Annotated in this window: 35 protein-coding genes; 14 read left to right on the forward strand and 21 right to left on the reverse strand. The window is 73.4% G+C overall.

Going from position 1 to position 41,227, the window contains the following annotated elements; all coding sequences use genetic code 11:
* Positions 1-35 precede the first annotated feature (35 nt).
* Entirely contained in the window at positions 36-389 is a 354-nt protein-coding gene (locus tag SCA03_RS29570; protein WP_141275753.1) for a hypothetical protein, read from the reverse strand.
* 465 nt (positions 390-854) lie between these two features.
* Here SCA03_RS29570 and SCA03_RS29575 point away from each other — a divergent pair, with 465 nt between their 5' ends.
* Positions 855-2,081, forward strand: a complete 1,227-nt coding sequence (locus tag SCA03_RS29575; RefSeq protein WP_030892151.1) for a L,D-transpeptidase — start codon at positions 855-857, stop codon at positions 2,079-2,081.
* A gap of 130 nt (positions 2,082-2,211) precedes the next feature.
* Here the strand turns inward: SCA03_RS29575 and SCA03_RS29580 are convergent, their stop codons facing one another.
* Positions 2,212-2,622 carry an acyl-CoA thioesterase gene (locus SCA03_RS29580; RefSeq protein ID WP_030895506.1) on the reverse strand — a complete coding sequence of 137 codons (411 nt, stop codon included), beginning with the start codon at positions 2,620-2,622 and terminating at the stop codon, positions 2,212-2,214.
* Positions 2,623-3,213: 591 nt separating this feature from the next.
* Between SCA03_RS29580 and SCA03_RS29585 the strand changes: the two genes are divergently transcribed.
* The gene (locus SCA03_RS29585; RefSeq protein WP_230988998.1) at positions 3,214-4,953 is read left to right on the forward strand and encodes a hypothetical protein; all 1,740 of its coding nucleotides are present in this window, start codon (positions 3,214-3,216) and stop codon (positions 4,951-4,953) included.
* A gap of 241 nt (positions 4,954-5,194) precedes the next feature.
* On the opposite strand, the gene SCA03_RS29590 is transcribed toward SCA03_RS29585, so the two are convergent.
* From SCA03_RS29590 to mca, 5 genes are all read right to left on the reverse strand, one after another.
* Complete coding sequence (locus SCA03_RS29590) at positions 5,195-6,664, reverse strand: amidohydrolase family protein (RefSeq protein ID WP_086818487.1); 1,470 nt, start codon at positions 6,662-6,664, stop codon at positions 5,195-5,197.
* 339 nt (positions 6,665-7,003) lie between these two features.
* Positions 7,004-8,239, reverse strand: a complete 1,236-nt coding sequence (locus SCA03_RS29595) for a helix-turn-helix domain-containing protein (RefSeq protein WP_086817167.1) — start codon at positions 8,237-8,239, stop codon at positions 7,004-7,006.
* Positions 8,240-8,422: 183 nt separating this feature from the next.
* The gene (msrA, locus tag SCA03_RS29600) at positions 8,423-9,088 is read right to left on the reverse strand and encodes a peptide-methionine (S)-S-oxide reductase MsrA (RefSeq protein ID WP_030888434.1); all 666 of its coding nucleotides are present in this window, start codon (positions 9,086-9,088) and stop codon (positions 8,423-8,425) included.
* A 32-nt stretch (positions 9,089-9,120) separates the two neighbouring features.
* Positions 9,121-9,477: a hypothetical protein gene (locus tag SCA03_RS35605; protein WP_086817169.1), complete on the reverse strand. Its 357-nt coding sequence runs from the start codon at positions 9,475-9,477 to the stop codon at positions 9,121-9,123.
* 3 nt (positions 9,478-9,480) lie between these two features.
* On the reverse strand, positions 9,481-10,359 hold the full coding sequence (gene mca / locus SCA03_RS29610) for a mycothiol conjugate amidase Mca (RefSeq protein ID WP_030888441.1): 879 nt from the start codon (positions 10,357-10,359) through the stop codon (positions 9,481-9,483).
* 157 nt (positions 10,360-10,516) lie between these two features.
* Between mca and SCA03_RS29615 the strand changes: the two genes are divergently transcribed.
* From SCA03_RS29615 to greA, 3 genes are all read left to right on the forward strand, one after another.
* Entirely contained in the window at positions 10,517-10,945 is a 429-nt protein-coding gene (locus SCA03_RS29615; RefSeq protein WP_030888444.1) for a DUF4307 domain-containing protein, read from the forward strand.
* A gap of 217 nt (positions 10,946-11,162) precedes the next feature.
* Entirely contained in the window at positions 11,163-11,783 is a 621-nt protein-coding gene (locus SCA03_RS29620) for a bifunctional 4-hydroxy-2-oxoglutarate aldolase/2-dehydro-3-deoxy-phosphogluconate aldolase (protein WP_030888447.1), read from the forward strand.
* A gap of 503 nt (positions 11,784-12,286) precedes the next feature.
* Positions 12,287-12,784 (forward strand): transcription elongation factor GreA, encoded by a 498-nt coding sequence (gene greA / locus SCA03_RS29625; protein WP_030888450.1) that lies wholly within the window; start codon positions 12,287-12,289, stop codon positions 12,782-12,784.
* A gap of 96 nt (positions 12,785-12,880) precedes the next feature.
* On the opposite strand, the gene SCA03_RS29630 is transcribed toward greA, so the two are convergent.
* The 3 genes from SCA03_RS29630 to ilvA all read right to left on the reverse strand — a co-directional run bounded on the left by SCA03_RS29630 (position 12,881) and on the right by ilvA (position 16,320).
* The gene (locus SCA03_RS29630) at positions 12,881-13,744 is read right to left on the reverse strand and encodes an ABC transporter permease (protein ID WP_030895520.1); all 864 of its coding nucleotides are present in this window, start codon (positions 13,742-13,744) and stop codon (positions 12,881-12,883) included.
* A complete protein-coding gene (locus SCA03_RS29635; protein WP_086817171.1) occupies positions 13,741-14,787 on the reverse strand; it encodes an ATP-binding cassette domain-containing protein in 1,047 nt (348 codons plus the stop codon). Before SCA03_RS29635 ends, SCA03_RS29630 begins: the two co-directional genes overlap by 4 nt.
* Before the next feature lie 249 nt (positions 14,788-15,036).
* Positions 15,037-16,320 carry a threonine ammonia-lyase gene (ilvA, locus tag SCA03_RS29640; RefSeq protein WP_030888458.1) on the reverse strand — a complete coding sequence of 428 codons (1,284 nt, stop codon included), beginning with the start codon at positions 16,318-16,320 and terminating at the stop codon, positions 15,037-15,039.
* Positions 16,321-16,575: 255 nt separating this feature from the next.
* Between ilvA and SCA03_RS29645 the strand changes: the two genes are divergently transcribed.
* From SCA03_RS29645 to SCA03_RS35340, 3 genes are all read left to right on the forward strand, one after another.
* On the forward strand, positions 16,576-17,151 hold the full coding sequence (locus SCA03_RS29645) for a MarR family winged helix-turn-helix transcriptional regulator (RefSeq protein ID WP_230988999.1): 576 nt from the start codon (positions 16,576-16,578) through the stop codon (positions 17,149-17,151).
* A gap of 64 nt (positions 17,152-17,215) precedes the next feature.
* Positions 17,216-17,749, forward strand: a complete 534-nt coding sequence (locus SCA03_RS29650) for a sigma factor-like helix-turn-helix DNA-binding protein (RefSeq protein ID WP_051856995.1) — start codon at positions 17,216-17,218, stop codon at positions 17,747-17,749.
* Positions 17,746-17,997, forward strand: coding sequence for a hypothetical protein (locus SCA03_RS35340; protein WP_030888469.1), 252 nt, complete (start codon positions 17,746-17,748; stop codon positions 17,995-17,997). Before SCA03_RS29650 ends, SCA03_RS35340 begins: the two co-directional genes overlap by 4 nt.
* A 41-nt stretch (positions 17,998-18,038) precedes the next feature.
* Here SCA03_RS35340 and SCA03_RS29655 read toward each other — a convergent pair whose 3' ends face one another.
* Positions 18,039-19,265 carry a cystathionine gamma-synthase gene (locus tag SCA03_RS29655; protein ID WP_030895532.1) on the reverse strand — a complete coding sequence of 409 codons (1,227 nt, stop codon included), beginning with the start codon at positions 19,263-19,265 and terminating at the stop codon, positions 18,039-18,041.
* A gap of 274 nt (positions 19,266-19,539) precedes the next feature.
* Here SCA03_RS29655 and SCA03_RS29660 point away from each other — a divergent pair, with 274 nt between their 5' ends.
* Complete coding sequence (locus tag SCA03_RS29660) at positions 19,540-20,697, forward strand: hypothetical protein (RefSeq protein ID WP_030888475.1); 1,158 nt, start codon at positions 19,540-19,542, stop codon at positions 20,695-20,697.
* Between the two features lie 216 nt (positions 20,698-20,913).
* Positions 20,914-23,136 carry an alpha-N-acetylglucosaminidase gene (locus SCA03_RS29665; RefSeq protein ID WP_086817407.1) on the forward strand — a complete coding sequence of 741 codons (2,223 nt, stop codon included), beginning with the start codon at positions 20,914-20,916 and terminating at the stop codon, positions 23,134-23,136.
* Between the two features lie 85 nt (positions 23,137-23,221).
* Here SCA03_RS29665 and SCA03_RS29670 read toward each other — a convergent pair whose 3' ends face one another.
* The 10 genes from SCA03_RS29670 to SCA03_RS35350 all read right to left on the reverse strand — a co-directional run bounded on the left by SCA03_RS29670 (position 23,222) and on the right by SCA03_RS35350 (position 35,250).
* Positions 23,222-24,544, reverse strand: a complete 1,323-nt coding sequence (locus tag SCA03_RS29670; protein ID WP_086817409.1) for an aminotransferase-like domain-containing protein — start codon at positions 24,542-24,544, stop codon at positions 23,222-23,224.
* Positions 24,541-25,731 carry an alpha-hydroxy acid oxidase gene (locus SCA03_RS29675; protein WP_086817411.1) on the reverse strand — a complete coding sequence of 397 codons (1,191 nt, stop codon included), beginning with the start codon at positions 25,729-25,731 and terminating at the stop codon, positions 24,541-24,543. The genes SCA03_RS29670 and SCA03_RS29675 overlap by 4 nt, the downstream gene beginning before the upstream one ends.
* Positions 25,728-26,846, reverse strand: coding sequence for a 4-hydroxyphenylpyruvate dioxygenase (gene hppD, locus SCA03_RS29680; RefSeq protein WP_086817412.1), 1,119 nt, complete (start codon positions 26,844-26,846; stop codon positions 25,728-25,730). Before hppD ends, SCA03_RS29675 begins: the two co-directional genes overlap by 4 nt.
* 293 nt (positions 26,847-27,139) lie before the next feature.
* Positions 27,140-27,787, reverse strand: coding sequence for a methyltransferase (locus SCA03_RS29685; protein WP_030888489.1), 648 nt, complete (start codon positions 27,785-27,787; stop codon positions 27,140-27,142).
* Positions 27,788-27,882: 95 nt separating this feature from the next.
* Positions 27,883-29,121 carry a GNAT family N-acetyltransferase gene (locus SCA03_RS29690; protein ID WP_141275754.1) on the reverse strand — a complete coding sequence of 413 codons (1,239 nt, stop codon included), beginning with the start codon at positions 29,119-29,121 and terminating at the stop codon, positions 27,883-27,885.
* Positions 29,114-29,266 carry a hypothetical protein gene (locus SCA03_RS35345; RefSeq protein ID WP_158102338.1) on the reverse strand — a complete coding sequence of 51 codons (153 nt, stop codon included), beginning with the start codon at positions 29,264-29,266 and terminating at the stop codon, positions 29,114-29,116. Before SCA03_RS35345 ends, SCA03_RS29690 begins: the two co-directional genes overlap by 8 nt.
* 2 nt (positions 29,267-29,268) lie before the next feature.
* A complete protein-coding gene (locus SCA03_RS29695) occupies positions 29,269-30,888 on the reverse strand; it encodes an MFS transporter (RefSeq protein ID WP_230989000.1) in 1,620 nt (539 codons plus the stop codon).
* Positions 30,889-31,000: 112 nt separating this feature from the next.
* A complete protein-coding gene (locus SCA03_RS29700; RefSeq protein ID WP_086817416.1) occupies positions 31,001-32,026 on the reverse strand; it encodes a TauD/TfdA family dioxygenase in 1,026 nt (341 codons plus the stop codon).
* A 21-nt stretch (positions 32,027-32,047) separates the two neighbouring features.
* Complete coding sequence (locus SCA03_RS29705) at positions 32,048-33,901, reverse strand: non-ribosomal peptide synthetase (RefSeq protein WP_158102339.1); 1,854 nt, start codon at positions 33,899-33,901, stop codon at positions 32,048-32,050.
* Positions 33,898-35,250 (reverse strand): DUF6002 family protein, encoded by a 1,353-nt coding sequence (locus SCA03_RS35350; RefSeq protein WP_158102340.1) that lies wholly within the window; start codon positions 35,248-35,250, stop codon positions 33,898-33,900. The genes SCA03_RS29705 and SCA03_RS35350 overlap by 4 nt, the downstream gene beginning before the upstream one ends.
* Positions 35,251-35,619: 369 nt before the next feature.
* Between SCA03_RS35350 and SCA03_RS29710 the strand changes: the two genes are divergently transcribed.
* From SCA03_RS29710 to SCA03_RS29725, 4 genes are all read left to right on the forward strand, one after another.
* Positions 35,620-36,618, forward strand: a complete 999-nt coding sequence (locus SCA03_RS29710; RefSeq protein ID WP_086817420.1) for an ATP-grasp domain-containing protein — start codon at positions 35,620-35,622, stop codon at positions 36,616-36,618.
* Between the two features lie 9 nt (positions 36,619-36,627).
* Positions 36,628-37,965, forward strand: a complete 1,338-nt coding sequence (locus SCA03_RS29715; protein WP_030895561.1) for a hypothetical protein — start codon at positions 36,628-36,630, stop codon at positions 37,963-37,965.
* Positions 37,966-38,072: 107 nt separating this feature from the next.
* Positions 38,073-38,882 carry a thioesterase II family protein gene (locus SCA03_RS29720; RefSeq protein WP_141275756.1) on the forward strand — a complete coding sequence of 270 codons (810 nt, stop codon included), beginning with the start codon at positions 38,073-38,075 and terminating at the stop codon, positions 38,880-38,882.
* A gap of 101 nt (positions 38,883-38,983) precedes the next feature.
* Positions 38,984-41,011 carry a thioredoxin domain-containing protein gene (locus SCA03_RS29725; RefSeq protein WP_086815035.1) on the forward strand — a complete coding sequence of 676 codons (2,028 nt, stop codon included), beginning with the start codon at positions 38,984-38,986 and terminating at the stop codon, positions 41,009-41,011.
* Positions 41,012-41,227 lie beyond the last annotated feature (216 nt).

A 41,227-nucleotide genomic window follows, 5' to 3' on the forward strand; every position in this document is an offset into this window, starting at 1 on the left:
GGAGCGGACACCCGGGCCGGACGCCGGTGTTCCGGTCAGCGGGCGTCGGACGCCGCCGTGCCCCGGTGCAGGGCGGCGTCCCGGTCCCGGCCGTCGTCCTCGGCGGCGGTGGCGCCGTGCGGCCCGTCGGGGGCGTCGTGGTGGACCCGGCTGTGCGGCGCGCCGGGCGCCGGATCGTCCGGGCCGTCGGGGGCGGCGTTGGCCGACGGGACGAACCAGAGGGCCAGCAGCAGGCCGCCGGCGGCCGCGGCGGTGGCGAGGGGGCGGCGGTGTGCGGCGAGCGAGGAGCGGGACGAGAGCGAAGACGGGGATGCGGCGGGGCCCGAGGGGGACGCGTGGCCCATGGCGGAGGAGGCAGAGGAGAGGGGGGAGAGTCCGGGACCGGACACGTGCGGAGTCCTTCTGGGTACGGGGGGACAACAACGGGGGTGGGAGCCGTGCGTGGGGTACACGGGTACGCGGGTACACGGGTACGCGGGTACACAGGCACACGGGTACGCGGTGCACGGCGTCGCGGTACGGCGTCGGGACGTGAACTCGCCGTACACAGGCTGATGTTACTGACTCGTCGGGCGTTGGGGGAAGCCGTCGTTCCGCTCCGGTGGGGCGGTGCGGGTCCGCTCTCGCCGGGCCTGTGCGGAGCGTCGTGGTCTGGTACGGGAGGTCCCCTCGTGCCGGAAGTGACCGAATACGTGTCCCAGCCCACAGTTTTACAGAAAGTGGAACCGGTCATATGCATCCGTGCGTTCTCTTCCATGGCGCTGTCGTCCGCGTGTCCGTTTTCGGGGGCTCTGGGGCGTACGCCGCCAACCGGGGAGACATGGGGTTTTCGAAGGCAAATGGAGAAGCCAGTGATGACGGTGGGGAAGCGCCGCAGGGTCCTCGCGGCCACGGCCGTGGTGCTCGGTGGTGTGTTGACGCTGGGAGCCTGCGGGGGTGACGACGGGGGCGCCGACAACGCGTCCGCGAAGTCCGACATATCGGGTAACAAGGACACGTCGGACGCACGAATAAAGATCGCCACCAAGGATGGCTCGACCCACGCGAGCATCAACTCCGGCGGCAACGTCACGGTCAGCAAAGGCAAGCTGACCAGCGTGACCATGAAGGCCGCACAGAGCGGCACCGAGGTCGCCGGAAAGATCTCCGCCGACGGCAGGAGCTGGAAGCCCGACGAGCAGCTGGAGCGGGCCACCCAGTACGAGATCACCGCCAAGGCGAAGGACAGCGAGGGCCGCAAGGCGTACGAGAACGCCAAGTTCTCCACCGTCTCGCCGGAGAAGAGCTTCATCGGCACCTACACCGGTGAGGACGGTTCCACGGTCGGCGTGGGCATGCCGGTGTCGATCAAGTTCGACAAGCAGATCGCCAACAAGAAGGCCGTCCAGTCCGCGATCAAGGTCAGTTCGACCAGCGGCCAGGAAGTGGTCGGGCACTGGTTCGGCGACGACCGGCTGGACTTCCGCCCCGAGGAGTACTGGAAGCCCAACTCCAAGGTCACGCTCGATCTCGACCTCGACGGCGTGAACGGCGGCAACGGCAACACCGGTGTCCAGGACAAGAAGGTCACCTTCAACATCGGCCGGTCCCAGATCAGCACCGTCGATGTGAAGAGCTCGACGATGAAGGTCGTCCGCGACGGCAAGACGATCAAGAGCATTCCGATCTCCGCCGGCAGCCAGTCGAACCCGACCTACAACGGCAAGATGGTGATCTCCGAGAAGCACAAGGAGACCCGGATGGACGGCCAGACCGTCGGGTTCGGCCGCAAGGGCGCCGAGGGCTACGACATCCCGGACGTGCCGCACGCCATGCGCCTGTCCACCTCCGGCACCTTCATCCACGGCAACTACTGGGGCGCGCCCTTCGGTTCGGGCAACACCAGCCACGGCTGCGTGGGCCTCAAGGACAGCCAGGGTGCCGGCAACCCGAGCACCGACGGCGCGTGGTTCTACGAGAACTCGCTGGTCGGCGACATCGTCGAGGTCAAGGGCTCGCCCGACAAGACGGTCCAGCCGGACAACGGGCTCAACGGCTGGAACATGAGCTGGGACGAGTGGAAGCAGGGCTCGGCCGTCTGACGCCTGCCCGTCGCCCCATCCTCCGCCGTGTGCGCGGAGGGTGGGGCTTCGTGCTGTCCGGGGCCCGGACCGGACGCCGCCGGACGCCGCCCCGCCCCGGCCGGGCGGCGCCGCGCATCCCGCCGTCGGGTCAGGCCAGGCCCAGGGGAGCCGGGTCCGTCGCGAGGCCGCGCAGGGTCGCGCCGGGATCGGGCACCAGGCGGCGCCGGGCGAGGTCCATGACGCCGCCCAGGCTGGTGATGTCGGCGGCAAGTGCGCCGTCCGCCGTGCGGATGGCCTGGTACAGCCGGAAGAGCTTGCCGCTGCCCGGAACGTCCCACTCGAAGCAGCAGCTGACCGTCACCTCGTCCCCGGCGCGCAGCTCCCGGCGGTAGCTCACGGTCTGCTCCAGCACCACCGGGCCCACGCCGCCCGCGACCATCTCCGCCTGCTCGATCCCGGCGGCCGACAGCAGCGACCAGCGCGCGTGCTCGGCGTACTGGAGGTACACGCTCTGGTTGAGGTGCCCCTGGGTGTCCGTCTCGTAGCCGCGGACGGTCACCGGCACGCGGAACGACTCGTCGTGGCTGCTGTCCGGGCCGAGCGGCCCCTTCCCGTCCCGCACTGCGGACACCTGCTGTTCCCCTTCTCCCACGCCTTGTTCTCCTGCTCGTGTCCCTGATCGTTCCCCTGGTCACCGGCGCCGGCCGCTGAGCCCGGCCCCTGGCAACCGGCGCCCACCGAACCCGACTTCCAGCACCCGGCGTTCGGCGTCCGACTTCCCGTGCCCGGCGTCCGGCGTCCGGCTCCCGGCGGCCGTCTCCCCGCGTCGCCCGGCTCACCGCTCCGGCCGGTGCACTCGTCCGTCATCCAACCAGGTCCCCCGCGGGGCCCCGCACCGGCCGGGTCTTCCCCCGGATCGACCGACCGCCCGCCGACGGCCCCGGAGACCGGCGGGACGGCCACGAAAGGCGGCGCGCTGCACGGGTGCCGACGAGGCGTGGGGCCCCGGCCTGGCGCCCCCGGACCCCAACGGGCGCCGGACACCGGCCGGTTGTGAGCCGGTCCGTTGCATCGCGACCCGTTGCGTCCCGGTACGGCACACACCGAAAGGGTGTGCCGTGGAGTGCCGCGTGACGGCATGATGCCCGGCATGCCGCCTTTCACCTGGCTCGCCCTGCCGGGGCGTGCCCGTCCGGACGCCCCGCGCCCCCAGCACCCGGAGCCGTCGCCCGGCAGCCCACCGGAGCCGCCTCCCGGCAGCCCACAGCCTCTGTCGACCGGCACCGGGCCGGCGTCCGGGAAACCGCGCCGGACGACGGCCCCGTGGCGACGGCCGGCCCGGCCCCGCCCGGCGCCGGACGGCGGCACAGCCGACCCGGACGGGACGGCCCGCCGCCGGGCCCACCGCGGACTCGTGGCCGTCTGCGTCGCGTTCGGGGCGCTCTCCCTGCTGCTGGTCGGACCCCGGCTGCCCCTCGGCTGGGACGAGCTCGTCTACGCCAGCCGGTACGCCGAGTTCGCGCCCACCACACCGTTCAGCGCGCCGCGCACCCGGGGCGTGCCCGTGCTGCTCGCGCCCGTCGCCTGGTTCAGCGGCTCCGTCGTCCTGCTGCGCTGCTGGCTGACGCTCCTCGCCGCCGCCGCGCTCTACCTCGCCTACCGGCCCTGGCTGCGGGCCGCGTCCCGGCCCGGCACGGCCGCATGGGCGGCGGCCGGCTACGGGAGCATCTGGTTCGCGCTGTTCTACGCGGGCGCCGCCATGCCCAACCACTACGTGGCCACCGGCTGCACCGCCGCCGTCGGCTGCTGGCTGCGTCTGGTGCGCGGGCCGGAGCGGCGCACGGCGCGCCGGCTCGGCCTCGCGACGGCCGCCGCGCTGGCCGTCGCCACCCTGATGCGGCCCAACGACACGGTGTGGCCCGCCCTGGTGCTGATCGGCGCCGCGCTGTGTGCCCGCTCCCGGCCCACCGGCGCCCGGCTGCGGGCCGGCGCTGCCGTGGCCGCCGGTGTGGCGGCGGGGGCGGTGCCCTGGGTCGTGGAGGCGTGGGTGCGGTTCGGCGGGGTGGGCGCGCGGCTGCGGGCCGCCGGCGAGGTGCAGGGCGGGATGCGGCCCGTCTTCTCCCTCCCCGAGCATCTCGCCGCGCTCGACGGGCCGTTGCTCTGCCGGCCCTGCACGGCCTCGGGCCTCGGCGGGGCCGTCGTCTGGTGGCTGCTGCTCGCGTCCCTCGTCCTGCTCGGCGTGCGGGCCGCCCACCGCGCGGGACGCAGGGCCGCGGCCGTGGTGCCGGTGGCGGCCGGGCTGGCGGTCGCGGCGCCGTACCTCTTCCTGGTGGACTACGCGGCGCCCCGCTTCCTGCTCCCCACCTACGCGCTGCTCGCGCCCGTCGCCGTCGAGGGGGCCCGCACCCTGCTGACGCCCCGGGAAGGCCGGCACCCGGCCGTCACCGCCCGCGTCACCGTGGCCGCCCGCGTCCTCGCCTGTCTGCTGGCCGCCACGCACCTGGGGGTGCAGCTGCACCAGGTGACGGTGCACCGCGGGATCCAGAGCGGTGCCCGCGGCGACTGGCGGCTGGTGGAACGCGCCCTGCGTGCGCACGGGGTGACCCCGCCGTGCGCGCTGGCCGGGAACCGCACCCTGATTCCGGTGGCGCACACGGCGGGCTGCCGCGCCCTCGGGCCCGCCCGCGCGCCGGACACCGGGGAGGGCCCGCCGGACACCGGGCAGGGCCCGCCGGTCCGGCCGAGCGCGCTGGTACTGCGCAACCGCCCGCTGCCCGACTGGGCCGCCCGCCGGGGCTGGCGCATCCACCCGGTACCCGGCACCTACGCCTCCGGCTGGCGCATCGCGGTACCGCCCGACACCGCCCGGCCGGGACCGCAGCGGCGGTGAGGCCCCGGCGGTGCGGCTTCGGCGGTGCGGCCCGGGCTGTGCGGTGCCGGGCGGTGTGGGGTGTCGGCGGTGCGGTCGGGCGGTCGGGCGTCCGGGGGGTGCCCGGGGGGTGTCCGGGGGGGGCGACGCCGAACCCGCCGCGCCGGGCCGCACGGAGGCGGGCGTCCGGGCACGCCTGCCCAACGCACGGAGGCGGGCGACCGGAACGCGCCTGCCCGACCCACGGCGCGGGCCCGGACGTTCAGGACGTCCGAAGATGCCCGGCGGCGGACTCCGCCTCCCGGACGACCCGTTCGACGTCCACGCCCGTCAGCGTGCCGTCCGCCTTCCGCCGGTGCCCGTCGATGTAGACGTCGCTGACGTTCGGCGGCTGCCCGTTGAGGACGATCTGGCTCGTCCAGTCGATCCGCGGCGCGAAGTTGAGCGTTCCGGGATCGAGAACGATCGCGTCCGCCCGCTTGCCCGGCGTCAGCGAGCCGACCCTGTCGTCCATGCCGATCGCCTCCGCACCGCCCAGCGTCGCCATCCGCAGCACCGCCGGAATGCCCGGATAGACCTCGGCGTCCTCGTGCCGCGCCCGCTGAAGGCCCACGGCCGCCTTCATCAGCGCGAACATGTCCGAGGTGTCGTTCGTGCCGCCGTCGTGGCCGAGGCCCGCCTTGACGCCGCGCCGGTGCAGGGCGGGCAGCGGCATGATGCCGGAGGCGAGCCGCATGTTGCTGAGCGGGCAGTGCGCCACCCGGACGTCGTGCTCGGCGACCAGGGCCTGCTCCTCCTCGGTGAGATGGATGGCGTGGTTCATCAGCAGGTCCGGGCCGAAAGCCCCGACCTCGGGCAGCGCACGGATCTGTTCGGCCGCGCGGTCGCTACGGTGCTCCAGGACATGGGAGTTGACCATCACACCCAGCTCCCGGGCCACCTCGTGCGAGGCACGCAGCGCTTCGATGCCCTCCACCCCGGCGTGCACGGCGACCTGGAGCGAGGCGAGCGGCAGCGGATCCAGCAGCTCCCTGTGGACCTGCCGTACGAGGCCCTCCTCACCCTCGGCGGTGGCCATGGCGTAGACGAAGCGCAGCCCCGTGTCGTCCAGGGCACGGACGTACTGCTCGCTGCTGTCCAGCGGGATGGCGTGCACCCAGTCGACGACGGTGGTCACCCCGGTGTCCAGGGCGTCCAGCGCCGAGAGGTGGACGAACCGGTACATGTCGCGGGTCCCGATCTTCGGCAGCGTCGCGCGGTTGCACTCCGCGAGCCAGCCGTTGAGGTCCTGGCCGGAGCAGCCGCCCCGGATGCTGGACTGCCACAGGTGGTTGTGGAGGTCGACGAACCCGGGCAGCACGATCCGGCCGGACACCTCGTGCACGACGGCACCGGCCGGGGCGCGCAGCCGCCGCCCGACCGCGGCGATTCTGCCGTCCCGCAGCAGGACGTCCCCGCTGTCGAGCGCGCCGAGTTCGCCGTCGCCCAGCGTCGGATCCATGGTCAGCACGAGCGAGGCGTTCTTGAGCAGCGTCGTGCGCCGCCGCCCGGCGTCCGGGGCGGCGGTCCCGCCCCGTGCGAAGGCGTCACCGGCAGCGGCGGCGAGCGGGATGCCGCCCGCCCCGGCGAGCACGCTGCGCCGGCTGAGGCGGGCGCGGCGGGGCGGTGCCGTGACCGGGATGTCGGGGCTGGTGGGGGTCCCCTCGCTACGGGGGTTCTCGGCTGAGGTCATTGCGGTGTTCTATCGCCACCTGTCTGTACACCAACAAGGCGCGAACCGGCCCTCACAACTCCATAATCCGAAACCAACTTTCCACACCAACCCACCCCACCCCCGCTCCCTCCCCTTCCGCACCCAACCCGTTGCACCCGGCGAATACCCTCACCAACCCCCACCCCGACCTGCCTCCCGCACCCCACCCACCGTGCACAAGGGCGAACTCCCGCACATGGGAGGGGCGTTGAGCCCACTCAACCTCTGCTGGCCGAAATCAACCTTCCACAGACCGGAAAGCAAGAGAAAAAGGGCAACGGCTCCATGCCGGCCACCGCCTCCCGGGGGCGGGACGGCTCACCCCGCCGCCGGGTGGGGCGCCCGGTCGAGCCGGTTCGCCAATTCCGTGACGGGGGACGAGCGTCGGCGCTCCCGGCTCCGCAGCTCGGACACGAGGCGGCGGCTCGTGGCGTGGTACCGCATCCACTCCGGAGCGTCCCCTTCCGCCATCAGCAGTGCACGAGCAGCACGGTCGTCCTGCTTCAGATCCGTATGGGCGAGGGCGCGGTCGACGTGGAAGCGCGCCCGCCACGTGGGAGGAAGCTCGGCCAGCCCGGGCACGGAGCGGGCGGAAGCGACGGCTTCGCCGCTCTTGTCCATCTCCACAAGGAAGTTGACCTTCGCGACCCCGACGTTCGCCGGGCCGAACGGTGTCGCATAGTCGAGACGGTCGGCGCCGACGGCGGCGGCCGCAGCCGTGGCCATCCGCAGCAGCTCTTCGACGCGGTCGTGCTGCTGTTCTCCCTGGCGTACGGCGGCAGTTGCCGCGCGCAGCAGCAGAACACCCCACAGGGACAGGTCGGTCGGGCCGGAGCGGAAACCGGGTTCGGCGCGGTCCGCGTACCGGAGGGCGAGGTGCAGGGCGTCTTCGAGACGGCCCTGCTTGGTGAAGATCCAGGCCAGGGTGGCGGCACCGACGGTCTCCAAGCGATGATCGTCCGACTTCCGGGCCGCCTCCGTGGCGCGCTCCATCGCCGTGAACGCCGCGTCCTCCTTGCCGAGGGCCGTGAGGGTGGTGGCCGCGACCTGGTACGCCTCGGCCAGGACAGCGTGTGCGGCCCTCTGCTCCTCTCCCCGGAGCGCCCGCGCCGCCGCGCGGGCGTCCTCGATGAGCTGAGGCAACAGGCTGCCGATGGCCCCCATACGCCCCTCGCGCCGGATCCTCTCCGTGGAGCGCAGGGCGTTTTGCAGCGCCCGCAGCGACGGAGGGGCCTCCGGGTCGGGCTCCTCCCGCAGGAGGTCACCCACCGGTGCGACGGCCCGGCGCAGGGCCAGGACCGAGGGGGAATCCGCGTCGCCGCGCCGGGCCTCGAAGGTCGCGGGCCGGCCGACGAGCAGCGACGTCTCCACGTCCAGGGCGTGCGCCAGCCTGTTGAGTGTGGCGAGCCGGGCCGTCAGACGCCGGCCCTGTTCCAGCTTCCGCACGGTGTCCACGCAGAGCCCGGCCCGTTCCGCCAACTGCTCCTGGGTCAGCCCGCGTCGCTCCCGCAGTCGCCCGATGCGGTCGCCGATCGTCTCGTGCTCGTGGTACATCCGCGCACCCCCGCCAGGTAGACGTGCCTTCCACGCTACGCCCACCGGCGCCCCGCGTCGGCGGGCCCGGCTCACCCCGGCATGCGGCAGCTGACGCAGCAGCTCCTCCCGGCCCGGGGCGTCGGGTGGGAGGAGCCGCTGCGCTGTGACGAGCTGTGCGGAGTCGTCGGGGAGGGGGCGGCCTCAGTCGCCGGCCGGGGCGATGCCTATCGGGCAGGAGACGCCGGTGCCGCCGATGCCGCAGTAGCCGGCCGGGTTCTTGTCCAGGTACTGCTGGTGGTACGGCTCGGCCGGGTGGAAGGGGCGGCCCTCCGCGGGGAGGATCTCCGTGGTGATGGTGCCGTGGCCGCCCGCGGTGAGGACCTGCTGGTAGGCCGCGCGCGACGCCTCGGCCGAGGCCGCCTGCGCGGGGGTGTGGGTGTGGATCGCCGAGCGGTACTGGGTGCCGACGTCGTTGCCCTGGCGGAAGCCCTGGGTGGGGTCGTGCCCCTCCCAGAACCGCTTCAGCAGCGTCTCGTAGGAGACCCGGGCCGGGTCGTAGACGACGCGGACGGCCTCGGTGTGGCCCGTGCGGCCCGAACACACCTCCTCGTAGGAGGGGTTGGGGGTCGAGCCGCCCTGGTATCCGACGAGCGTCGTCCAGACGCCCTCGGTCTGCCAGAAGACGCGCTCGGCGCCCCAGAAGCAGCCCATGCCGAAGTCGGCGATCTCCAGGCCCTCCGGGTACGGGCCCTGTAGCGGGGTGCCGAGCACGGTGTGGCGCTCGGGCACGGAGTACGCGGGCTCGGCGCGGCCCGGCAGGGCCTCGTCGGGCGTGGGGAGACGGTTGTCGAACCTGCCGAACAGCATGGGCTCTCCTGTTCGCGACGGGGACGGCGGGCTCAGCCCGCCGTCTCGGGCGGGGGCGAGGCGCTCCCCGCCGGCTGCTTCTTCCCCGGGGAGGGTGTCCCCGAGGCGGACGCCGCTACGGCACCCGCGGTGGCCGGGGCGGCCTCCTGGACGTCAGCGCTCGCGCCGCCGCCGGAATTCCCGCCCCCGCTGTTGCCTGCGCCCTCCTCGAAGTCGACGCGGTGCATGTGCTTGTTCATCGACTTCATCAGCATCCATACCGCGAGGCCGATCACCGCGAAGACGATGAAGCCGAGGACGCCGGGAGTGACCTTGTTCTCATCCAGGTCCTTCTCCGCGAGGGGCAGGAGATGGACCGCCGCCGAGTGTGCCGTCTGCGTCGCGCTCATGCATCAATTGTCGCGGACGCCCGCGAAGAGGTCGTCCTCGGGGAGGGATGTACCCACGAGAGACTTGGCGAGCTCGTACTCCTCCGTCGGCCACGTCTCGCGCTGGATCTCCAGCGGGACGCGGAACCAGCCGCCGTCGGGGTCGATCTGGGTGGCGTGCGCGATCAGCGCCTTGTCCCGGATCTCGAAGTAGTCGCCGCAGGGCACGTAGGTGGTGATCTCGCGCTCCTTCAGACGGGACTTCTCCCAGCGCTCCAGCCACTCGCCGTACGGCGACTCCAGACCGCGCTCCAGCATGGCGTTGTGCATGGCGTGGGTGCGCTGCGGGTTGAAGCCCTGGTTGTAGTAGACCTTCAGCGGCTGCCAGGCCGGGCCGAACTCGGCCTCGGGGTACTTCTCGGTGTCGGCCGCGCCCTCGAAGGCCACCATGGTGATCTTGTGGGTCATGATGTGGTCCGGGTGCGGGTAGCCGCCGTTCTCGTCGTAGGTGGTGATCACCTGCGGGCGGAACTCGCGGATCAGGCGCACCAGCGCGCCCGCCGCCTCGTCCACGTCCTGGAGCGCGAAGCAGCCCTCCGGGAGCGGGGGCAGCGGGTCGCCCTCGGGCAGCCCCGAGTCGACGAAGCCCAGCCACGCCTGGCGGACGCCGAGGATCTGGCGGGCCTCGTCCATCTCCTTCTTGCGGACTTCGTGGATGTGCTCCTCGACGTAGGGGTCGCCCTGGAGCTTGGGATTGAGGATGGAACCGCGCTCACCCCCGGTGCACGTCGCGACCAGCACCTCCACCCCCTCGTCGACGTACTTCGCCATGGTCGCCGCGCCCTTGCTGGACTCGTCGTCCGGGTGCGCGTGCACGGCCATCAGTCGCAGCTGCTCAGTCAAGACTCAATCCTCGTAAGGTCGATGCCGGGCCCGCGGCCTTCACCGCCGCCGGCTTCCAGCCCGCCCTCAGCGGTATCGCGGGCGGCTTCTATAGTGACCGAATCGGGCCCGCGTTGTATTCCCGGTGCCCCCCGCACGTTCCGGAGAGGATCGGACCATGGTTGAGACGCGCCAGCAGGTCCCCGAGGGACGGTACGGACGGACCCGGGCCCAGGGCGTGGGCAGCGGCCGGGACGGGGCGCGCACCGACCGCCGGCTGAAGATCACCGGCGGTGTGCTGGGCGTCCTGCTGCTGGCGCTGGTCGGCTGGATCGGTGTCTCCTACATCACCGGGCAGGACGTCAGCGGCGAGCTGATCAAGTTCAAGGTGGCCTCCGACACCGAGGTGCAGGTGCATCTGGAGGTGCGGAAGGACGCCGGGACGGCAGGGGTGTGCACCCTGCGTACCCGCGCCGAGGACGGCGCCGAGGTGGGCCGCAAGGACGCGCGGATCGCGGCGGACCCCTCCCGCGTCGACACGGTGATCCCGGTGCGCACGACGTCCCGCGCCACGAGCGCCGAGCTGGTCGGCTGCCGGGCCGGCTGACCACGGGCACCCCCCGGCCGCGGGGCGGGCCGAGGTTCCGTGCGCGAATCCCCGCGCACCGATCCCCGTGCGCGCAGCCCTGTGCGCGAATCTCCGTGCACGAAACGGCGCGGGGTGGGCAGGGGAGGCAGGAGTGCCGTCTCCGTCCAGGAGTGGCAGGAGCGACAGAACCAGCTCAGAACCAGCACAGAACCAGCAGGGAGCAGTGCGCCCGCCCATGTACCGTCACGAAGCCACCCGAGCCATCACCGCCCAGCGCGCCTTCGGCATCGTCCGCGCCCCCACGCCCGCCGAGGCGGCCACCGCCGCGGGCGCCGTCCTGGACGCGGGGCTGGACGCCGTCGAGGTGGCCCTCACCACCCGGGGCGCCACGAGAGCCATCGAGGAGCTGACCACGGCCCGGCCGGGCGCGCTGGTCGGCGCCGGCACCGTCCTGGACGCGACGGCGGCCCGGGCGGCGATCGAGCACGGGGCCCGCTTCCTGGTCTCGCCGAGCCTCCACCGCGAGGTGATCCGTACGGGGCACCGCTACGGCGTGCCGGTCTTCCCGGGGGTGAGCACCCCGAGCGAGATGGTCCGCGCGCTGGAGGAGGGCGCGGACGCGCTGAAGCTCTTTCCCGCCTCGGCGGTCGGCCCGTCGTGGGTGCGCGATGTGCGCGCTGCGCTGCCGCAGGCGCCGCTGGTGCCGACCGGCGGTGTGACCGTGGAGAACGCGCCGGAGTGGATCGCGGCGGGCGCCGTGGCCTGCGGGATGGGCTCGGCGCTGACCTCGGGCGGCGCGGGGGCCGCCGGTGCGCGCGTGGCCGCCCTGCTGGACGCCCTGGCGCGGGCGAGGTGAAACGGCGGGGCGCCGGGTCGAAGGCGCGGGCCCGCGGGTGCGGGGGCGCTGTTGCGTCGCCTGACGTTCGAGCTTGTGTTCGATAGCCTGGGGGTGACGGGGCGGACGGGCAAGGCTGCGGCCGGACCCGGTGAGCGATCCGGATCCCGCCCGACAGCACCGCTGTGACCTGGGCAGAGGCTTCAACCTTCTTCCCTTTTCCGCCGAAATTGTTAAGCTCGTGGTTTCGCCCACCACTGGAGGCGCAGGCTTCCTGGTAGGGCGTTTGCTGCATGGGCCGACGGCTGCCACGACGCGGGCCGGAGGCCGGCCGACGGCCGGCCGGTGATCGGCAGCCCGCGGGGCTGACCGGCTCACCGGCCGGCGTCCGGCTGTCGTGGTGCGGCGTGTGCGGTATCCGCCGTCCACGCCGCACCTGCTGCATGTGCAGGCGTCCCGCAGTACGCCGCACACGCGGCGCCAGCAGCGACATCAACGTTTCCCAGTACCGACGAGGAGCACCTGTGACCCAGACCAGCGACAACGTCACCTGGCTGACCCAGGAGGCGTACAACCAGCTCAGGGCCGAGCTGGAGTACCTGTCGGGTCCTGCACGTACCGAGATCGCCAAGAAGATCGAGGCGGCTCGCGAAGAGGGCGACCTCCGCGAGAACGGCGGGTACCACGCGGCCAAGGAGGAGCAGGGCAAGCAGGAGCTGAGGATCCGGCAGCTTCAGCAGCTCCTGGAGAACGCGAAGGTCGGCGAGGCTCCTGCGGACGACGGCGTGGTGGAGCCCGGCATGGTGGTCACGATCGCCTTCGACGGGGACGAGGACGACACCATCACCTTCCTGCTGGCCTCGCGTGAGTACGCGAGCGCGGACATCGAGACGTACTCCCCGCAGTCGCCGCTCGGTACGGGCGTCAACGGCAAGAAGGTCGGCGACCTGGCCGAGTACGAGCTGCCGAACGGGAAGACCGCGTCGGTCAAGGTGCTGGCCGCCAAGCCGTACTCGGCCTGACCGGCTGACTTACCGGTGCCCCCGGGTACCGAGACCTCGCGACGACCGGCGCCGCACGGCGCCGGTCGTCGCGTGCGTCGGGCCCCTGCGGGGCGTTCAGACCGTCGCCGAGCGGTACTTGCGCACCGAGAGGACGCGGAAGACGGCGATGATCACCAGCGACCAGATCACCGAGGCCAGCACCGGGTGCTGCATCGGCCACGCGTCCGGCAGCCGGTAGTGCGGCGGGAAGTTGCCGAACAGGTCGCGGCAGGCGACGACGGTCGCGCTGAAGGGGTTCCACTCGGCGATGTGCCGCAGGAACGCCGGCATGTTCTCCGAGGGCACGAAGGCGACGGAGATGAACGTCAGCGGGAACAGCCAGATCAGCCCGCCGGAGGTGGCCGCCTCCGGGGTGCGTACCGACAGCCCGATGAGCGCGCCGATCCAGGTGAAGGCGTAGCCGAGCAGGAGCAGCAGGCCGAAGCCGGCCAGGGCGCGCCAGATCCCGTCGTGCGCCCGCCAGCCGACGATCAGGGCGACGGCGGCCAGCACGATCAGCGTCAGCGCCGTCTGCACGAGGTCGGCGATCGTCCGTCCGGTGAGCACGGCGCCGCGGGCCATCGGCAGGGAGCGGAAGCGGTCGACGAGGCCCTTGTGCATGTCCTCGGCGATGCCGGCGCTGGCGCCCGCCGTGGCGAAGGTGACCGTCTGGGCGAAGATGCCCGCCATCAGGAACTCGCGGTACTGCTGGGCGCTCGTGCCGGCTCCGGGGATGCGGATCGAGCCGCCGAAGACGTAGCTGAAGAGCACCACGAACATGATCGGCTGGACCAGCCCGAAGATCAGCACCTCGGGGATCCGCACCATTCTGATCAGGTTGCGCTGGGCGATCGTCAGCGAGTCGGTGACCGACTGGGCGAGGCCGCCGCGCCCCTGGGGGGCGGATGTGGCCTCGGCGGTCCGTGGGATGGCGCTCATCTGTCGTCCTCCTCGGTCCCGGTGCCGCCCGCGCCGGTCGCCGCGTCGTGCGCCGCCCCGCCCGCCGTCCCGGCTGCCGGCTCGTCCCCCGGCTCGGTCGCGTGGCCGGTCAGGGAGATGAAGACGTCGTCCAGCGTGGGCCGGCGCAGGCCGATGTCGTCGATCTCGATGCCCTCGGCGTCCAGCTCGCGGATGACCTCGGCCAGCAGCTTGGCCCCGCCGGTGACCGGGACGGTCAGCTTGCGGGTGTGCTGTTCGACGGTGCAGCCCTCCCCGCCGCCGGTGTGTCCGTGCCGGTCGAGGACGGCGCGCGCCACGGGGATGTGCGCCGGATCGTGGACGACGACCTCGATGCGTTCGCCGCCGGTGCGCGCCTTGAGCTGGTCGGAGGTGCCGCGTGCGATGACCCTGCCGTGGTCGACGACGGCGATGTCGTGCGCCAGCCGGTCGGCCTCCTCCAGGTACTGCGTGGTCAGCAGCAGCGTCGTCCCGCCCGCGACCAGGTCCTCGATGACCTCCCACAGGCTCTGCCGGTTGCGCGGGTCGAGGCCGGTGGTCGGCTCGTCCATGAACATCACCGGCGGGCGGACGACGAGCGCGGCGGCGAGGTCGAGGCGGCGGCGCATCCCGCCGGAGTACGTCTTCGCCGTGCGGTCGCCGGCGTGCGCCAGGTCGAAGCGCTCCAGCAGTTCGTCCGCCCGCCGCTTCGCCTCCCTCGCGGGCATCTGGTAGAGCCGCCCCACCATCCGGAGGTTCTCGCGGCCGGTCAGATACTCGTCGACGGCGGCGAACTGGCCGGACAGCCCGATCGACCGGCGTACCGCCGTGGGGTTCTCGCACACGTCGATCCCGGCGACCACGGCCGTGCCGGCGTCCGGCTCCAGCAGCGTGGTCAGCACCCGGACCGCGGTCGTCTTGCCCGCTCCGTTCGGTCCGAGCAGGCCGAGGACGGTGCCTTCGGGGACGTCGAGGTCGACGCCGTCCAGGGCCCGCACCTCGCCGAAGGTCTTCACCAGCCCCTCGGCGTGAATAGCACCTGGCATAGGGGACTCCCGGGGTCTGGAGTGCGCGGCGCGCACATCACCGGAGCTGAAGAAAAATGCTAGTTGCACCGGAAAGATCCGGCATGTACGGAGCGCGCAGGGCCGCGCCCGGGCAGCAGTATCGAGCAACGCGATGTATCGCGTCAATGTGTTACGCGATAGTGCGCGTTGTCCGGTTGCCCGTTGCCCGTTGCCCGTTGCCCGTTGCCCGTTGTCCGTCGCTCGCGGTGCGCCGCCGGCCGTGTCGCCTCAGCTCATCACCCGGTACCCGGCGTCCCGCAGGCCCGAGGCCACCTCCACGCAGTGCTCCGGCCCCTTCGTCTCCATGTGCAGCTCCACCTCGACCTCGTCCAGGCCCAGCCGGGGGTCGGTGCGCACATGGCTCACGTCCAGGACGTTGGCGTCCAGGCCGGACAGCGCCGCCATCAGCTCCGCCAGCGCACCCGGCCGGTCCCGCAGCCGCAGCCGCAGCGACAGATAGCGGCCCGCCGCCGCCATGCCGTGCCGCAGCGTGCGCTGGAGCACCAGCGGATCCACGTTGCCGCCGGAGAGCACCGCGACCACCGGGCCCTCGAAGGACTCCGGCGCCGAGCCGAGCGCCGCCACCGGCGCCGCACCGGCCGGTTCCACCACCATCTTGGCCCGCTCCAGACACAGCAACAGGGCGCTGGAGAGGGCGTCTTCGGAGACCGTGCGCACCTCGTCGACGAGCGTGCGCGCGATGCCGAACGGGATGTCGCCGGGGCGGCCCACCTTGATGCCGTCCGCCATCGTCGCCAACGACTCCAGCGCCACCGGCGCACCCGCCGCCAGGGACGGAGGATAGGCCGCCGCGCCCTCCGCCTGCACCCCCACCACCCGCACATCCGGGCGCAGCGCCTTCACGGCCACCGCGATCCCCGCGATCAGGCCGCCGCCGCCCACGCCCACCACGATCGTGCGCACCGAGGGGCACTGCTCCAGCAGCTCCAGACCGATCGTGCCCTGCCCGGCGACGATGTCCCGGTGGTCGAACGGGTGGATGAGGACGGCGCCCGTCCGCCGGGCGAACTCCTCGGCGGCCCGCAGCGACTCGTCCACCACCTGCCCGTGCAGCCGCACCCGCGCCCCGTACTCGCGGGTCGCCGCGACCTTCGGCAGCGGGGCGCCGACCGGCATGAAGACCGTCGACTCCACCCCCAGCAGCGACGCCGCCAGCGCCACCCCCTGCGCGTGGTTGCCCGCGCTGGCCGCCACCACACCGCGCCGCCGCTCCTCGGGGGAGAGCCCCGCGATACGGACGTAGGCGCCGCGCAGTTTGAAGGAGCCGGTGCGCTGGAGGTTCTCGCACTTGAGCTGGACCGGGGCGCCCACCAGCGAGGACAGGTGACGGCTGCCCTCCACCGCCGTCGTACGGGCGACGCCCTCCAGCGTCTTGCGTGCCAGCCGTACGTCCTCCAGGCAGACGGGCGGTGCGGCGTCCGGATGCGGGGCGGAGGCGGCGGAAGGAGCGGAACCGGCGGCGTTCCGGGGGCCGGTGGAGCTGTGGACCATGCCGTCAGTCTCGCAGTACACGGACGGGTCCGCCGCCCGGGCGGTCCCCACGGCCCGGGGCCACCGGCCGCCGCGCACAGGGCCGTTCGTCACTGGTTCGTGCACCGACGGTACGGACCAGCGCCCCCTCCGCGTACCCTTGTGGGCCAACATCCGGCCGGACCCCGTACCCAGCCGCCACACCGGTGCGGACCACCGGAGCCCGACCGCAGACCTCACGAAGCGAGCGCACCGGACATGCCCAGCACACCGGACATGACGACAGACACCTCCGACGACCAGCGCACGGTGCCTGCCGAAGGCAGCGCCCCCTCCGACGCCCCCTCGGGCGCCGCCTCCGAAGCCGCACCCTCGGCCGCCGCCGTGCTGGACGCACTCCAGCACCAGCTCGCCGTCTACGCACGCCGCGCCGAACAGACCCGGCTGGGCGGCCTCGGCCAGGCCCGCAACTCCATGGACAGGGCCGCCTACCTGCTGCTCAACCGCCTCGGCCAGGAAGGGCCCATGGGCGTCAAGGCCCTGGCCTCCGGCATGGGCATCGACTCCTCGACGGTGACCCGCCAGGTCGCCCCGCTCGTCGAAACCGGCCTCGTCAAGCGCACCTCGCACCCGGAGGACGGCCGGGCCGTCGTCCTCCAGCTGTCGCCGCGCGGCGAGGCCCGGCTGGAGGAGGTGCGCGCCTCCCGGCGCCGGCTCATGGAGCTGATCACGGACGAGTGGACGGAGGAGGAACGGGCCACCTTCTGCGCACTGCTGACCCGGTTCAACACCGCCATGCTCGATCTGCCGCCCGGCGGGCCCGCCAACCCCGAGCAGTACAGGGCCGGTTAGGGCCTGCCCGCCTCTTGATTCGATCAGCGCGCCTGCCGTCCCATGACGGGGGGAGGCGCGCGGAGTGCGAGAGCGACGTGCACGGCGGGAACGCCTCCGCGCCCGGGAGTTCGACGCGTTCGTCGCGGGCGCGGGCGGCCGGCTCCTGCATGCCGCCACCCTGCTGACGGCCGAACCGCCCGGCGCGGCACCCGAGGCCGAACGGCTGCTCGTCCTCGCCCTGGCCCGCACCCGCGCCGACTGGGCCCGGCTGCGCGGCGAGGACCCCTACCACCACGCACGCCGCGAGCTGGCCGCCCGCTACGCGCTCTCCCTCCGGCGCCACCGGCGGTCCCGCGGCGGGCTGCTCGGTGCGCTGCCGCCGCGGGAACGGCTGGTGCTGGTGCTCCGGCTGTTCGAGGGCGTCGGCGAGGAGCAGACCGCCGCAGCGCTCGGCCTGCCCGTCGAGCGGGTGCGCCTGCTGCTGGAGCGCGGCACGGCGACCCTGCTGAGCCGCCCTCCCGCGGGGGATGCGCCCGCACGGCCCCGTGCGCGCCGCGCCCGCCGCGCCCGCGCGGGCCGGCCCGGCGCCGTGCCCGGCACGGAGGGGGCCGTATGAGCCTGCCGGACCGCAGGGAGAACGAGGTGCGGCGGCTGCTGGCCCACCGGCCGGGCCGCCCCGTGCCGGCGGACCTCGCCGAGCGGGCCGGCCTGCTCGGCACCCGCCTGCTGCGCCGTCGGCGGGCCCTCCTCGCGGCGGCCTGGCTCGTGCTGGGCGCCGCCGCCGTGGCCCTCGCCGCCTGGGCGCTGGCCACCGAACCGTGGTCGGTGCCGCCGCCCGCCACCTCGCCCACCGGCGGATGGTGAGACGGACGGCGGGCGGGGACCTCCGGGCGGCGGCGCCCGCCTCAGCCGAGCGCCTGGGTGAGGTCGGCCAGCAGATCGTCGACGGACTCGATGCCCACCGACAGGCGCACCAGGTCAGCGGGGACCTCCAGCGCGGAGCCCGCCGCCGAGGCGTGCGTCATCCGGCCCGGGTGCTCGATGAGGGACTCCACACCGCCCAGGGACTCGCCCAGCGTGAACAGCCGCGCCCGGTCGCAGACCCGGACGGCGGCCTCCTCGCCCTCCGCGACCCGGAACGAGACCATCCCGCCGAAGGCCCGCATCTGCTTGGCCGCGATCTCGTGCCCGGGGTGCTCGGGCAGACCGGGGTAGAAGACCGTGGACACCTTCGGGTGCGCCTGGAGGAGCTGGGCGACGCGGGCGGCGTTCGCGCAGTGCCGGTCCATGCGCACGGCGAGCGTCTTGAGGCCGCGCAGCACCAGCCAGGAGTCGAACGGGCCGCACACGGCGCCCATCGCGTTCTGGTGGAAGGCCAGTTCGTCGGCGAGCGCCGGGTCCCGGGCGACGAGGGCGCCGCCGACGACGTCCGAGTGGCCGCCCATGTACTTCGTCATGGAGTGCACGACCACGTCGGCGCCCAGGGCGAGCGGCTGCTGGAGATAGGGGCTGGCGAAGGTGTTGTCGACGACGAGCCGTGCCCCCGCCGCGTGCGCCACCTCGGCCACCGCCGCGATGTCGGTGATCCCCAGCAGCGGGTTGGACGGCGTCTCCACCCACACCGCCTTGGTGCGCTCCCGCACGGCGGCCCGGACGGCCTCGGGGTCGGAGGAGTCGGCCACCGACCACTGCACGCCCCACCGCTCGGCGACCCGCGCGAACAGCCGGAACGTGCCGCCGTAGGCGTCGTCCGGGATCACCACGTGGTCGCCGGGGGTGAGCAGCGTACGCAGCAGGCAGTCCTCGGCGGCCATGCCGGAGGCGAACGCGAGACCGCGCCCGCCGCGCGGTCCGCCCTCCAGCGCCGCGAGGTTCTCCTCCAGCGCCGTACGCGTCGGGTTGGCGGAACGGCTGTACTCGTAGCCGCCGCGCAGACCGCCGACGCCGTCCTGTTTGTAGGTGGAGACCTGGTAGATGGGCGGGACGACCGCGCCGGTCGCCGCGTCGGGCTCCTGCCCCGCGTGGATGGCGAGGGTCTCGAAGCCGCCCGGGTGCCTGCCGGCGGGATCGCCGCCGGCGCTGTCCGTGCCGGCGTCCACGCCGGCGATGCCGTTGTCGCGCTGCTCACTCATGGGAGCGAGACTAGTGGGCCGTACGGTGGAGGGGGGCGGGGTCGGCCAGACCGTGCCCGCGCACCGGCGGCGTGCCGGGGCGCCCGTCCGCGGACGCTCCCGGCAGCCGGCCGGGGCACCCGCCGGTGAGCCGTCGCGCGCCCCGCGCCGACGGCCCCGCCGCCGCCCGGCCCGCCCGACCCGACCCGACCCGATCCGACCCCCGACATCCCAGACCGACCCAGAGCCGCCGCCGACCCGCCGCCGAGCCCAACCGCGTGGAGAGACCGACGCCATGGAAGCCCTTCTCCTCCTGATCGCCCTCGCCGCCGTCTTCGGCGCGGTGGGCTACCCCGCCCTGCGCCGCCGCCGGCTGCGCAAGGAAGGCGCCCAGGGACTGGCACAGGCCGTCGATCCCACGGCCGGGTACGGCTTCGTACCGCCCGACGAGCTGGATGTGCGCCTGCCGGGTCCCGACCGCGAACTGGTCGAGGCGCTGGAGGAGACGCAGCGCACCCAGGACTGGCAGCCCGTCGCGCGGCTGCTGGCCTTCACCGGGGACGAGTACGAGCTGCGCTGGCAGCGCGTCCAGTCGCTGGCCGGCGCCGCCGCGATGGAGCTGGCCCGGGCCCGGAAGGACGGGCACCAGGAGCCCTCGGAGGCCGTGGACACCGTGTCCTTCAGCAAGGAGCCGCGGCCCGCCGACGCGCGCTGGCTGCGCGAGTGGCGCGCCCGGCAGCCCCGCGACCACGGCGGCGCCCAGGTGTACGCCCAGTTCCTGGTCTTCCAGGCGCTGGCCGACACCTCCGAGGACCGCCGGATCTTCCTGGAGGAGGCACGCAACGTCGCCCGCGACGCGGCCTCGCTCGCCTCCGAGGACCCCACGCCGTATCTGACGGAGCTGGTCGTCGCCCGCCATCTGCGCTACTCCGAGGCGGAGTTCGACGCGGTGTGGTCGACCGTGCGCCGGCTGGCCCCGCACCACATGGGCGCGCATCTGGCGGCCCTGGCGTACTGGACGGCCCTGGACTCCGGCGCCAAGGAACGCACCGACGCCTTCGCACAGGCCGCCGCGGCCCAGGCGCCCGAGGGCACGCTGCTGCCCGCGCTGCCGCTGTTCGCCGTCTACGACCATCTGCCCGAGGTGAACGTCGTACGCGGGCTGTACCAGAGCGAGACCGTCCGCAACGCCATCGAGGCCGCCGAGTACGCCGTCGACCAGGTCGAGGACGACCACCCCGTGCGCCCCCATGTGCTGCACCTGCTGGTGTGGTTCCTGGTGCGCGCCGAGCGGTACGAGGAGGCGATGGAGGCGCTGGCCGCCGTCGACGGCCACGTCGGCGCCGTCCCCTGGGTCGACGAGGGCGACCCGGCCGCCGCCTACACCGCCTACCGCGCCCTGGCGGTCGCCGGCTGGGAGGCGGCGAGCGGGCCGCACGCACGGCGGACCTGAGCGGGCCCGCCCTCCCACCGGCCCGCCCTCTTCGGCGGCCCGGCGCGGCGAGGGGACGACAGCGCGGCGGCGCGACGGACGCGGCGGGCGTGACGGACACGGCGCACGGCGCGGCGAATGTCCAAGCGTCCGGTGCGTTCGTACATGGACGCGCCGGACGGGGCACGTGAAGGCTCCCGACGGTGCCGCTCCGCTTCCGCCGTCCCGGGAGGATCCATGCCGCTGTCCCGCCGCACGCTCCTGGCCTCGCTCACCCTCACCGGCGCCGGTGCCGTCGCCGCACCGGCGGCCACCGCGTCGGCGCACGGCACGGGGGAGGCCGCACGGGCGCTCGCCCGGCTGCTGCCGCGCCACACGGACCAGGTGACGTTCCGGACGACCGCGCGGCGGGACGGCGCGGACGTCTTCCGGGTCTTGGGCGGCGCGGGCGCGCTCGTCGTCGAGGGCACCACGCCCGCCGTGCAACTCACCGGACTGCACCGGTATCTGCGGCACACCGCGCGCGCCTCGTTCTCCTGGAACGGCGCGCAGACCCGGCTGCCGGCCCGGCTGCCCGGCGTGGCGGAACCGATCGTGCGGAGGGCGAACGTCCGCCACCGCTTCGTCTTCAACGACACCAACGAGGGCTACACCGGCCCCTACCGCACCTGGGAGCGCTGGGAGCACACCCTCGACGTGCTCGCCCTGCACGGCTACAACGAGGTGTTCCTCTCGCTCGGCGCGGACGCCGTACTCCACCGGGTCTTCCAGGAGTTCGGCTACTCCGCCGCCGAACTGAGCGCCTGGACGCCGGGCCCGGCCCACCAGCCCTGGTGGCTGTTGCAGAACATGTCCGGCTTCGGCGGCCCCGTCACCCGGCAACTCCTCGACGCACGCGCCGCGCTGGCCCGCCGCGTCGCCGACCGGGCCCGCGCGCTCGGTATGACGCCCGTGCTGCCCGGCTACTTCGGCACCGTCCCGCCCGGGTTCGCCGACCGCAACCCCGGCGCGCGCACCGTCCCGCAGGGCGACTGGTGCGGCTTCCGCCGCCCCGACTGGCTCGACCCGCGCGGGGAGGTCTTCGCCCGGGTCGCCGCCCGCTTCTACGCCGTGCAGGGCGAACTCCTCGGCACCAGCGGCATGTACAAGATGGACCTGCTGCACGAGGGCGGACAGGCCGGGGACGTGCCCGTCGGCGAGGCCGCCCGGGCCGTGGAGACGGCGCTGCGCACCGCACGCCCGGGCGCCGTGTGGGCCCTGCTCGGCTGGCAGAACAACCCGCGCAAGGAGATCCTCGACGCCGTCGACCGGGACCGGCTGTTCGTCGTGGACGGCCTCTCCGACCGGTTCCCCGACGTCACCGACCGCGAGGCGGACTGGGGCGGTGCCCCCTACGCCTTCGGCTCCATCTGGAACTTCGGCGGCCACACCGCCATGGGCGCCAACACCCCCGACTGGGCCGAGCTGTACGAGACCTGGCGCACCAGGCCCGGCAGCGCCCTCGACGGCATCGCCCTGATGCCCGAGGGCGCCGACAACAACCCGGCGGCCCTCGCGCTCTTCAGCGACCTCGCCTGGACGGAGGGCCGGGTGGACCTCGCGGAATGGTTCGCCGAATGGCCCGCCTACCGGTACGGCACGGGCCCCGGCGGCCGGGCCGACCCGTACGCCGTCGCCGCCTGGGACGTGCTGCGCCGCACCGCCTACGGCACCACCCGCGCCGACTCCTGGAGCGAACCGCACGACGGACTGTTCGGCGCCCGCCCCGGCCTCACCGTCACGACCGCCGCCTCCTGGTCACCCGGTCGACTGCGCTACGACCCCGAGGAGTTCGCCCGCGCCCTCCCCGCCCTCCTCGCCGTCGCGCCCGCGCTGCGCACCGGCTCCGGCTACCGCTACGACCTGCTCGACGTCACCCGCCAGGTCGTCTCCCACCGCTCACGGCAGCTCCTGCCCCGCATCCGCGCGGCGTACGAGGCGAAGGACCGGGCCCGCTTCACCGAGCTGACCGCCGAGTGGTTCCGCTGGATGGAGCTGCTGGAGAAGGCCGTCGCTACCGACCCGGGCCATCTGCTGGGCCGGTGGACGGCCGAGGCCCGCTCCTGGGGCTCCTCCCGCGAGGAGCGGGACCGTCTCGCCCACGACGCCGAAACCCTGCTTACCGTCTGGGGCCCCCGGCAGGCCGCCGACGAGGGCGGACTGCGCGACTACGCCAACCGCGAGTGGTCCGGGCTCGTCTCCGGCCTCTACACGCTGCGCTGGCGCACGTACTTCGACGGGCTGGACGCGGCGCTCGCCGAGGGCCGCGAGCCCGAGCCGGTGGACTGGTACGCGCTGGAGGAGAAGTGGCTGCGCGAACATCCCCCCTGCGCCACCGAGCCCACCGGGGACATCGTCGCGATCGCCGCACAGGTCAGGGACGCCCTGGGCCTCAAGGCGCCCGCGCCGCAGGGGCGTTGAGCGGCGCGTCCGGCCTCCGCCGCGCCGGGCGCCCGTCCCCGCGCCCGGCGGTGTGGCGGGCCCGCGCCCGGCGGCGCCGCGACGGTCAGCCGGCCTGTTCCCGGATCAGCGCCGCCAGCCGGTCCAGGCCCAGTTCGATCTGTTCCGGTGTGACCTGGCTGAAGGAGAGGCGGATCCGGTCGGCGGCCGATTCGCCCTCGTAGAAGTGGCGCATGGGGGTCCACAGGACGCCGTGTTCCCTGGCGGAGTGTTCCAGGAGGGCGTCGTCGCCGCGGAACGGGACCGTGACGACCAGGAAGAAGCCCCCGCCGGGCGTGTTCCAGGCGACCCGGGGCCGACTGCCCGCGGGGAAGCGCCGGGCCAGCCCGTCGAGCATCCGGCGGAGGTTGTCCCGGTACACCTCGATCTCGCGCCGGTTGGCCTTCTCCAGGCTGTACCCGTGTTCCAGCAGTTTGCCGGCGATGACGGCCTGCGAGAGGGCCGGGGTGTTCACGGTCACCATGCTCTTGACCTTCGACAGCTCGTCGGCGAAGAGCCCGGTCCGCCCGTCGGCGGTCCGTACGCGCTGGTCGGCGACGGCGAAGCCGAGCCGCGCGCCGGGGAAGCCGGTCTTCGCGAACGAGCCGAGGTAGACGACCTGGCCCGTGGTGTCCAGGGACTTCAGCGTCGGCAGCCGCTCGCCGGTGGCGTCGAACACCCCGTACGGGTTGTCCTCCAGAAGCAACAGGCCCTCCCGCGCGGCGAGTTCGAGGAGCGCGCGCCGCGTCGGAAGGTCCAGGCTGACCCCGGTCGGGTTCGAGAAGTCCGGCACCAGATAGCAGGCCCTGGGCCGCAGCCCCGCACGGCGCGCGCGGGAGAGCGCGGCCGTCAGGTCGTCGAGGTCCACGCCGTTGGGCGCCGAGGCGACGGGCAGCACCTCCATGTCCACCAGGCGCGCGGCGCCCACGAGTCCGACGTACGCCGGGGCGACGGCCAGCACCGCGTCCCGCGCGTCGGCGCGCAGCGCCCGCAGCACCAGGTACATCGCCTCCTGGCAGCCCACGGTGAGGACGAGTGCCTCCGGGTCGGCGTGGATGCCCTCGTCCACCTCCAGACAGCGGGCGACGACCTCGTGCACGATGCCCTTGGTGCGGCCGTACTGGAACAGCGCGCGCCGCACCTCGTCGGGCGGCAGCCGCCGCTCGTCCGCCAGATAGCGCTCGTAGCGGCGCAGGTACGTGTGGACCTGCTCGACCTCGAAGAAGCCTTCGTACGGCCGGCCGGGGGCGAACGAGACGGCGTCGGGGTAACGTCCCGCGATCTCGTTGAGGAAGTTCATGGACTCCAGGGCCGGGTCCCGCAGGCTCGTGTGCAGGCCCGCGACGTCCAGTTCCACAGGTCCGGTTTCCGGGGGCGGTGTGGCGGTCATCGGTGATCGCTTTCCTCGTGTCCGGTGGCGGTCCGCCGGGGCCGTTCCGGGGCGCCGGCCGTGCCCAGCCGTGCCGCGTCGGCGACGCGGGCACAGCCCGCCAGCCCCAGCGCCGTGTGCAGTTCGGTGGCCAGCAGGCGCAGGACGTGTTCCACACCGGCCGCCCCGCCCGCGGCCAGGCCCCAGAGCACCGGGCGGCCGAGGAGCACGCCGTCCGCGCCCAGGGCGAGGGCCTTGAGGACGTCGAGGCCCGAGCGGATCCCGCTGTCGAGCAGCACCTGGCAGCCGGTGCCGACCGCCCGGCGCACCGCGGGCAGTGCGTCGATGCTGGGCACGGCGCCGTCGAGCTGGCGTCCGCCGTGGTTGGAGACCACCACGGCGTCGGCGCCGCACTCCTCGGCGCGGCGCGCGTCGGCCGGGTCCAGCACTCCCTTGACGACCAGCGGCAGCCGCGTGAACGCCCGCAGCCGCTCCACGTCGGCCCAGCTCACGGCCGGTGAGAACGCCTCTCCGGTGTGCGCGGCCAGCGCCGAGCCGGCCGAGCCGCCGCGGTGCGCCGTGGCCCCGTCGGACGCGGACAGGTGGGCGGCCGTCACCTCGGCGGGCAGGGCGAACCGGTTGCGTACGTCGCGCAGCCGGCGCCCCATCCACGGCACGTCGGCGGTGAGCACGAGCGCCGTGCAGCCCGCCTCCTCGGCGCGGCGGACCAGCCCCAGGGTCTTCTCGCGGTCGCGCAGCCAGTAGAGCTGGAACCAGGTGTCGGCGCCGGCCTCGGCGATCCGCTCGACCGGCCGGCTGCTCAGCATGGCGGCGGTGAAGGGGATACCCGCCCGCGCGGCGGCCCGCGCGCCGGCGCTCTCCCCGTCGGGGTGGACGAGCCGGTGGTAGCCCATGGGCGCGACCGCCACCGGCATGGACACCGGCCTGCCGAGCAGGGTGGCCGAGCTGCGGCACCCGGAGACGTCGCGCAGCACGCGGGGCAGCAGATGGATCCGGTCCAGCGCGGCACGGTTGGCCGCGAGGGTCAGCTCCGCGCCGCTGCCGCCGCCGATGAAGTCCCGTACATCAGCGGGGAGTTCGGCTGCGGCGAGGCGTTCGACGTCGGCCAGGCACACCGCGTCCCGCCACGGCGTGGGCGCCTCGCCCGCGGGCGCGGGGGAGGCGGTGTGCGCGCCGCCACCGGTCATCGGTGCGCCCCGCTGTGCTCGCGCAGCCGCTCGACCTCGACGGCCTCGTACAGGGCCTTGATGTTCGCGCTGCCGAAGGTGCGGGCGCCGACGCGTTCGATCACCTCGAAGAACAGGGTCCGCCGGGGGTGTTCGGAGCGGGTGAAGATCTGGAAGAGCTGGCCGGCGTGGTCCTCGTCCACCAGGAGCCCCAGCTCGCGCAGTTCGGCGCCGGTGTGTCCGCGGGGCGCGATCCGGTCGGCCAGCGCGTCGTAGTAGGCGCCGGGGGTCGTCAGGAAGTCGACGCCCCGCCGGCCCAGCGCCCGCACGGCCCGTACCGCGTCGTCGGTCCGCAGGGCGATGTGCTGGATCCCGGCCCCGGCGTGGCCGGCGAGGAACTCGTCTATCTGGCCCGGCTCGGCCGTCGGGTCCGGCGCGATCACCGTGAACGTGACGCCGCCGACCGCGCTGCGGACGACTTTGGAGAGCATCGCCTGCTCGCCGACGACGATGTGTTCCTCGAACGCCTCGTGGAAGCCGAGCGCCTGCTCGTAGAAGGCGATGGTGCGGTCGAGTTCGCCGACGCCGACGCACACCGCGAAGTGGTCGACGTCCAGGAGCGCCGGATCGTCCGCGGCGCCGGGCCGGGCGTCCGCCGCCGGCAGGGCCCGGAACCCCACCGGCCGGCCCGGCTCGCCGCCCGGTGCCCGCTCGACGAGGGTGTGCACGACGTCGCCGAAGGTGCCGACGGCCGCCGTCACGACCCCGCCCGGGTGCCGCGCCGGTTCGGCGACCGGTCTGGCGCCCCGCCGGACGGCGGCGGCGAAGGCGGTGCGGACATCGGCGCAGCGCAGGGCGATGTCCGCGACGCCGTCGCCGTGCGCCTCGACGTAGCCGGCGGCCGGATGGCCGGGCGCGGTGCCCTCGGTCAGCACCAGGGAGATGTCTCCCTGCCGCAACTGCACGCTGCGGAAGCCCTGCTGCGCCGAGCCCGCCGCCGCCACCCGGGTGAAGGCGTAGCGCCCGGTCCAGTCGGCGGTGGCGGCGTCGAGGTCTCCGACGTACATCTCCACGTAGTCGAGTTCCAGGGCGGGTTCCGGTGCGCGGGGGACGCCGTTCGACGATGAGGTGGGCATGGGTTCCTCGTCTCAACTCGGTAGGGGGGATCGCCTGCGGCCGGCCGCGGCGGCGGCGTACGCGCCGGACCGGCGCGCGTGCCGGCCGAGGGGGACGGCGGCGCGGGGCGGCGGCGGAAGGTCGGGCGTGCTGAGGACGGGGCGCAGGAAGGCCGGGCTGCGGCAGGCGGCGGGGTGCGCCCGGAGGCGTTGAGCGGCGCGAGGATGCCGCACGGGGGCGGCGAAGTACGGCCCGAAGCCGTGCCGGACCGGCGCCCGACGGGTGTCGTGGGCCGGGCCGGCGGCCGTGGCGGTCACGACCGTGCGCCCGCGGGCAGCCGGGACCACACGAAGTAGTAGTCCTCCAGGCCGGGGCCGCAGTCGAAGACACCGACGTGTTCGAGCCCGGCGTCCTCGACGAGGCCCTTGAAGTCCTCGGGGGAGGAGAACCGGTGGTTCTCCTGGAGGACGACGTTCCCGCCGGGCCGCAGCCGGCCCGGCACCTGCCGGTAGAAGCGCCGGTGGACGGCCCAGTCGCTGTCCTGCCAGATCAGCCGGGGGTGCCGGCGCCGGTAATCGGTCTCCGCGTCCTCGGAGTTGACGTGCGGCGGATTCCCGACGACCAGATCCCAGCGCAGCTCCCGCGGTATCTGCGCGAAGCAGTCCGATATGTGGCCCACAGCCCGCCCGTGCAGGCCGTTGGCCCGCACCGTGTCCCGGACGAGCGGCCCGGTGTCCGCGTTGACGTCCGCCAGGTCGAGCCGGGTGCACAGTCCGGCGGAGAGCAGGGAGAAACCGATGAACCCGGGCCCCGCGCACCACTCCAGAAGGCGGTCGACGGGGCCGAGGTGTGCGCGTACGAACGGGACGAAAGCCTGCCCGAACTCTGCTCCTCCGCCGTCGAGTTCGGGGGTGTAGGACACCCGGATGTCTCCGACGGTGACATGGCGGTACGGCGTCACGGATTCTCCCTCAGCCATTCGGGACGGGCCGGATTCGGCGACTGCGGACCGGTCCCTTTCCCACCGTCCGCCGCCTGGTACGGAACGCTCGTGCCTCACCCCAGGAACGCGTCCAACTCGACGTGGCGCACGGGGTACTTGTCGGGCGACTTCGCCGACAGTCCGACCCGGGCGGGGCGGTCCCGGTCGTGGAAATAGACCGCTTCCAGGGAACCGTCCGGGGCCTCGGCGAGGACCGGATTGGCCACCAGGAAGTCGCGTACGGCCGGCGAGTCGCGCCGCACCTGGAGCCAGAGCCGCTTCTCCCCGAAGTGGTTCGGCGGCAGCACGATGCGGGTGCCGAAACGGCGTTTCCACTGGAAGGTCCCCTTGCTGAGAAAGGGCTCCGTCCCGCCGAAGTCCAGCCGCCGTACGCCGTTCTCGGCCGACCACAGGATGAGGAAGTGGAAGACCGCGCCGAGGGCTCCGCTCGCGTAGTGCTCCGTGTCCCCGTCCAGTACGCCGAAGAGCCGGAGCGTCAGCACCTTCGCCGACGGGTTCCAGTGGCAGAGCGCGCCGCCGATGCGGGCGCCGCCCTGGCGGAGGAAGAACAGCCGGCCCGTCCTGAAAAGGCATTCATGGGACGCCTCCTTCTCCTCGACCCGTTCTCGGTCGCCGTGGCTCTGCCGCATGGTCGGCCGGTAGATGCGGTCGTAGAAGAAGTCGAACAGCTCCGGGTCGTTCTCCGTCTCCCAGGTCCACTGCGCCAGGCGCTGGTTGCGCAGGTACTGTGCGCGCTCGCGGCGCGATACGCGTCTGTGGAGGGTTTCGGCGTCGGCGTCGATGTCCACCACGAAGTGGAACCGCATGGGGCACACCAGGGACGCCGCGGCGGGCAGTCGCCGCGCCTTGGCCGCGCTGGTGCCGACGATGACGAGGTCCGCGTCCGGCAGTTGCGCCGGATCGGCCAGCCGGTGCCCGCGCACCGTCTCCCGGGCCCGTTCCGCCGCCGGGACGCCGTCCCCCTCCCGTTGCAGCTCCGTGAACTCCAGGGTGTAGCGCAGCCCTTCGGGCAGTCCGGCGTAGGCGACCGACATGCCTCCCATGTGGGAGACCACCGCGGGGAAGGCGGCGCCGTCGCGGCTCTCCCAGCGTGTGCGCGAGCGGGTGAGCAGCGGGCTGCCGCTGTTGCGCAACCGGTATCCGGCGTGCAGCCGCAGCCGCCGCAGCGGTCCGACCCGGCTCACGGCACGCCGGCCGCCGGAGGTGCCGGGCGTGCCGGGGGCAGCAGCTCCGGGGGAGTTGCCCGGAGCCTCCGGTGCGCGGGTTCCGGGTATCGCTCGGGGTTCAGACATCGGACGGCTCCGTGGCCGGTGCGCCCTCGCGGGAGAGCAGGCGGAGCGGCCGGCCGCTCTCCCCTCGGGTGAGCTGCTCGGTCACCGCACCGCACGTGCCCGGTACGGGAACGGCACGGATCTCGCCGACGGCGGGCGCACTCATGCTCACTCCTTTTCCGAAAGGAACTCTTCCAGGATTTCCGGGGACGCCACCACGGCTGCCTTTCCGTCGCCCCGGATGACGATCGGGCGTTGCAGCAGAGAGGGGTGCTGCGCCAGCGCGTCGATCCAGCGCTGCCGGTCGTGCGGCCAGGTGCCGAGACCGAGCCGGTCCGCCACGGGTTCGTGCATACGCACCACGTCCCAGGGCTCCGCCCGAAGGCGCCGCAGCAGCGCGTCGATCTCGGCGGCGTCCGGCGCGTTCTCCAGATATTCGCGGGACCGGTAGTCGAGACCGGCTTTCTCCAGGCTTTCCCGAATGCGCCGGCTGGCCGGGCAGGAAAGGTGGTGCCACACCTCTATCGTGCTTTTCCCCGCGGCGCCGGACGAGGCGGCGGCCGGCGGGAATGCGGAGTCGGACGGGATTTCTCCCTTTCGCAGCGCGCTGCCGGAGGTGGCCCACACGAGCACCGCCGCCAGGGCGATCGCGGCCACCGCCAGGAGCATTCCCGCACGTACGTCGAAGGCGACCGTCACCGCACTCGCGACCATCGCGCCCAGCGGCACCCCGAGTCCGGAGGAGAGCATGCGCCGGGTCGTGTTCACCCGGCCCTGGAGTTCCTCCGGGGTGACCTCCTGCGCGTAGGTCATGGTGTTGACGATGACCATCAGATAGGTCGAGCCCCATGCGGCGATCGCGACCAGGGCGACGCGCCAGTCGGTGGCCAGCACGGCCGAGAGGCCGAGCAGGGTGCTCGCCGGCAGCGCGACCAGCATGATCCGCAGTGCGCTGGTCCGGCGCCGCAGCCGTGGCAGCAGCAGCGAGCCGAGGATGCCGCCGGCGCTCCACGAGGTGAACAGCAGACCGATCCGGGCGTCCGAGGCGCCGATGCCCAGCGCACGGTCGGCGAAGACGACGAGCTGGCCGAGGAAGGCACCGCCGGCGAAGGACTGGAGGCTGCCGGCGAAGGTCATGGTGCGCAGCACCCGGTGGCCCCACAGGAAGCGCAGCCCCTCGCCGATGGACGCCACCAGGCCGGGCCGTTCCCCCGCCCCGTCGCCCCGGCGGGCCGGGGTGTAGACGATGGCCCGGATCAGCAGCGCCGACGCGAGGAACGACAGCGCGTCCAGCGCGAGCGCGCCGGAGGCGCTGGTGACCGCGATCAGCGCGCCCGCCAGCGCCGTGCCCGCGATCCGCACGGCCGTCTCGCCGCCCCACAGCGCACTGTTGGCCTCGGAGAGCCGGTCGCGGCCCACGGCCGCGGGGATCAGCCCGTATCCGGCGGCGTCGAAGAAGATGTACAGCGTGGAGGACAGGAACGCCGCCGCGAGGGTGTGGCCGATCGTCAGCACGCCCAGCGCCGCGGCGAGGGGCACGCTGCCGAGGCAGACGCAGTTGAGCAGGTCGGCGGCGACCATGAGACGGCGGCGGTGCACCCGGTCGGCGACGGCGCCGGCGAGAAGCCCGAAGAACACATAGGGCAAGGTCTCGCCGGCGGCCACCAGAGAAACGAGAAAGGGGGATCTCGTCTCCTGGTACACCAGTACCGGCAGGGCCACGAGCGTGACGGACGAGCCGAATACGGAAAGCACCCGGGACAGCCAGAGGTTCCGGAAATTGTGCATCCTGCGCAGCGGAAGTTTTTCGGTCACCGCCTGGCTGTGCGCCGGATCAGGTGATGAGGCAGTCATGAGAAGTTGTAGACACGGTGCACCCTTGTCTGTCAAGCACGCCGGATTACAGGTCGAAGACGTAGGAACCGGGGCCGGTGCGGCGTGTCGATACCTTTTCCGCCATCGCGACCAGCGTCCGGCGGTTTCCGGTGTAGGGGCGCCGGCCGTGCGATACCAGGAGATTGTTGACGAGCAGCAGATCGCCCCGCTCCCAGGGAAATGCGAAGGAACACGCGTCGTATGCCGCCCGTATCCGGTCCATGTCCTCGTCCGGGATCTCCGTGCCGTCCCCGAAGTGGGCGGCGCGCGGCATGTCCTCCGCCGGGTACAACTCGGCGAGCGCTTCGGTGACCTCGCGCGGGAGATTCGAGGAATGGAAGAGGTGGGCCTGGTTGAACCAGGACTCCTCTCCGGTGTGCGGATGGGCGATCAGGGCCGGGCCGTACTGCCGGGTGCGCAGCGCGTCCGCCGTCCATGCGTGCTCGATGCCGTGTTCCTCGCAGTACCGCTCCACCTGGAGCGGATCGTCGGTCTGGAACGCCTCCTGCCAGGTCAGGCCCATGCCCTCGCGGTAGGTGCGGGAGTAGCGGACGCCCTTCTCCCGGAAGCGGTCCACCAGTTCCCGCGGCAGCTGCCGGACCATCGCCCGGCTGTCGGCCAGCGGCGTCTCGCCCCCGGTCGCGGCGGTCTCCAGCGCGGCGAAGAAGAGCCAGCGGGGGTAACTGCGGGCGTACGCGCTCTCGTTGTGCTGCACGATCGTCTGCGCGGCCGGATACTCGGTGGAGGTGTAGACATGGCCGCCGACCCGGCTGCGCGGCGTGGACCGCTCGGTGTAGTCGAGCAGTTCACCGCCCACGCACGCGGCCACCTCGTCGAGCGCCCCGGGGCTGTCGATCGCGCGCCGCACGAGCACGGCCCCGGACCGGTCGAGCGCGTCGACGAGCTGCGCCCGGTGCTCGGTCACCCACCGGCTGGTGCGCAGTCCGGCCGGGCCGGGCTCGTACACGAGGACACGGGTGTGCGCGCTGCCCGCGACACGGCCGGAGCACTCCCCGAGCGCGGCCGGATACTGCGGTGGTTCCGTGTGCATGGCCCGTTCTCCCTCCGACGTTCAGTGGTTGGCACGCACGGGTGTCGTCGGGCCCTCGGCGACGGCGGCGAGGGCGCGGATGGTCTCGCTGCGGTAGACATCGGTGGGGGTCAGCGCGTACCCGGCACGCCGGGCCCGCGCGGCGAGCTGGATGGCGAGGAGGGAATCGCCCCCCACGGCGAAGAAGTTGTCCGTCACGGACACCGTGTCGAGCTGGAGCAGCTCGCGGCAGATCCCGGTGAGCACCCGCTCCGGCTCCGTGGCCGGACCGGCCGCCTCCGGCGCCGTTCCGGGTGCGGCCGGTCCGGTGCCGGGCCCGGGAGGCGGCGGGAGCGCCGCCCGGTCCACCTTGCCGTTGACGGTCAGCGGCAGCCGGTCCAGGACGACGATGTCCGCCGGGCACATGTACCGCGGAAGCCGGTCCGCCACATGCTCGTGCAGCCGGTGGACATCGAGCACGGTGGTGTCCGCGTCCGGCGCCGCGTAGGCGACGAGGCGCGCGCCCGCGGGGCCGTCGGCGGCGACGACGCAGACCTGGCCCACGCCCGGCCCGTCGGCCAGGCAGCTTTCCACCTCGCCCGGTTCGATCCGGTAGGAGCGGATCTTGAGCTGGCCGTCGGTCCTGCCGAGGAACTCCAGGAGCCCGTCGGACCTCCGCCGTACGAGATCGCCCGTGCGGTACATCCGCGCACCGGGCGGCCCGTACGGGTCGGCCACGAACCGCTCGGCCGTCAGGCCGGGTTGCCCGAGATAGCCCCGGGCGAGCTGCTCGCCCGCGAGGTACAGCTCACCGGATGTCCCGGCGGCCACCGGGCGGAGCCGGCCGTCCAGCACACGGGCGCGGGTGTCCCCGCGCGGGGCGCCGATCGGCACCGCGCCCGTACCGGGGTCTTCGCCGGGCGCCACCCGGTGCACCACACAGCCGACGGTGGCCTCGGTGGGGCCGTACTCGTTGACGACCGCGACCCGCGGGCGCCGGTGGCGGAACCGGGCCAGCGACGCGCCCCGCAGCTGCTCCCCGCCGACCACCAACTCGCCGTCCAGCAGCGCGTCCCGGGGCGTCTCGGCCAGCAGCGGCAGATGGCTCGGTGTGACCTTGAGGAACGTCGGAGCGGCCCGTCCGGCCCGCCACAACCTCGGGTCGAGGCCGTCCAGATCGCCCAGGTAGAGGGTGCCGCCGCAGAGGAGCGGGCCGAACAGCGTGGTCACGGTGAGGTCGAAGGAGACCGAGGAGTGCAGGACAGCGGCCCCGCGCAGGCCCGGATAGCTCTCCCGGGCCCAGCGCAGATAGCCGCCGAGCGCCCGGTGGCCGACCACCACGCCCTTGGGCCGGCCCGTCGACCCGGAGGTGTAGAGGACGTAGGCGGCGTTCCCCGGCCGCAGGGGGCCGCGCCGCTCCGCGTCCGTGACGTCCTGTGCCGACAGCCGCGCGAGCGCGCCGCGGACGGCGGGGGAGTCCGGGCGCAGGACCTCGGCCGCCCCGGTACCGGACCCCGCCGGGACGGGCATCCCGGCGGGCGCGCCGGGCGACGCGTCGGTCAGCACACAGGCGGGCAGCGCGTCCGTGAGGAGCGTTCGGACGCGGTCGGCCGGGTACCGGGGGTCCACCGGCAGATAGGCGGCGCCCGCCTTGAGCACCGCGTACACGGCCACCAGCAGCCCGGGGCTGCGCTCCAGCGCGACGGCGACGACGTCCTCGGGCCCGATGCCGCGTGAGATCAGCAGCCGGGCCAGCCGGTTGGCGTGCGCGTTCAGCTCGCCGTAGGAGAGCTCGGCACCGTCCGAGACCACCGCGGGAGCGTCCGGCGTCCGCCCGGCCTGCGCCTCGAACGCGTCGACGACGAGGGCGGCCGGCCCGGGCCCCGGGGCGGTCACAGGCCCGAGGCCTTGACGACGACGTCGCCCAGCGACGCCCTGTCCTCGACCGGCCACATGTCCCGGACCGAGAGCGGGACGTAGTCCCCGGCCGCATAGCTGCCCGAGCCGTGCACGAGGATGTCCCGCTCGTCGACGAGGCCGCGGTCGATGGCGTTGAGGACCCCGGTCATCGCCATGACCAGCGACCACTCGCGCACCGCGCGCGGGTCGGCCGGCAGCGCCACCCCGGCCTCGCCGAGCACCGCGCGGACCAGGGGGTAGCGCTCCAGGCACTCGTGCAGGGAGACGACGAGACCGCCGCCGCCCTGCGCGCGGATGATCTCGTTCATCCGCGGCGAGGTGACCGGCTTGCGGGTGTAGAAGGTCGAGTCGAGCACCTCGTGCGGGTCGTGGGTGAGCGCGGGGAAGCGCTCGTCCTGCTGCTGCCCGTAGAGGCCGGAGTTCGGGTCGTAGACGTAGGAGGGCGCGTGCTCGGGGCCGGGCGACCCGTGGTGGAGGCTGAGCACCATGTCCGGGGCACCGAGGTGCTGCACGAGGAAGTACCGGGGCGCCGGCCCGCGCCCGGGCTGCTCCTCCTCCAGCAGCGCACGGCCCCGGGCGTGGCCGAGCAGGCCGTACGCGCTGGACACCGCGTGCACATGGAGGCGGGGCGTGCCGGCCGCGGGTGCGAAGAACTCCGCCTCGGCGAAGGCACGCACCACATCGGCCGCGAGGTAGTTCTCCAGTTGCAGCGTGTACCAGAGGTTGGTGCCCACGGCCTTGCGTATGTGCCGGCCGTGCTCCTCGACGACGCCCTGCGCGAGGTCCTTCACCGTGCCGGGCTCGTCCCCCGCGTAGACGGCGACGGGGTTGCGGGCCCGCAGCTCGGGGTCGGTGGACAGCTCGGATTCGCGCATCTTCGGGACGGCGGCCTCCGGCACGACCACGACCACGTTCAACTGCTGTGCCGTCACCAGCCCGTGGGTGATCGCCCGCAGCACCGCGTCACGCAGGGCGACGGCCTTGTTGGCCGAGGAGGGGGTGACGATCGTGACCCGCTCGCCGGTGTCCTGGATGAAGCGGACGGCGCGGGCCACGATGACCAGCGAGGCGAAGGTCTTGGTGGTCATCGTCGCCGGATTGCGCATCAGATCGAGGAGCGCGAGGTTTCTGCCCCGGTGGGCGCGCAGCGGGAGGTGCGCGAGATCGGAGGCGGCGAAGTACGCCCTCAGCGCCGGTGTGGGTTCCGGCAGTTGGATACCCGGTGAGAACGCGCTTCCGGAATCGTCCGCGGTTTCCGGGAACAGCCGGCGCATTGCCGGGCCGAGACGCTCGTAATAGTGGGAGAGGGCGTTCTCAAGAAGCATGCGAATCCTATTCATGCGCCGCTTATTGGTGCCGAATCCGTCACTTGCCCACCGCAATTGCTCCGGGCCCATGATGCATGCGGCCGGATCCAAAACATAGCGGCGGGTTGCACATCGGCTGAAACGAGCCGCATCCCTCCCGGCACCCCCACGGGCCCATGTGACGTATATCGACCGATGTCGGGTGGATGACGGGGCGGTAACGCCCGCAGGGGTGTGCGGGCAAGAACGCCTATCCGGACGAGTTGCCCCCCGGTCTTGCCCACCCGACGGCCGCTGGCGTTGCATGTCCTCGGCCACGTGACGGACTTCGCATATCCCGCCTTCCACCTCTCCAGCACTTCACGACCGGCGTCAGGAAGAGGCACCATGGCAATCCAGGGCGAGAAATCCTCAGAGTCACGCAAAGCAACCGGCGGCCGTTCCGGTTCCGGCCTCATCACCTGGATCTATCAGGCAGAGGATCTGGATCCGGGACAGATCGCAGATTTCGAGAAGAGCCTCCACGAGCGCTACTCGGCGGCTGCCGCGACCATCGACTTCGATTTCCGGGTGCTCAGAGCGGGCGAACTCATACCGTCCTGCCTGGAAAAACCCGTACTGCGTCACCGGGGCACGGACATTCTTGAGCAGCGGCAGTGCTTCATCGTCGAGGACCAGAGCCAGGACCCCCAGGGACTCCAGGGCCTGCGGGCCATCTACCGCACCATCCAGGCCAGCGATTCCGTGCTGCTCAACCGCACCATGGCGGGCCCGGATTATCTGGAGCGGGACAAACTCGCACTCCTCCAGCACGCCGCCGGGCTCGGAATTCCCACGCCCGGAACCCTCGCGGTGCCCTTCGGCCGGTACGCCCGCAGCGTGGTCCCCGAGGCCGTGCGCGCGTTCGGCGACGGGCCCTACATCGTCAAGCCCCGCGAGATGGGCATGGGCGTCGCCGTGCTCAAGGTCGACTCCGAGCGGCAGCTCACCACCGCGATCGACATCGTCGCCCAGGCCACCGGCGGATACATCGTCCAGCCCTTCATCCCGCACACCGGTGACATGCGGGTGTACGTGGCCGACGGCGAGGTGGTGACCTCACTGACCCGCAGGCCCCGGCCGGGCGACTACCTCGCGAACATCAGCCAGGGCGGCAGCGCTGTCGCCACCGACGACCACCGCCAGGTCGCGGGCGCGTGCCGCCGCATCGCCGAGAGCCTGGGCGCGGAATACCTCTGCATCGACTGGCTGATGACCGAGCACGGGCCCGTCCTCAACGAGTGGAGCACGGCCGGCGCCGGCTTCACGGTGCTGCCGGAACCCCAGCGCAGCCAGGTCGTCGACGCCTTCTTCGGCTGGATCAAGCGCACCTTCGAGAAGGGGTGAGAGGCAGCCATGACGTCCCGCCACTGGTACGGAAACGACGAAGTCCCCCTCGCCACGCGGATGCCGGTACCCGAGCTCAGGAACCATCTGCACCGCGCCCTGGACGACCTGGACTATCCGGCGAACCTCCGCTCGATGCGGCCCGTCGTCCTGCCGCGCCCGTCCTACGAGGAGCTCTTCACCGCGACCCGGCGCATCCTCGGCCTGCTGCGCACGGCGCTGCTCACCAGCGCCCCGGACACCCTGGGCCGGGTGGCCGCGCTCGGCATGTCCGAGGAGCACTACCCGCTCTGGGTGGACAGCCCCTGGGAAGAGGACTACGCGACGTGCATGGCCCGTCCGGACATCGCCGTGACCGCCGAGGGTCCCAAGGTGATGGAGATGAACGTCGGTTCGGGCATCGGCGGGACGGTGGAGACCCATGTGCACTCCCTGGCCTGGCAGTCCGCGTTCGGCGGCGCCGACCGGGCGCCCTTCACCGGATACGACCCGCTGACCGCCCGCGCCGAGCTCTTCTCCCGCGCGGCACGGGACTTCGGCGTCACCCCGGCCGTCGCGGTGGTCGGCACCCTGCGCGACCTGAACGCGGTCCGCACCACGCGCTACTTCGACGTGCAGATCGACGTCCTGCGACGCCACGGTCTGCGCGCCGAGTTCTTCGAGCCCGAGGACCTGCTCGACGGCCTCGGACTGCCGGGCGCCGCGCGCTACGCGCTCGGACTGCGCCATCTGACCGTCTACGACTGGAACCGGATCGGCCTCGACCTGTCCCCGGTACGCGCGGCCCTCGACGCCGGCTGTGTGCTCCTCGCCCCGCAGAGCGCCTACCTCGTCGCCAACAAGCAGGTGCTCGGCTGGATCTCGGAAGGTCTGCCCTGGATGACCGACGACGACCGGGCCGTCGTCGACCGCTATGTGCCCTGGACGAGGGTCGTGGGCGACCGGCCGGCCGAGTGGCGGGGCGTCACCAAGTCGATCCCCGACCTGCTGCTGGCACACCCCGGCAGGTTCGTCCTCAAGCCCGGCCTCGGACTCGGCGGCCACGGCGTGGTCTTCGGCCGCTTCAGCGACGACGCCACCTGGCACGAGGCGGTGGCCCACGCCGTGCGCACGGGCGGCTGGATCGCCCAGGAACACCTCGACTCCGTCCCCTGCCGGATGGAGCTCGCGGCCGAGGACGGCTCCGGCACCCACGAGGACGAGGTCTTCCCCCTGTTCAGCCCGTTCCTCTTCGACGACCGGCCCGCCGGCTGCCTGGTGCGCTATCTGCCCCCGGGCCGGGACGGCCTCATCAGCGTCCAGGGCACCGGAGCCCTCCCCTCGATCGCCGTCGCGGCGCGCCCCTGAAGCGCGTCGCAGCCCGCCGCAGCCCGGGCCGCCCGGCAGGACGGGTGCCGGGCCGGACCCGCGCACACATCAGACGCCGCCGCACACCGAAGGGGGCCCGATCCCGAATGCCCACGCCCGGACTGCACGGGAGCCGGCAGCACGCGCTGTGGCTGCGGCGCTTCCACCCGGCGCCCGACGGCGCCGTCCGGCTGGTGTGTCTGCCCCACGCGGGCGGGACGGCCAGCTTCTACGTCCCGCTCTCCCGGACGCTCCCGGCGGACCTCGACGTGCTCGCCGTGCAGTACCCGGGACGGCAGGACCGCCGGCGGGAACCGGGCGTGGAGAGCATCGACGAACTGGCCCGGCAGATCTACGAGTCCGTCCTCCCGCTCGCCGACCGCCCGCTGGCGCTGTTCGGCCACAGCATGGGCGCCGCGCTCGCCTTCGAGGTGGCCCGCCTCCTCGAACAGCGCGCCGGAATCGTCCCCGCGCACCTGTTCGTCTCGGGCCGCCGGGCACCCGCACGCCACCGCGACGAGACCCTGCACCAGCTCGGCGACGAGGCACTCCTCGCCGAGGTGCGCCTCCTGAGCGGCACCGACCGCAGCGTCCTCGACGACGAAGAGCTGCTGCGCCTGACGCTGCCCGCGCTCCGCGCCGACTACAAGGCCGTCGAGACCTACCGCTACCGCCCCGGCCCCCCGCTGCGCTGCCCGATCACGGCCCTCACCGGCGACAGCGACCCCAAGACCACGCTCGACGAGGTCCGCGCCTGGGCCCCGCACACCACGGCCGCCTTCGACATGCACGTCTACGCCGGAGGCCACTTCTTCCTCACCCACCACCGCTCCACCCTCGCCCACACCCTCACCACCACCCTGCTCCCCCACCCCCCCACACCCCCACCCCCGGACGCACCGCCCCGTCATCCCTGAGCGCGCACGGGGACTCCTTGAGCAGCCGGGCGGCCCCCGCCCAGCCCTGCCCCTGCGCGGACTTCACCGGCCGGACCGGCCCCTGTGAGAGCCTGGAGCGCATGAACCGGCTGGCTGGCGTGACCTCGCCCTATCTGCTTCAGCACGCCGACAATCCCGTCGACTGGTGGCCGTGGACACCGGAGGCGTTCGAGGAGGCCCGGCGGCGGGATGTGCCCGTGCTGCTGTCGGTCGGGTACGCCGCGTGCCACTGGTGCCACGTCATGGCGCACGAGAGCTTCGAGGACGAGGGCACGGCCGAGGTGCTGAACGCGTCCTTCGTGGCCGTGAAGGTGGACCGTGAGGAGCGGCCGGACGTCGACGCGGTCTACATGGAGGCGGTGCAGGCGGCCACCGGGCAGGGGGGCTGGCCCATGACCGTCTTCCTCACGCCGGACGCGCGGCCCTTCTACTTCGGTACGTACTTCCCGCCCGAGCCCCGGCACGGCATGCCGTCCTTCCGGCAGGTCCTGGAGGGCGTCCGGCAGGCGTGGCAGGAGCGGCGGGGCGAGGTCGACGACGTGGCCGCGCGGATCACTCAGGAGCTGGCCGGCCGTACCCTGCGCCACGACGCGCCGCAGCTGCCCGGTGCGGAGGAGATGGGCGCGGCGCTGCTGGGGCTGACCCGCGAGTTCGACGCCGTGCGGGGCGGGTTCGGCGGCGCGCCGAAGTTCCCGCCGTCCATGGTGCTGGAGTTCCTGCTGCGGCATCACGCGCGCACCGGGTCCGAGGGCGCCTTGCAGATGGTGCAGGCGACGTGCGAGGCGATGGCGCGGGGCGGCATCTACGACCAGCTCGGCGGGGGGTTCGCCCGCTACGCGGTGGACGCGGAGTGGAAGGTTCCGCACTTCGAGAAGATGCTCTACGACAACGCGCTGCTGCTGCGGGTGTACGCCCATCTGTGGCGGTCCACCGGGCAGGAGCAGGCCCGGCGCACCGCGCTGGAGACCGCGGACTTCCTGGTCCGCGAACTGCGCACGCCCCAGGGCGGGTTCGCCTCCGCGCTCGACGCCGACTCCGACGACGGCAGCGGCCACCGCGCCGAGGGCGCGTACTACGTGTGGACGCCCGCACAGCTGGCCGAGGTCCTCGGCGCGGAGGACGGGGCGCTGGCCGCCGAGGTGTTCGGCGTCACCGAGGACGGCACCTTCGAGCACGGCACCTCCGTCCTCCAACTCCCCGACCGCGACCGGCCGTTGCTGGACGCCGGACGGTTCGAGGCGATCCGGGACCGGCTGTTCGAGGCGCGTGCCGGCCGGCCCCGCCCGGAGCGGGACGACAAGGTCGTCACCGCGTGGAACGGGCTCGCCGTCGCCGCACTCGCCGAGACGGGCGCCTACTTCGAGCGGCCCGATCTGGTGGACGCCGCGCGCGACGCGGCCCGGCTGCTCGCCGAGGTCCACACCTTTGACGACGGCCGGCGCCTCGTGCGGACCTCCCGCGACGGGACGGCCGGTACCAGCGCCGGAGTGCTGGAGGACTACGCCGACGCCGCCGAGGGCTACCTCGCGCTGTTCTCCGTGACCGGCGAGGCGGACTGGCTGGAGCGGGCCGGCCGGCTGCTGGAGACCGTCCTGGAACGGTTCGCCGCCGACGACGGCACGCTCTACGACACCGCCGACGACGCCGAACAGCTCATCCGCCGGCCGCAGGACCCGACGGACAACGCCGTGCCGTCCGGCTGGACCGCCGCCGCCGGGGCGCTGCTGACGTACGCCGCCTGCACCGGTGAGCACCGGCACCGGGAGGCCGCCGAGCGGGCCCTCGGGATCGTCCGTGCGCTCGCCGGGCGGGCGCCGCGGTTCCTGGGCTGGGGGCTCGCCGTCGGTGAGGCGCTCCTCGACGGGCCGCGGGAGGTCGCCGTCGTCGGCGAGCGGGCCGGCGGCCCGTTGCACCGGGCCGCCTTGCTGGGTGTCGCGCCCGGGGCCGTCGTCGCCGTGGGGGAGCCGGACGATCGGCGGGTGCCGTTGTTGCGGGATCGGGGGCTGGTCGACGGGCGGGCCGCGGTGTATGTGTGCCGGGGGTTCGTGTGTGCGGCGCCCGTCGGGGACGTGGAGGGGGTTGCCTCGGCGGTGGGCGCCGGACACTGAGATCTCGGCTCCGCCGTCGCCGTTCCTCCTCCCTGGCTGCGCCCTTTCTGCCTGGTTTTTGGCCCCCGCCGTCTCTCTCGGGCTTCGCTCCTGCCCTGCCCTGTCCTTCTGCCGCAGCCGTGCCGCCCTCCTTCAGGGCTTCGCCTCCGGTATGGGGCTTCCCCCCTGCCCTTCGCGCCGTCGCCGTCGTTCTTCCTTCAGGGCTTCGCCTCCGGT

The organism is Streptomyces cacaoi, assembly GCF_006539165.1.
GTDB classification, from domain to species: domain Bacteria; phylum Actinomycetota; class Actinomycetes; order Streptomycetales; family Streptomycetaceae; genus Streptomyces; species Streptomyces cacaoi.

Bases quoted from the DNA above. Each gene is read 5' to 3' on its own strand.
- SCA03_RS29675 (WP_086817411.1), bottom strand. From the start codon at position 25,731: ATGACCGGTGGCGGCGCGCACACCGCCTCCCCCGCGCCCGCGGGCGAG.
- ilvA (WP_030888458.1), bottom strand. From the start codon at position 16,320: ATGGTCCACAGCTCCACCGGCCCCCGGAACGCCGCCGGTTCCGCTCCT.
- SCA03_RS29585 (WP_230988998.1), top strand. From the start codon at position 3,214: ATGCCGCCTTTCACCTGGCTCGCCCTGCCGGGGCGTGCCCGTCCGGAC.
- SCA03_RS29635 (WP_086817171.1), bottom strand. From the start codon at position 14,787: ATGCCAGGTGCTATTCACGCCGAGGGGCTGGTGAAGACCTTCGGCGAG.
- SCA03_RS29725 (WP_086815035.1), top strand. From the start codon at position 38,984: ATGAACCGGCTGGCTGGCGTGACCTCGCCCTATCTGCTTCAGCACGCC.
- SCA03_RS29590 (WP_086818487.1), bottom strand. From the start codon at position 6,664: ATGACCTCAGCCGAGAACCCCCGTAGCGAGGGGACCCCCACCAGCCCC.
- SCA03_RS35345 (WP_158102338.1), bottom strand. From the start codon at position 29,266: ATGAGTGCGCCCGCCGTCGGCGAGATCCGTGCCGTTCCCGTACCGGGC.
- SCA03_RS29630 (WP_030895520.1), bottom strand. From the start codon at position 13,744: ATGAGCGCCATCCCACGGACCGCCGAGGCCACATCCGCCCCCCAGGGG.
- SCA03_RS29655 (WP_030895532.1), bottom strand. From the start codon at position 19,265: ATGAGTGAGCAGCGCGACAACGGCATCGCCGGCGTGGACGCCGGCACG.
- SCA03_RS29700 (WP_086817416.1), bottom strand. From the start codon at position 32,026: ATGCACACGGAACCACCGCAGTATCCGGCCGCGCTCGGGGAGTGCTCC.
- SCA03_RS29665 (WP_086817407.1), top strand. From the start codon at position 20,914: ATGCCGCTGTCCCGCCGCACGCTCCTGGCCTCGCTCACCCTCACCGGC.
- SCA03_RS35605 (WP_086817169.1), bottom strand. From the start codon at position 9,477: ATGAGCGCGACGCAGACGGCACACTCGGCGGCGGTCCATCTCCTGCCC.
- hppD (WP_086817412.1), bottom strand. From the start codon at position 26,846: ATGCCCACCTCATCGTCGAACGGCGTCCCCCGCGCACCGGAACCCGCC.
- SCA03_RS29595 (WP_086817167.1), bottom strand. From the start codon at position 8,239: ATGTACCACGAGCACGAGACGATCGGCGACCGCATCGGGCGACTGCGG.
- SCA03_RS29695 (WP_230989000.1), bottom strand. From the start codon at position 30,888: ATGCACAATTTCCGGAACCTCTGGCTGTCCCGGGTGCTTTCCGTATTC.
- SCA03_RS29720 (WP_141275756.1), top strand. From the start codon at position 38,073: ATGCCCACGCCCGGACTGCACGGGAGCCGGCAGCACGCGCTGTGGCTG.
- SCA03_RS29615 (WP_030888444.1), top strand. From the start codon at position 10,517: ATGGTTGAGACGCGCCAGCAGGTCCCCGAGGGACGGTACGGACGGACC.
- SCA03_RS29690 (WP_141275754.1), bottom strand. From the start codon at position 29,121: ATGTCTGAACCCCGAGCGATACCCGGAACCCGCGCACCGGAGGCTCCG.
- SCA03_RS35350 (WP_158102340.1), bottom strand. From the start codon at position 35,250: ATGCTTCTTGAGAACGCCCTCTCCCACTATTACGAGCGTCTCGGCCCG.
- msrA (WP_030888434.1), bottom strand. From the start codon at position 9,088: ATGCTGTTCGGCAGGTTCGACAACCGTCTCCCCACGCCCGACGAGGCC.
- SCA03_RS29575 (WP_030892151.1), top strand. From the start codon at position 855: ATGACGGTGGGGAAGCGCCGCAGGGTCCTCGCGGCCACGGCCGTGGTG.
- SCA03_RS29670 (WP_086817409.1), bottom strand. From the start codon at position 24,544: ATGACCGCCACACCGCCCCCGGAAACCGGACCTGTGGAACTGGACGTC.
- SCA03_RS35340 (WP_030888469.1), top strand. From the start codon at position 17,746: ATGAGCCTGCCGGACCGCAGGGAGAACGAGGTGCGGCGGCTGCTGGCC.
- SCA03_RS29710 (WP_086817420.1), top strand. From the start codon at position 35,620: ATGGCAATCCAGGGCGAGAAATCCTCAGAGTCACGCAAAGCAACCGGC.
- SCA03_RS29645 (WP_230988999.1), top strand. From the start codon at position 16,576: ATGACGACAGACACCTCCGACGACCAGCGCACGGTGCCTGCCGAAGGC.
- SCA03_RS29620 (WP_030888447.1), top strand. From the start codon at position 11,163: ATGTACCGTCACGAAGCCACCCGAGCCATCACCGCCCAGCGCGCCTTC.
- SCA03_RS29660 (WP_030888475.1), top strand. From the start codon at position 19,540: ATGGAAGCCCTTCTCCTCCTGATCGCCCTCGCCGCCGTCTTCGGCGCG.
- SCA03_RS29715 (WP_030895561.1), top strand. From the start codon at position 36,628: ATGACGTCCCGCCACTGGTACGGAAACGACGAAGTCCCCCTCGCCACG.